Source organism: Flavobacterium sp. UGB4466, assembly GCF_903469665.1.
Lineage (GTDB): Bacteria > Bacteroidota > Bacteroidia > Flavobacteriales > Flavobacteriaceae > Flavobacterium > Flavobacterium lipolyticum.
Genome location: NZ_CAGKLC010000036.1, coordinates 1 through 42,675 on the forward strand (window position 1 = coordinate 1; position 42,675 = coordinate 42,675).

The 42,675-nt window shown below is 36.1% G+C and carries 27 protein-coding genes; 12 read left to right on the forward strand and 15 right to left on the reverse strand.

Annotated features, from left to right (window positions below; genetic code table 11):
* The first annotated feature begins 205 nt into the window (after window positions 1-205).
* From era to JO950_RS10935, 4 genes are all read left to right on the forward strand, one after another.
* The gene (gene era, locus JO950_RS10920; RefSeq protein ID WP_202702672.1) at window positions 206-1,087 is read left to right on the forward strand and encodes a GTPase Era; all 882 of its coding nucleotides are present in this window, start codon (window positions 206-208) and stop codon (window positions 1,085-1,087) included.
* Between the two features lie 265 nt (window positions 1,088-1,352).
* Window positions 1,353-2,663: a ribosome biogenesis GTPase Der gene (gene der, locus JO950_RS10925; RefSeq protein WP_202702673.1), complete on the forward strand. Its 1,311-nt coding sequence runs from the start codon at window positions 1,353-1,355 to the stop codon at window positions 2,661-2,663.
* 215 nt (window positions 2,664-2,878) lie between these two features.
* Entirely contained in the window at window positions 2,879-3,796 is a 918-nt protein-coding gene (locus tag JO950_RS10930) for a hypothetical protein (protein WP_202702674.1), read from the forward strand.
* Between the two features lie 216 nt (window positions 3,797-4,012).
* Entirely contained in the window at window positions 4,013-6,763 is a 2,751-nt protein-coding gene (locus tag JO950_RS10935; protein ID WP_202702675.1) for an outer membrane beta-barrel protein, read from the forward strand.
* Window positions 6,764-6,930: 167 nt separating this feature from the next.
* Here JO950_RS10935 and JO950_RS10940 read toward each other — a convergent pair whose 3' ends face one another.
* From JO950_RS10940 to JO950_RS10970, 7 genes are all read right to left on the reverse strand, one after another.
* On the reverse strand, window positions 6,931-9,477 hold the full coding sequence (locus JO950_RS10940; RefSeq protein WP_202702676.1) for a TonB-dependent receptor: 2,547 nt from the start codon (window positions 9,475-9,477) through the stop codon (window positions 6,931-6,933).
* Between the two features lie 251 nt (window positions 9,478-9,728).
* Window positions 9,729-10,142: an Rrf2 family transcriptional regulator gene (locus tag JO950_RS10945; protein ID WP_070908800.1), complete on the reverse strand. Its 414-nt coding sequence runs from the start codon at window positions 10,140-10,142 to the stop codon at window positions 9,729-9,731.
* 180 nt (window positions 10,143-10,322) lie between these two features.
* Window positions 10,323-11,150 (reverse strand): YgcG family protein, encoded by an 828-nt coding sequence (locus tag JO950_RS10950; RefSeq protein ID WP_202702677.1) that lies wholly within the window; start codon window positions 11,148-11,150, stop codon window positions 10,323-10,325.
* Between the two features lie 3 nt (window positions 11,151-11,153).
* Window positions 11,154-11,591: a TPM domain-containing protein gene (locus JO950_RS10955; protein WP_202702678.1), complete on the reverse strand. Its 438-nt coding sequence runs from the start codon at window positions 11,589-11,591 to the stop codon at window positions 11,154-11,156.
* A gap of 56 nt (window positions 11,592-11,647) precedes the next feature.
* A complete protein-coding gene (locus JO950_RS10960; protein ID WP_017498654.1) occupies window positions 11,648-12,235 on the reverse strand; it encodes a LemA family protein in 588 nt (195 codons plus the stop codon).
* Window positions 12,236-12,275: 40 nt separating this feature from the next.
* Window positions 12,276-12,608: a MerR family transcriptional regulator gene (locus JO950_RS10965; RefSeq protein ID WP_017498653.1), complete on the reverse strand. Its 333-nt coding sequence runs from the start codon at window positions 12,606-12,608 to the stop codon at window positions 12,276-12,278.
* 48 nt (window positions 12,609-12,656) lie between these two features.
* On the reverse strand, window positions 12,657-13,634 hold the full coding sequence (locus tag JO950_RS10970) for a M23 family metallopeptidase (protein WP_202702679.1): 978 nt from the start codon (window positions 13,632-13,634) through the stop codon (window positions 12,657-12,659).
* A gap of 265 nt (window positions 13,635-13,899) precedes the next feature.
* Between JO950_RS10970 and alaS the strand changes: the two genes are divergently transcribed.
* Together alaS and JO950_RS10980 are read left to right on the forward strand one after the other, a co-directional pair.
* Window positions 13,900-16,530, forward strand: coding sequence for an alanine--tRNA ligase (gene alaS, locus JO950_RS10975; RefSeq protein WP_202702680.1), 2,631 nt, complete (start codon window positions 13,900-13,902; stop codon window positions 16,528-16,530).
* Between the two features lie 48 nt (window positions 16,531-16,578).
* Window positions 16,579-17,154: a hypothetical protein gene (locus tag JO950_RS10980; RefSeq protein WP_202702681.1), complete on the forward strand. Its 576-nt coding sequence runs from the start codon at window positions 16,579-16,581 to the stop codon at window positions 17,152-17,154.
* 224 nt (window positions 17,155-17,378) lie between these two features.
* On the opposite strand, the gene JO950_RS10985 is transcribed toward JO950_RS10980, so the two are convergent.
* Window positions 17,379-19,124, reverse strand: a complete 1,746-nt coding sequence (locus JO950_RS10985; RefSeq protein WP_202702682.1) for an ABC transporter ATP-binding protein — start codon at window positions 19,122-19,124, stop codon at window positions 17,379-17,381.
* A 376-nt stretch (window positions 19,125-19,500) separates the two neighbouring features.
* On the opposite strand from JO950_RS10985, the gene JO950_RS10990 reads away from it, so the two are divergent.
* From JO950_RS10990 to JO950_RS11010, 5 genes are all read left to right on the forward strand, one after another.
* Window positions 19,501-20,256, forward strand: coding sequence for a hypothetical protein (locus JO950_RS10990; protein WP_202702683.1), 756 nt, complete (start codon window positions 19,501-19,503; stop codon window positions 20,254-20,256).
* A gap of 363 nt (window positions 20,257-20,619) precedes the next feature.
* Window positions 20,620-20,778, forward strand: coding sequence for a hypothetical protein (locus tag JO950_RS10995; RefSeq protein ID WP_202702684.1), 159 nt, complete (start codon window positions 20,620-20,622; stop codon window positions 20,776-20,778).
* Window positions 20,779-20,875: 97 nt separating this feature from the next.
* A complete protein-coding gene (locus JO950_RS11000) occupies window positions 20,876-21,832 on the forward strand; it encodes a GSCFA domain-containing protein (protein WP_202702685.1) in 957 nt (318 codons plus the stop codon).
* Window positions 21,833-22,094: 262 nt separating this feature from the next.
* Window positions 22,095-27,185 (forward strand): translocation/assembly module TamB, encoded by a 5,091-nt coding sequence (locus JO950_RS11005; protein ID WP_202702686.1) that lies wholly within the window; start codon window positions 22,095-22,097, stop codon window positions 27,183-27,185.
* The gene (locus JO950_RS11010) at window positions 27,169-29,487 is read left to right on the forward strand and encodes a BamA/TamA family outer membrane protein (RefSeq protein WP_202702687.1); all 2,319 of its coding nucleotides are present in this window, start codon (window positions 27,169-27,171) and stop codon (window positions 29,485-29,487) included. Before JO950_RS11005 ends, JO950_RS11010 begins: the two co-directional genes overlap by 17 nt.
* A 91-nt stretch (window positions 29,488-29,578) precedes the next feature.
* Here JO950_RS11010 and JO950_RS11015 read toward each other — a convergent pair whose 3' ends face one another.
* The 3 genes from JO950_RS11015 to JO950_RS11025 form a co-directional block, all read right to left on the reverse strand.
* On the reverse strand, window positions 29,579-31,516 hold the full coding sequence (locus JO950_RS11015; RefSeq protein ID WP_202702688.1) for an OmpA family protein: 1,938 nt from the start codon (window positions 31,514-31,516) through the stop codon (window positions 29,579-29,581).
* Window positions 31,517-31,527: 11 nt separating this feature from the next.
* Window positions 31,528-32,451: a type IX secretion system membrane protein PorP/SprF gene (locus JO950_RS11020; protein WP_202702689.1), complete on the reverse strand. Its 924-nt coding sequence runs from the start codon at window positions 32,449-32,451 to the stop codon at window positions 31,528-31,530.
* Between the two features lie 61 nt (window positions 32,452-32,512).
* Window positions 32,513-36,862 carry a gliding motility-associated C-terminal domain-containing protein gene (locus JO950_RS11025; RefSeq protein WP_202702690.1) on the reverse strand — a complete coding sequence of 1,450 codons (4,350 nt, stop codon included), beginning with the start codon at window positions 36,860-36,862 and terminating at the stop codon, window positions 32,513-32,515.
* A 617-nt stretch (window positions 36,863-37,479) separates the two neighbouring features.
* On the opposite strand from JO950_RS11025, the gene JO950_RS11030 reads away from it, so the two are divergent.
* Window positions 37,480-38,109 (forward strand): DUF4230 domain-containing protein, encoded by a 630-nt coding sequence (locus JO950_RS11030; protein ID WP_202702691.1) that lies wholly within the window; start codon window positions 37,480-37,482, stop codon window positions 38,107-38,109.
* 227 nt (window positions 38,110-38,336) lie between these two features.
* Here the strand turns inward: JO950_RS11030 and JO950_RS11035 are convergent, their stop codons facing one another.
* The 4 genes from JO950_RS11035 to ilvA all read right to left on the reverse strand — a co-directional run bounded on the left by JO950_RS11035 (window position 38,337) and on the right by ilvA (window position 42,557).
* Window positions 38,337-40,094, reverse strand: a complete 1,758-nt coding sequence (locus tag JO950_RS11035; protein WP_202702692.1) for an aromatic amino acid hydroxylase — start codon at window positions 40,092-40,094, stop codon at window positions 38,337-38,339.
* Window positions 40,095-40,235: 141 nt separating this feature from the next.
* Window positions 40,236-40,676 carry a hypothetical protein gene (locus tag JO950_RS11040; protein ID WP_202702693.1) on the reverse strand — a complete coding sequence of 147 codons (441 nt, stop codon included), beginning with the start codon at window positions 40,674-40,676 and terminating at the stop codon, window positions 40,236-40,238.
* 107 nt (window positions 40,677-40,783) lie between these two features.
* A complete protein-coding gene (locus JO950_RS11045; RefSeq protein WP_202702694.1) occupies window positions 40,784-41,170 on the reverse strand; it encodes a group III truncated hemoglobin in 387 nt (128 codons plus the stop codon).
* A 142-nt stretch (window positions 41,171-41,312) separates the two neighbouring features.
* The gene (gene ilvA / locus JO950_RS11050) at window positions 41,313-42,557 is read right to left on the reverse strand and encodes a threonine ammonia-lyase IlvA (protein ID WP_202702695.1); all 1,245 of its coding nucleotides are present in this window, start codon (window positions 42,555-42,557) and stop codon (window positions 41,313-41,315) included.
* Between the last annotated feature and the right edge of the window lie 118 nt (window positions 42,558-42,675).

Sequence of the window (42,675 nt, forward strand, 5' to 3'; positions counted from 1 at the left end):
GAACCTGTGACCTTCGGGTTATGAGCCCGACGAGCTGCCTACTGCTCTATCCCGCGATGTTTCGGGTGCAAAGATACGCCGTTTTTTGAGAAATCCAACGAAAACATTAAAAAATGTTTTATTTTCTGTATTGAGTTGATATGACTACCTTTGCACCCGAGACCCTTGGGTCAAATGGTCCTCAGTACAATTAAATAATACACAAATGTCACATAAAGCAGGTTTTGTAAACATCATCGGGAATCCAAACGTTGGAAAATCAACATTGATGAACGCCTTTGTTGGAGAAAGATTATCGATCATTACTTCAAAAGCACAAACAACACGTCATAGAATCTTAGGAATCGTAAATGGTGAAGATTTTCAGTTGGTACTTTCAGATACGCCCGGAATTATAAAACCGGCTTATGAAATGCAGGAGTCGATGATGAACTTTGTAAAATCGGCTTTTGAAGATGCTGATATTTTGATTTATATGGTCGAAATAGGAGAGCAGGACTTAAAAGACGAAGCTTTCTTTAATAAAATCATCTATGCTAAAATTCCGGTTTTGTTATTGTTGAATAAAATCGACAATTCCAATCAGGAACAATTAGAAGAGCAGGTTGCTTTTTGGAAAGAGAAAGTACCAAACGCTGAAATTTTCCCAATCTCGGCCTTACAGAATTTTAATGTACCGGAAGTTTTTGGTAGAATCATTGAATTGTTGCCAGAATCGCCAGCCTATTATCCAAAAGATCAATTAACAGACAAACCGGAACGTTTCTTTGTAAACGAGACCATTCGTGAGAAAATCTTATTGAACTATAGCAAAGAGATTCCGTATGCGGTTGAAATCGTAACAGAAGAATTTTTTGAAGATGAAAAAATTATCCGTATCCGTTCGGTAATTATGGTAGAGCGCGATACACAAAAAGGAATTATTATCGGACATAAAGGAGCCGCTTTGAAAAAAGTGGGAATGGATGCCAGAATAGATTTAGAGAAATTCTTCGGAAAACAAATTCATATCGAACTTTACGTGAAAGTGAACAAAAACTGGAGAAGTAATGCCAATATGCTGAAACGATTCGGGTATAATCAGTAAACGTTTAATCGTTTAATCGGTTAATTGTTTAATCGTTGATTTGTCTCAGGTTTCAGGTTTCAAGTTCCGAATATAGAACCTGAAACCTGAAATAAAGAGTATAAAAAGAACAAAAAACTTAGGTACTTAGAAACTTAGCCTCTCAGCAACTTTTTTTAACTACCTTTGCAAAAAATTAAAATAAAGCATTTTGGATTAATAAGGGATAGAGTTTTAGGAAACTAAAAATCTAAAATTTAGAATCTGAAATCTAAAATTCAAAAAAATGAATAATAACATTGTTGCGATAGTAGGAAGACCTAATGTGGGGAAATCAACCCTTTTTAATAGGCTGATACAAAGAAGAGAAGCTATTGTAGATTCAGTATCTGGGGTTACCCGTGATAGAAACTATGGTAAAAGCGAGTGGAACGGAAAAGAGTTTTCTGTGATTGATACCGGTGGATACGTTCGCGGATCTGATGACGTATTTGAAGGTGAAATCCGTAAACAGGTAGAGTTGGCTATCGACGAAGCCGATGTTATTATTTTTGTTGTGGATGTTGAAGAAGGTATTACCCCAATGGATGAAACGGTGGCTAAATTGTTGCGTAAAGTAACAAAACCGGTTTTATTGGCAGTAAACAAAGTAGACAACGCCATGCGTGAGAAAGACGCGATTGAGTTTTATAACCTTGGTTTAGGAGATTATTACACATTCGCCAGTATTTCAGGAAGTGGAACTGGAGATTTGTTAGATGCTTTAATTGACGCATTTCCGGAGAAACCGGAAGTTGAGGTTAAAGAAGATTTGCCTCGTTTTGCAGTTGTAGGACGTCCGAATGCCGGTAAATCAAGTTTTATCAACGCTTTGATCGGGCAGGATCGTTATATTGTAACCGATATTGCAGGAACGACCCGTGATGCAATTGATACAAAATTTGATCGTTTTGGTTTTGAATTTAACCTAGTTGATACTGCGGGAATTCGTCGTAAAGCTAAAGTGAAGGAAGATTTAGAGTTTTATTCTGTAATGCGTTCGGTTCGTGCCATCGAGCATGCAGATATCTGTATATTGGTTATCGATGCAACCCGCGGATTTGAAGGACAGGATCAGAGTATTTTCTGGCTGGCTGAGAAAAACCGTAAAGGAGTTGTAATCTTGGTAAACAAATGGGATTTGGTAGAAAAAGACACCATGTCGACACGTGATTACGAAGAGAAAATCAAAAAAGAGTTAATGCCTTTTACTGATGTGCCAATTTTATTCGTTTCGGCTTTAACCAAACAACGTTTGTTGAAAGCATTGGAAGCTACAGTTCAGGTTTTTGAAAACAGAAAACAAAGAATTGCTACTTCAAAATTCAACGAATACATGTTGAAAGTAATTGAAGCTTACCCGCCTCCGGCAACAAAAGGAAAGTATGTGAAAATTAAATATTGTATGCAGTTGCCAACGCAAACGCCTCAGTTTGTATTTTTTGCTAACATGCCACAATACGTTAAAGAGCCGTACAAACGTTATCTGGAAAATAAAATTAGAGAAAATTGGGATTTCGCAGGAGTGCCAATTGATATTTATATCAGAGAAAAATAAAAAAATGTAATTTAAGTAAAATAAAAAATCGCTCAGAAATGAGCGATTTTTTTATTTTTTAAACTAAGAAAATTAAAAGCAATGGAATAAGAAGCTATATAACGATTGAAACGACAACGTATCATGAAGTGTAGTCAGAGTAAGTTTCTTTTTTTTGAAAAATGATTTGTGGTTAACATTATTTTAGGTGAAATTTGTTGTTAAATAAAAAAAATATGAAAAAAATTGTACTAGTAGGTTTGTTGTTATTTAGTTTAATAAGTTGCTCAGAAGATAAGGAAACGTCTGATGAAATTGCGATTCAAGAAACGTCAATGAATATTAATCTTAATTCGCCAAAAACGAATATTAGCGGAAAAGATGTAAAACGAGGGACGCTTCCTGTTGTTATTAACGCAGCCGTAATTATAGTTCAGCCTTGGACTTTAGCTGGTGGGATAGATCCAAGTAGAGTTGAAAGCGTTTTTAATTTTGACATCGTTTCAGATAATAAAGCAGGAGCTGCAGATGGATTCGAGATAAAAAACTTTAGTACAGGAACTTCAAGGATATTTGTTAGGGCTCATTCTAGCGTCCCAGGGAAAGGGTACGAATGGGTTTATGGTATCTGGACTGGTGAATCAAGTACGGCATCAGTAAATGATTTATTTATAAAATGGGAAGCGAAGCCTGTTGCTATTAATTATTTTATTCCTGCAAAAATAATGGATTTAATAGCTGGAGTAAATAACCCCGTTTCATTTACATTAGAGGCAATGAATGGTCGCATGATATCAGTGTTTCAATTATCGAATGAGTTAAAGAGTTGGAATTATAGTGCTACAGTGGAAACTACAATGGGATCAGGTAGTTCAGCAGGATTAATGACTGTTGATAAGACCCGTAATGCTGTAAGCTATCTTGACGGTTATTACACTACTGAAGGTAAACCAATAAAACATATTATTAATATTTTTGATGATAAAGGAGAAAAAGTTGCACAATATGCTGTACCAGCAGATGTAAAAAATGGAGAAAGTACTAATACCATATTTACAATACTTTCTGATAAAATACCTGCAGCTAATAAATTACAAACAACAATATTAGTTCCTGATTTCAAATCGCCATTACCCAGTGTAAAAGATATTTAATTAGCTCAAGATAATGAGTTTTGTGTATATTCAGTTTTAGAGTGTTTGCACTCAGTAATATAAAAAGGCCTCGACGTAATTCGAGGCTTTTTTTATGACTTTTCAATTCAGAATAGATTTTGATTTATGAAATGGCACGTTATATTAGTAAATGTTGAAACTGCAATAAACCTTTTAGCTCTTATAGAGTCTTACTGTCTCAAACGAACCATTTTCATGACCAAATATTTATATTTTCTGATTAGTTTCCTTTTTTGTTATGCGGCCAGCGCGCAGAATGATATTGTTATTAAAGGAACCGTAGTAGATATCAATACGCAATTGCCGCTTGAGCTGGCAACGGTTTATTTTACCACGGTTAAAGATTCTACCGTAATCGAATATGCAACAACCGATAAAAATGGAGCTTTTAGCATTACCACTAAAAAGTATGATAAACCTGTTTTTCTGAAGGTTAATTATATGGGATATCAGCCTTATTTTGAAGAAGAAAAGAGCATTCAGGAGAGTAAGGATTTTGGGAAATTGTATTTGCTTGAAAATGTAAACGCCTTAAAAAATGTCGTGATAAAAAGCGAAGCACCGCCAATTACCATTAAAAAAGACACTTTAGAATTTAATGCCGCTTCCTATAAAGTCCGCCCGGACTCCAATGTAGAGACTTTATTGAAACAATTACCGGGTTTTGATGTGGGAACCGACGGGAAAGTGACAGTAAACGGAAGAGAAGTCAATCAGGTCTTAGTTAACGGCAAAGCTTTTTTTGGTAAAGACGGCGCGATTGCCTTAAAAAATCTGCCCGCAGAAATAATCAAAAAAGTTCAGGTGTCTGATTTTAAAACGAAGAAAGAAGAGCTCTCCAAACAGGAATCTACTTCAGATTTTTCAAGCATCAACATTACGATAGACGAAAAGAAAAACAAAGGGTACTTTGGGAAAATATTGGGAGGTTATGGTTCCGACGATCGATATGAAAGCAGTCTGATTCTGAATTTTTTCAATAACAAACAGAAAATAAGTCTTTTGGCTTCTTCCAACAATATTAACTCCACAAGTTTTGCAATGGACGAGGTTTTTGATACGATGGGAGGCGGACGAAACAGTAAGGGAAACACTAGTTCAGGTAGTGGTAAAGGAATCACACAGTCGAATTTAGTCGGACTTAATTACTCCGATGACTGGTCGAAAAGCTGGTCGGGAATGGGAAGTTATAATTTCTCGAATTCGGTTAATACTAATGACAGCAAGTCAGATCAGGTGAGTTTTTTGCCCACCGGAAATATTGCCACTTCGGCCGATTCTAAAACCAGAAATGAAAATACCGGAAACAATGCGAATTTTGAACTGGAATATAAAATTGATCCCACAAGCCGATTGGTCATAACGCCAAAAGTCAATCAATCCCGTTCGAATAATAACTCGTCTTCATCAAGTTTTTCGGAAGATGAAAATGGAAATCCCTTAAATGAAAGTAGCGCTAAATCCTACTCGGAAAGTACCAATACGAGTTTGGGGAATACCATCAATTTTAATAAAGCTTTCAAGAAGGATTATCGTAATTTTAATCTTTCTTTTGACAGTAATAACACCAGTACAGATAGCGAGGCTCGAAATCTTTCGCAAACTATTTTTTATCAGGACAACAAACCTAATGATGATAGAAATCAAAGAAGCTTAAACAACAACAAAAGTGATGTTTATTCGCTTGAACTTGAGTATACCGAACCGGTGACAGATTCACTAAGGTTAAGATTTGGATCTAATTTTGACTGGAATAAAGAGATCAAAGATGCAAAAACATTCGATTTCGATAACGCAACACAATCGTATTCGGATTTGAATGAGTCTTTAACCAATTATACCACTTCAAAGCAAAATTCCTTCAGTCCGAAAGTTGGATTAACCTGGCAAAAGCGAAAATTTACGGTTAATTTAAACAGTAGAACTGCAATTGTAGCGTTCGACAATCATTCTTTATACCTGAACAATGCTACCGATTTGAACAAACGATATGCTTTGCCTTATGGCGATTTTCAGGTTCGATACAAATTTAGCCGTTCGAAAAATTTGTCATTCAAATACGATTATTCCAATGCGCTTCCTACGGCCGTTCAATTGATGCCAGTTTTAAATTTAACGAATCCGTTGAATACGATTACCGGAAATCCTGATTTGAATCCTATTGAGAAAAACAGTGCTAATATTAGCTTTAGAAACTATGATTTCCGCACGCGTTCCGGTTACAGTTTGTTTGTAAAAGGAGATTATTATAACAACGATGTGGTTTCGACTTCAATTTATGATGATAGTGGAAAGAGAACAACTACTTACGTCAATATTTCGGGAACCTACACGACCTCGATTGGGGGAAATTGGAATCAGTCGGTAAAAAGAGATGCTCACCTTTTTAGATATGGTTTGGGATTAAATGGAAGTTATTCTTTTGATAAAGGATTTACCAATGCTGTATTGTACAATGCAAAATCAACAGCAATTACTCCAAAGCTTAATTTTACCTATGAATACGGTGAGTTGTTAATCATTTCTCCATCTTATAGTTTGTCTTATAACGAAACTAGGTACGAGAATTCTTCAAGAGATGCCAGTTCAAATGTGGTGCACAGAATCAATTTGCAGACCACAAGTTATTGGCCAGAAAATCTGATTTTTGGAAATGATTTTGGCTACACTTATAATTCGAGTATTTCGGGTAATTTCAAAAAAGATTTTTATCTGTGGAATACCAGTTTGTCTTACGGTTTCTTGGATAAAAAAGTATATGCTAAAGTAAAAGTTTACGACGTTCTAAACCAAAATCAAAGCGCGACGACGTCGATTTCGGCAACATCAATCCGTGATGAAGAAAACACTGTTTTAAAGCGTTATATCATGTTCTCCGTAAGTTATAAAATAGGAAATTTTGCTGCTGAAAAAGGGAAAAAGAAGAGGCAAAGAGAAGAGTTTTGATTTCCAGGCGGAACAAGACAATAATGGTTTTTATTTGAAAGACAGCTAGGATGCTGGATTTTTAGACATTAGATTTTTGGAATTTGGAGTTTGAAATTTTAGAAATAAAAAAAACGAGGCAAGTTTTAAAAACCTGCCTCGTTTAGTGTATAAAATTAACTAACTGGTTATAATGAATATTTTAAAGTAATACCATAAGTTCTTTGATCACCAAGTACAGCGGCATATTGTCCGGAATTTCCACCGGCAGGCAGTAATTGCTCATAGTAATCTTTGTTTAATAAGTTACGACCCCAGAACTGAACAGATAGTCCGTCTGACGCGCGGAATCCTAAACGAGCGTTAAAAATAGCATATCCCGGAACCACTAGGTATTTTGAAGCAGAAGGACTTGATGAAAATTCAGAACGTGCATAAGAATCAACCGCTAAGAAGATTTTTCCTTTGTTTCCGAAGAATTTTGCATGGTCAGAAAGCTCACCTCCTAAAGATCCTGCCCATTTTGAAGCACCCGGTAATTCTGTTCCGGAAACATCTTTAAAAGCTACAGGAGCTCCAGTTTCTTCTAATGGAAGTGGTGCATTGGTAAACTTAACATATTTTGCATCTGTATAAGTAGCGGCTGCATTTACAGTCAAATGCTGGCTAAAAACAAAACTGGCATCAAGTTCAGCACCTCTTACACGTACTTTATCAGCGTTGGCAAGATAACCACGGTTTACACCAAGTTCGGCAGCCTGAACATTGGTTTGAAAATCTTTGATTTCCGTATTAAAGAAAGTCAGGTTAAAGATGGAATTTTTGAACGGAGAAGTTTTTACCCCAACTTCATAATGATTTACTTTTTCAGGTTTGATTACCGCCAGATCCAATAATGGCAGTCCTTTTGAATCTGTTGGAAGTCCTGCAACATTCACACCCACGGGTTTGTAACTTTTAGCGTAAGTCGCATAAGCATTGATTTTGTCAGATGCTTTATAAGATACCGTTATGTTTCCTGAGAAATCGGTGTTGTCTGTATTCGAAGCAAAAGACTGGTCTGAGTAAACCGATTTTTTAAGTGCCAGTAAAGCCGGATCAGTAGTTTGAAGACCACCGTAAGTCGTACGGCTGTAGTGAGCATCTTTTTTGTCAAAGTTATATCTCACACCCGGCAATACATGTAAACGCTCGGTAATTGCCCAGTCAACCTGACCAAAAACAGCAGCACTGGAAGCTCTGATTCTGGCATCTGTTTTAATTCCGTATCCTTCAAAAAGTCCCGGAGTTTTCCATAGCGGACTGGTACTGCTTTGTGAGAACCTCCATTGAGCATTACCGGATTCTTCTGTTCCGTTTGTTTGCGAAGTTTGATCAATAAAGAAGGCACCAACAACACCACTAAGTTTAGAAGTTAGTTGACCTGCGTAACGTACTTCTTGTGTAAATTGAGTCTGTCTGGTTGGGTTTTGAGACTTAGCCAAAACTTGTAATCCTGTAAAGTCTCTGTCATTTGATGGATCCCAGTTCCAAAAACGCCATGCGGTAGTGGAAGTAAGTGTTCCTGATCCAATTTTAGTATCAACGTTAAGAGAAATACCTCCCATGTCCTGTCCTGAACGCCATGGGGTATCGTGATCGATTTTTCGGTCAAAAGCATTTTGGCTTGGAAGCTGATAATTTAAATCTTTAATGATGGCATTAAATTGTCTGTAACCAGCTCTTTGTGTAGGCGCAACACCGGCTGCAACCTGCGCGTATCCATCCGGACGTTGCGTTGTGATATCGGCTGCCAGAATAATATTAGTATTTTCTGACGGAGTAAAAAGCAATTGCCCTCTAATTCCCTGATTGTTTAAACTGTTTGTAGGTCTTCCCGTAGCCACATTGTCGATCAAACCATCGCGTTGTGTACCTGAAAAGGAGATACGACCCGCTACTTTTTTACCCAATGCTCCGGTAACGGATGCTTTCGCCTGAAGAAAAGCATAATTTCCGTAACTCACTTCAAAATCAGCACCAGTAGTAAAACTTGGTTTGCGAGTGGTAATATTAAAAGCACCAGAGGTAGTATTTTTACCAAACAAAGATCCTTGTGGTCCGCGTAATACTTCAATTTGTTCTACGTCGATAAAATCAAGAGTAGTGGCTGCCGGACGGGCATAATAAACCCCATCTACATAAAAACCAACACCTGGATCAATACCATCGTTAGTAAGTCCGAAAGGAGAACCAAGGCTACGAATATTGATTCCTGTATTTCTCGGATTTGAAGAATATAATTGTACAGAAGGAACGAGTTCTTTAATTCGGTTCACATTAAAAGCTCCGGTTTGTTCTGCCTGTTTACCGGTAATTACCGATACAGCGATTGGCACGTCCTGAACTTTTTCGATTCTGCGTCGAGAAGAAACCACTACTTCAATAAGTTCGTTTTCTTCTTTGATGGTTATTTGTAGGGGAGTTATAGGTAAATCGGTAAGTTCGATCTCAGTGGTTTTATAACCTACATATTGAACTAATAAGGTTAACGGAAGTTTTCCTCTGCTGTCGATGCTGAATTTTCCGTTTTGATCGGAAGTAGTATTTGAGGTTGTCCCTTTTATAACAATGTTTGCCGCTTCTAAAGGGATGTTTTCGCTTGTTTTAACAACACCTTCAATGTTTTGCGCAAAGGATATGGAGAAAGTTAAAAAAGATAAGATTGTAAGTATATTTTTTGTCGAATTTTTCATTTTTACATTAAGTATATGTGATTAGTAGAATTTAAAATAAATTTTTTTTACCAACACATACACATTGTAGAAGAATAGTTGTTCACAGTTGTGAATGGAATAATATAATTTCTTTGCAAAAGATTTTTCGATACATCGATTGGTTGTGAATGTACTCTCATAGTTAAAACTTTAGTAAATGATTTGTTAATTATTTTTTGCAAATATATATATAAATTCTATCGATTTACTAGGAATTAAAAAATATTTTTTTATTTCTTGATGAGAGAGGCGATTGTGATGCCTTGCATGGCCTTAAGAGTCTCGTCCCGAATGATCATTAAACCATGTCTTAAGCTGCACTCTTCCTCGGTTTTACAATCTGAACATGGTTCGTAAAAGTTTAAGGAAGCACAAGGCAATAAGGCAATTGCGCCATCAAATAAACGGTGAATTTCTGCCAGAGTGATGTCATTTTTGGAGCGTATCAGATAATATCCGCCAAATTTTCCCTGCTTACTGCTTACCAAACGCCCTCGTTTCAGGTCTAATAAAATCTGCTCCAGGAACTTTTTAGGAATATTGGCTCCATCAGCGATTTCAATAGTTCTTGAAATGTGATTTTCTTCTTGTTCTGCTAAATAAAGTAAGGCCTTAAGGGCGTATTTTGCTTTATGTGATAACATCTTTTGTTTTAATTATGAATTATAAATTGTGAGTTGTGGGTTGTGGGTTTTGAGTAGTTAAACTTAAATTTTATTTTAAAATTTAAGTTTAAGGGGAAACCTGAAACCTGAAACCTGAAACCTGAAACCTGAAACCTGAAACCTGAAACCTGAAACCTGAAACCTGAAACCTGAAACTGTTTACCAGCCTCCGCTAGAACCTCCTCCAGAGAAGCCTCCTCCGCCAAAACCTCCGCCAAAGCCGCCTCCGCCTCCGGATGATCCTCCGCCGAAGCCTCCAAATCCGCCTCCGCCACTTCTTCCAAGATTGCTTAGAATGATGACATCGAGCAGGCTAGGGCCGCCACCTCCGCTATTATTGCCTGAATTGCCTCCGCCGCCTCTTTTATTTCGGGACAGTAAAATTAATACAATTACAACAATTATAATAAAAGGCAGGATTGGAAAATCTTTTTCTTTGGTTTGTTTGCGCTCGCCTTTGAATTTTCCTTTAAAAACATCAATGATAGCATCTGTTCCTTTATCAAGTCCGTTGTAAAAACTTCCGGCTTTGAATTCCGGAATAATTATATTTCGGATGATTGTTCCGCCAATTCCGGCAGTCAATCGGTCTTCGAGACCATAACCGGGATTTATGGCAATTTTTTTCTCCTTTTTAGCCAGCAGGATAATAACACCATTATCGTCTTTTGCAGTTCCTCCAATTCCCCAGGTTTGTCCCCATTTGGTTGCTAACTGACTTACATCTTCGCCTTTTAAACTTTCTATCGTAATCACTACAATTTGGGTAGTAGTCGAGTCAGAATAACGAATTAGTTTTTGTTCCAGCTGCGATTTTTCAGATGCATTTAAGATGTTGGCATAATCGTAAACCGAAGTTTGTAAACTTGGTTTTTCAGGTATTGTAAATTGTGCAAAAATACTGTTGCAGGTAACAAGCGCGATAAACAAAAGAGTAAACTGAAAAATTCTGTTGGAATTTGAGATTTTGTATTTGGAAATTTTCATTATTTATCCTTTTGATATTTCGTTTGATAATTCATTGCTGTCTCCTTCAGACCACGGAAAGTATTTTTTCAATTGTTCACCGGCATTCAAAATACCGTCGACAATACCTTGTTTAAAATTTCCGGATTTAAATTGTTGAATTAGGGCATCTTTGGTACAGTCCCAAAAATCAGGAGTAACCACATCATTTATACCTTTGTCTCCGCAAATTGCAAAAGTTTTATCAGCAACGGCAAAGTAAAACAAAACCCCATTTTGAAGCTGGGTTTCGTGCATTTTTAATTCGTAAAAAACTTCTAAAGCCCTTTCAAAAGGGACTTTAGAAGTGCTTTGTTCTATATGTACTCTAATTTCGCCAGAAGTATTTTTCTCGGCCACACGAATTGCTTCTACAATTTCCAGCTCTTCTTCTTTGGATAAAAAATCTTCTACTTTTGACATTGAAATAATTTTAGAGTTTAGATTGTTGATTTTAGATTATGATCTAAAAAACTGTTTTAGAATTTTACTTCAACTGGTTTGTCTGCACCTTCAACTGCATTAAAGTATGCTTTTTCTTTAAATCCAAACATACCTGCAAATAAACTATTTGGGAATGTTTTGATGTGGTTGTTGTAGGGTTTTACCGCTTCGTTGAAACGTGTTCTTGCCGTTAAAATCTGATTTTCAGTACTAGCCAGTTCGTCTTGTAATTTCAAGAAGTTTTCGTTTGCTTTTAATGTTGGATATTGCTCAACAGAAACCAATAATCTTGATAAAGAAGAAGATACGCCGCTTTGAGCTTTGTTGAATTCAGCAAGTTGTTCCGGTGTAATATTAGTAGGATCTACAGTGACACTTGTTGCTTTTGCACGAGCTTCGATAACAGCTGTTAAAGTTGATTTTTCGAAATCGGCAGCACCTTTTACAGTGTTTACTAAATTTCCAATAAGGTCATTACGTCTTTGGTAAGCTGTTTGAACATCTCCCCAGGATTGCTCTACAGTTTGGTTTAATGTTACCGCAGTATTGTTAATCCCTTTAACCCAGCTGTAAATTCCAATAAGTACAACTGCTCCAATAATCCAAGGCAAAAATCTTTTCATGTGTATTTAATTTAAGTTTATTTCTGATTTAATTAATAGGTTATAATTCGTTCTTAATATCGATTAATTGTGTTTTGATGGTCTCTAATTTACGTATTATTTCGAATTTATCTAATGTTTTCTTTTGTCCTTCTTTCAAATGTGTTTTGGCACCTTCAAGCGTAAAACCTCTTTCTTTAACCAAATGATAGATCAATTGTAAGTTGGTGATATCTTCGGGCGTAAACATTCGGTTGCCTTTGGCATTCTTTTTTGGTTTCAAAATGTCAAATTCGCTGTCCCAAAATCGAATCAATGATGCATTGACATTAAAAGCTTTGGCTACTTCGCCAATGCTGTAATATCGTTTATCTTTTGAAAGCTCAATATGCATGTTTCTTAATTTTCTATATTTATTCCAAAAATACTACTTTTTGCAGTATTAATCTAATGACTGATTTTCCTGGTTAGCCATTTGTGAAATGGCCACATATTCGACTGCCGAAATATTGCCGTAATAGAAGTTCAGCGGATTTACGACTTTGCCGTCTTTGTGTACTTCATAGTGACAGTGCGGTCCTTCAGATCTTCCTGTGCTTCCCACATAACCAATAACATCACCTCGTTTTACACGTTGTCCGGGTCTGCAATTGTATTTACTTAAATGCGCATACAAACTTTCGTAGCCAAAACCATGCCTGATGACCACATGATTCCCAAATCCTGATGCCGAATTATCGGCCCGCTCGATAACGCCATCTCCTGTAGCATAAACGGGAGTGCCTGTTTTGGCGGTGAAATCCATTCCGTTATGCATTTTTCGTACTTTCGTGAACGGGTCGGTTCTATATCCAAAACCTGAAGCCATACGGATTAGATTCTCATTTCGTACAGGCTGAATGGCCGGAATTGCCAGCAATAAATTACCTTTTGTACTGGCTAATTTTAAAATTTCATCTAACGATCGAGACTGAATCGCTAATTCTTTAGAGAGACGATCTATTCGTTTTGTGGTGTTTAAAACCAGTTGAGAATTGTTGTAACCTTCTAAATCTTTATATTTTCGGGAATCTCTAAAACCTGCTTTTCGAATAGAATCCGGAATTTCAGCTTTGTTAAAATAAACTCTGTAAATGTTGTTGTCTCTATTCTCCAATGTCTCGGCTACAGCATCGATTTCATCCATTTTTCTGTTTAGAATGGCGTATTGTAATTTCAGATTTTCAATTTCTCGTGCCTGTAAACGATCTTTTGGCGTTTCAAAATAGGGAGTATTGATTAAAAGTATAAAAACTAAAAAGCCAAATAATGCCGAAGCCAATAAAAACAGTAATGCATAGCCAATTTTAGCCCTTTTTCGGGTCTTTATTTTTGTATAAGCCAGATTTTCTGAGTCGTAATAATATTTTACTTTCGCCATATTTTAAAATACCCTATTTTTGCAGCTTGTAAAATAAGTTAGTCGAACAAATTTAATAAATGTTTCATGATGTTCGAAGCTTTTTTCAGGAATAAAACAATTTAGATAATGTGTCAATTTGATAATTAGATAATGTGATAATTGCGAAATTTATTGTTTTGAACTTTAATTTTTGTATTAAAAAGACGTAAGTATCACATTTTCAGATTAACATGTTTCTAATTAACTATCGCATTTTCAAATTGACACATTTTCTAATTTTAATATGAAATCACAAGACGTACGTAAACAATTTTTAGATTTTTTTGAGAGTAAAGGACACACTATTGTTCCTTCGGCTCCTATTGTACTTAAAGACGACCCAACCTTAATGTTCAACAACTCGGGAATGGCCCAGTTTAAAGAATACTTTTTAGGAAACGGAACGCCAAAAAGTCCAAGAATTGCCGATACACAAAAATGTCTTCGTGTTTCAGGAAAGCATAACGATTTAGAGGAAGTAGGTATTGATACCTATCACCACACGATGTTTGAAATGCTGGGGAATTGGTCTTTTGGAGATTATTTCAAAAAAGAGGCTATCAACTGGGCTTGGGAATTGTTGACCGAAGTGTACAAAATTCCAAAAGAAAATCTTTATGTTTCGGTTTTCGAAGGAAGTAAAGAAGATAATGTTCCGTTTGATCAGGAGGCTTGGGATATCTGGAAAGAATTAATCGATGAAGATCGCATTATTCTGGGAAATAAAAAAGACAACTTCTGGGAAATGGGAGATCAGGGGCCATGCGGACCTTGTTCAGAAATTCACGTTGATTTGCGTACTCCGGAAGAAAAAGCAGCCGTTTCAGGAAAAAGTTTAGTAAACAACGATCATCCTCAGGTAGTTGAAATCTGGAATAATGTATTCATGGAATTCAATCGTAAAGCTGATGGTTCGTTAGAAAAACTTCCTGCGCAACACGTTGATACCGGAATGGGATTTGAGCGTTTGTGTATGGCATTACAAGGAAAAACATCCAATTATGATACCGATGTTTTCATGCCTTTGATTAGAGAAATTGAAACTATCACCGGGGCAAATTATACCGTTAAAGCATCAAACGAAGCGGAAGAAAAAGTAAATATTGCGATTCGTGTAATTGCAGATCACGTTCGTGCAGTAGCTTTTGCTATCGCTGATGGACAATTGCCGTCAAATACCGGTGCAGGTTATGTAATTCGTCGTATTTTGCGTCGTGCTATTCGTTACGGATTTACTTTCCTGAATATAAAAGAAGCTTTCATCTACAAGTTAGTAGAAACTTTAAGTGAACAAATGGGAGATTCTTTCCCGGAAATCAGAACTCAAAAAGCACTTTGCTCGAATGTGATTCGTGAGGAGGAAAACTCTTTCTTACGTACTCTTGATCAGGGATTGGTACTTTTAGATGCTGTGATTCTGAACAATTCAGGAGATACTATCGATGGTAAAAAAGCTTTTGAATTGTATGATACTTACGGTTTTCCAATCGATTTAACAGCTTTGATTCTTTCTGAAAAAGGATTAAAATTAGATGAAAAAGGATTTCAAGAGCAACTGCAATTGCAAAAAGAACGTTCCCGTGCCGCTTCAAAAGTCACTGCAGGAGACTGGAATGTTCTGGTAGAAGATGATATTCAGGAGTTTGTAGGTTACGACAGATTATCGCATCAGGTAAAAATCACGAAGTACCGTAGAGTGGATAGTGTAAAAGATGGCGAAATTTATCAATTGGTTTTCAATGCAACTCCATTTTATGGTGAAAGCGGAGGGCAAACCGGAGATAAAGGATATCTGGAAGCTCAAAACGGTGATATCGTTTATATTATTGATACTAAAAAAGAGAACAATCAAACAATCCACCTGGCAAAATCGTTACCTGAAAATCTAACAGGAACATTTAACGCGGTTGTGGATGCGCTTCAGAGAGCAAAAACATCATCAAATCACTCGGCTACACATTTATTGCACCAGGGATTGCGTAAAATATTAGGAACGCACATTGAGCAAAAAGGATCTATGGTTCGAAATGCTTCTTTGCGTTTTGACTTCTCTCACTTCTCAAAAGTATCCGATGAGGAATTAAAAGAAGTAGAAAATTTTGTGAATGCAAGAATCCGTGAAAGTTTGCCTTTGATCGAAAAAAGAGCCATTCCAAAAGATCAGGCTTTGGAAGAAGGAGCAATTGCTTTGTTTGGAGAGAAGTATGGTGACTTGGTTCGTATGATTAAATTTGGTGATTCTGTCGAATTATGTGGAGGAACTCACGTGGCAAATACGGCTGATATCTGGCATTTCAAAATTATTTCAGAAGGAGCTGTAGCGGCAGGAATCAGAAGGATCGAAGCAATCACGAGTGAAGCTGCAAAAGATTATTTTGAGTCTCAGTTGCTTTCTTATGAAGAAATTAGAGAGACCTTGAAAAATGCTCAGGATCCTGTGAAAGCGATTCAGTCTTTACAGGAAGAAAATATCCAGTTGAAAAAACAATTGGAAATCTTGTTGAAAGATAAAGCCAAAAACATGAAAGGTGATTTGGCTAAAGAATTGCAGGAAATCAATGGCGTTCAGTTTTTAGCAAAACAAGTAGATTTAAATCCGGAAGGAGCAAAAGATTTGGCTTATGAATTGGGTAATTCGTATAACAATTTGTTTGTAGTTTTCGCCACTGCACAGGAAGGAAAGCCAATGTTGACTTGCTACATCTCTAAAGAAATTGTAGCAGAGAAAAACCTAAACGCAGGACAGGTAGTTCGTGAATTAGGAAAATACATCCAGGGAGGAGGAGGTGGACAGCCTTTCTTCGCCACTGCAGGAGGTAAAAATGTTGATGGAATTGCAGAAGCTTTGACGAAAGCAGTTGATTTTGTGAAATAAAGATTAGTCGATAAGCTTTTTCAGAGTACTAAATTGAAAAATTAGATAATGTATTTAAAGAAACTAAAATTAATAATTATTCTTTCGATTGTTTTTACATCATTTAGTTATTCTCAAAGATATCAAATATATGAGGGCTCATTTGAAAATTTAAATGATATTAAACTATTTAAAGTAGCGTTTAATTACGAAAATATTCAAGTGCATGGTTTTGATTCGGAAGAAGATTTCTTAAGAGAAAAAATGGAGAAAAGAAAATCTGATCCTGAAAAAGCGGCAAATTTCAGAAAGCATTGGTTTTCAAATCGGGATGAATATTACAATCCGGCATTTGTAAATTATTTTAATAATTATTTTAAAAAAGGAGAACGTAAAATTGTAGCTGATTCTCCCTATTTAATGAAAGTAAATTTAACTTGGATTTATCCGGGTTATGCTTTAGAACCTGCTAAGTTGTCTGCAACAATTGATTTTATTGATACAACTAATTCAAAAAAAATTCTAGTGGTACATTTTGAAAAAGTCATTGGAATTGAGAAAAAAACAATAGAAGTTGATGAATACGAAAGAGTTATTGGTGCATTTGAAAAACTCGCTAAAAACTTAGCTATTCAGTTAAAATAGACTATAAACCCGACAGGTTTTTAAAACCTGTCGGGTTTTGTATTTAATGTAAATTCAACAGTGTCCAGCTTCAGCCGGATGTTTCTTGAAGTTAAAAAGGAAAGAGCTTTAGTCAAACGTAACAGTTTGGCTAAAGCCCTTTGTGTTAATTTATCTTTATCTTGAAAAAAAACCTTAGTACCTTAGATTCTTAGCAGCTTAGCAACTTAGGGCCTTAAAAAAAATTATTTTCGTTCTCCTATTTGCTGGCGCCACATTGCATAATATAAGCCTTTTTCAAAAATTAAATCTTCGTGTTTCCCTTGTTCGATGATTTTTCCTTGCTCCAGTACAAATATTTTGTCGGCGTGCATTACGGTTGATAAACGGTGCGCAATCAGAACCGTGATCCTGTTTTTATCGGATATATTACGAATAGTAGTATTGATTTCTTCTTCGGTAATAGAATCTAAGGCAGAAGTGGCTTCGTCAAAAATCAATAAATTCGGATTTCTTAAAATAGCACGTGCAATCGACAAACGTTGTTTTTCACCACCGGATACTTTAATTCCGCCTTCACCAATTGTGGTGTTTAAACCGTCTTCGGCACGATGCAGCAGTTTTTCACAGCTCGCTCTTTTCAAGGCATCGTACAAGTCTTCATCGGTAGCACTGGGTCTTACGAACAATAAATTCTCGCGAATTGTTCCTGAGAATAACTGTGCGTCCTGGGTAACGAATCCTAATTGTTTTCTTAGATCCAGTAAGTCAATTTCTGCAGAGTCGATGTCGTTGTAGAATACCTGACCTTCGGCTGGGGTGTACAATCCAACCAGTAATTTGACCAAAGTTGTTTTTCCTGATCCTGAGGGGCCCACAAATGCAACGGTCTGTCCCTGTTTAATTTCGAAATTGATATTTTCAACCGCTTTAAATTTAGCGGTTTTGTGCTGAAAACTTACATTGGAAAAGAGTAAAGACTGAATCGCTCCAACATGCTTTGGGTTTTTTGGACGATATTCTTTCGGAGCGCTCAATAAGGTCTTAAAATTCTCCATCGAAACCTTAGTTTCATTTAAAGCAATAATGAAATTTCCAAGTTCCTGAAGCGGACCGAAAATGAAAAAAGTAAAGAAAACCATCGTTAGCAAATCACCCACAATAATCTTTCCTCCAAATAAGAAATAATACAAAGTAAAAACCACACAAGTTCTCAAAAAGTGTACGGTTGTGCCTTGGATAAAACTCAAACTTCTGATGAAACGGATTTTTTGAAGCTCCAGCTGTAGAATTTTAAACGTATTTAGGTTCAGACGTTTTTCTTCCTGATACGTCAATCCAAGACTTTTTACAAGTTCAATGTTTCTTAAACTTTCGGTGGTGGAACCGGCTAAAGCATTGGTTTGATTTACGATTTTTTTAGAGACAATTTTGATCTTTTTGCCCAGATACGAACTAACCAGAGCAATGATTGGCGCCGTGATCAAAAAGATAATTGAAATACGGTAATCGATTCGGGCAACATAAACAATCACAAATACAAAACCAATCACAGTCTGAAAGATTAAAGAAATCGATAGAGTGATTAATTTTTCGGAATCAGAACGTACTTTGGTAAGTTTGCTTAACGTTTCACCGCTTCGTTGGTCTTCAAATTCGGCAAACGGCAGGTCCAGTGATTTTTTAATTCCGTCTGTGTACATCTGCGCTCCGGTACGCTGAATAACAACATTGGTAAAATAATCCTGAAAGTTTTTGGTAATTCTCGATACCATAGCTGCACCAAGCGAAAGTCCTAACCAAAATGCTAATGATTTGATAAAACCTACGGCATTTCCGTCGTATTTATGCAAACCAACACCGCAATCCTGCATTAATTTACCGGTAATAATAGAGTCTGATAAACTGAAACAAATGTTGATTGTTGCCATAATCAAAGCAAAAAACAGTAACATTTTATGTTTGATTATATAAGAATACAGTAATTTCATAAGTGAATTTGAATTTATGGAAGATGTAAAAGTAGTGAATTGTTTAACACTGTTAAATGGATTTTTGTTATTAAAACTGTAATTTTTTTTACAGTTGAAATTGCTGGTGTTTTTTTTAGATGTAAAGCATTTTAATTTCTGCAAAACATCTTTTTTATTGGAGAACAAAATGAAACTTTAAGAAAAAAGCCAAGTATTTATATCGCATTTTAGTTTTTGATTAAATTTTATCAGTAATGAATTTAATAGATCTTGCTATTTGTTAGTGTGTTGGCGGCTATTTTGGGTTATAGTGCGCTTTTAAATGTGGAATCCCGTAAGGTTTTAGTTTTGGGTTGTATTAAGTTTGCGGCAAAATAAATTTAACCAAATCAAAATGAAAAAAATTTTATGCCTTTTTAGTGCTTTGGCTCTAGTAGTTTCTTCTTGTTCAAGTGATGATGCTGTTGATGCATCAGCTTCATTAAAACCATCAAAAATTGCTTTTTCTTACTCTGATCCTAAAGAGAATTACGCTACAGATATGAAATATGAGGGAAGCAAACTAGTAAGTGAAACAGATAGTGACGGTAGTATTCTTAAGTATTCTTATGTAGGTGATTTAATTTCAAAAATAGAAGAGTTCAAATCAGATAACGTACTTGTAACGACTACTGAATATAGCTATTCTGCAGGAAAGGTGGCTTCTGTAACTGTGAAAGATGCAGGTGCAACTAAGTATTATAAAACAAAATACACTCAAAATGGAGACGGTACTGTTTCTTTTGAAGGGTTTTATGTAAACGCCACAACAGGAGCTGAAGAAGAAGGTGGAAAGGTTGGAAAGTATACTTTTAAAGATGGTAACTTAGTTAAATCTGAAAGTTCTTTTTATGGTAAGGCAAATGCTACCTACACTTACGAGTATGATTCAAAAAAGACCCCTAATGCTAATGTTCCAGGGCTTAAACTTTTACTAGATGCAGAAGAAGATACTTCTGTTAACAATGTTGTTAAAATAACAGGGACTTCAGCTACTTCATCTTATGTAAGTACTTTCTCTTATGTTTACAATAACAATAATTTTCCAACGGAGAAAAAGCATTTTAGTGACAATGGAAAGTTAACTGAGACAGCTCAGTTTACATACTAAAAACAAATTGCAATTTATAAAAAAACCAAATACTCTTGTATTTGGTTTTTTTATTGCCTAAAAATTGGTAAAACCCGTATTCAAATTAAACGTCATGCAATTCAGAACCCGGATTTCATTTTTTAATCCGCGAGCAATAAGCAAATACAAGAAAATAGCTAGGTATTTATACGGTTTTTTGTTTTTTAGTTATTTTTTTTCTAAAACGCTTCTTGGTGTATGTTGTTCATTATTAGTGCTTTAGGTTTGTTTTGAGTTGGGTTGCGCGTTTTCGATGTGGAATCCCGTAAGGTTTTGATTATGAGGTGTATTATGTTTGTAATGCTAAAGATATTTTAGGATTTAATAAAATTTCTTTTGTGGATGAAGAAGGAACCGGAATTTTTCACAATGAAATTTCAGATACTTCAGGAAAGACTGTATGGTCTACCTAACAGTTATACCTATAATGCAGCCGGATATCCTGAAAAAAGCGTTGATAACATTGAAGGATTAAAATATACATCTGAGTATTTCTATTAATAGAAAGTTTAAAATTTGGGGGCGAAAAGTCGGGGGCATTTTTGTTTCTGGCTTTTTTGTTTGTGAAAAATAACCGAAATTTACACAAAACAACTTCATGCAATTCAGAACCCAGATTCCAATTTCAAAAAGCAGCAATCCAATCGATTATCATTCGAAGATCATTTCTATGGGATCTTGTTTTGCGGAAAACATGGCAGAGAAATTTGATTATTTTAAGTTTCAGAACGAAACCAATCCATTTGGAATTATCTTCAATCCTGTTTCTATTGAGAAAGTGATTCAGAGAGTGGTTAAACAGGAGTTTTTTACGGAGAAAGATGTTTTTTTTCATAACGGACGCTGGCATTGTTTTGAAGTTCATTCAGATTTGAGTCATTCCGATCGACAGGAGTTGTTGCAAACACTTAACGAAGCAATTGCCGAAACAAACAAACAAATCAAAGAGGGGACTCATATCATTGTAACCTATGGAACCTCATGGGTTTACAGGAATATTGAAAGTAACGAAGTAGTTGCTAATTGTCATAAAGTACCTCAAAAACAATTCACGAAAGAATTATTGACTGTTGATGTAATTCAGAAAAGTATCCAAAATACAATCCGTTTAATTCATGGTTTAAATACCAATATAAATTTCATTTTTACCATTTCACCGGTGCGCCATATCAAAGACGGTTTTGTAGAAAATCAATTGAGTAAATCGCATTTGTTTTCGGGGTTTCACCAGAATCTGCAATCTAAAATCAACAATCAGCAATTAGGATATTTTCCTTCTTACGAAATTATGATGGACGAGCTTCGTGATTATCGCTTTTATGCTGAAGATATGCTGCATCCGAATGCTGTAGCAATTGACTATATCTGGCAGCGATTCAGTGAAAATTACATCGCAGAGAATAGCATTTCGACCTTGCAGGAAGTAGGAGAAATTCAAAAGAGTCTGCACCATCGAAGCTTTAATCCGGAATCTGAACAGCATCAGAAATTTTTAGTCAAGCTTCGTCAAAAAATAAATAAGGTAGAAGAAAAATGGCCACATATTAAGTTCTAAAACTTCATGGACTTTTATGATGTTTTGATATTCAGAACATCGTAAATCTTTGCTGCAATTTAAAATATCAATTTCAACAGAGCAGAATTCTTTACGTTTCCGCTCGGTAACCACAATACCAAACGTAAGAAAATAATTATTTGTGGCTAAATTTTAGAATAATTACAGGTAATTATGTAAATTGTTAGAGTTTAAATTTTACAAATTTGTCTTTGCAGATTTGTCCAAAGCAAACTTTAATCTAAATGTGTTTTATTGACGTATGAATAAGAAAACCATTCATTTTCTAAAAAAAACACTTCGTGTACTGCTTTGGTGCATGGCTTCTGTAATTACACTTTTATTGCTTCTTATTGTATTAATTCAGGTTCCTTCCGTCCAGAATTTTGTAAAAGATAAGGCCATTACTTATCTGCATAAAAAGATAAAAACCAAAGTTTCGTTAGATCATATTTCGATAAAATTTCCAAAAGACATTGTTTTGGAAGGATTTTACTTTGAAGATCAAAAAAAAGATACCCTGTTAAGCGGGAAACGTTTGGAGTTGGATGTTGATTTGTTCAAATTGATCAACAGTGAATTGGAGATTAATTCGGTTTCACTGCAAAATACAACAGCCCGTATTTCAAGGGATAAAAAAGGAGCTTTTAATTTTGATTATATTAGTAAAGCATTTGAGTCTAAAGAACCAAAGGTTGAAGATCCGAACAGCAAACCTTTTAAAATTTCGGTTGTAAAAATAAATCTGGATAACGTCAGGTTTGATTTTAAAGATGATTTTTCTAAAAGCGACACTCGTGTAAAACTCACGCATTTTGATACCAAATTTAAGGAATTCGATTTAGATAAAATGAATTTCAACATCCCGGATATCAATCTAAGCGGGTTAAAGGTAGTTTTGAATCAGGATGTGATCGAAAAGATCGCTGAAGGATCAGTGCAAACGATAGATACCGTCTCGAAAAGAGCAGATTTCAATTTGAAGTTAGGAAACATCAGATTAGCAAAAATTGATATTGTTTACGACAACAAAGATTCCAAATTAGATTCCGGAATAAAACTGGATCAGTTGAATGTAGCCGTAAACAAAATTGATTTGAACCGTCAGTTATTGGATTTCAAAGCTTTCGAACTTAAAAATCTAAAAGGGAATCTACGTTTGGGGGCAAAAGACAAACAGCTTCAAACTCCCGATTTAGATACTACTGCCATAAAACAGGCAGGATGGAAAGTAAAGTTGAATGTTATAGACATCCAAAATATAGCGTTCAAATTTGATGATATGCAATCGAAACCAATTTCGAAAGGAGTTGATTACAGTCATATGGATCTGAGTAAGGTTAATTTTAAAGCAGAAAAATGGTATTATGGGAACGATACAATTTCAGGAAATATAAAAACACTGACCTTAAACGATAAAAGCGGCTTGAAGCTTGAGGCTTTAAAAACCAATTTCTTTTACGGACCAAAGAACGCGTACCTGAGCAATTTGTATTTGAAAACACCCCAAACGCTTTTTCAGCACACTATAAAAGTGGGTTATCCTTCGATCGCTTCCGTTTCCAAAGATTTGGGCAATCTTACTTTAGAGGCCAATTTAAATCAGACCAAAATTGGCTTTAGAGATATCCTGCTTTTTGCTCCCGATTTACAGCAATCCAATCCGTTTAAGAGTAATCCAAATGCCGTTTTGAAGGTCAATGCACGTTTGAGTGGGAAGATAAAAGATCTGAATATGGCCCAGTTCGAAATGAGCGGAATCGGAGCTACAAAAGTTGTTGTTTCAGGAAAGATAAAAGGGATGCCTGATGCACAAAAAGCGGATTACGATTTAGACATCAGAAAACTATCAAGCACGTCAAAAGACATTTATTCGTTTGTGCCTGCGGGAACTGTTCCAAAGAATATTCAATTGCCTTCACAGTTGAATTTACAAGGTAAGTTTAAAGGTTCTGTTGCCAATTTTAAAACCAAGCTGGCTTTCAGCAGTAGTTTCGGAAACGCAAAAGTAGATGCTTTGTTCGATCAGCGCGTGAAGAAAAAAGAAAAGTACGATGCCACCGTTTATTTACTTGATTTTGATTTAGGTAAATTGATTAAAAATGATTCAATAGGAAGAATTACACTTAAAGCAAAAGTAAAAGGTAAAGGTTTGGACCCGAAAACAGCACAGGCAGAATTTGACGGCTTGGTTCAGAAGGCTGTTTTTAATCAATACACCTATAAAGATTTGGCTTTAAAAGGCAATATCGAGAAAGGATCTTTTGTTCTAAACTCTGGAATGAAAGACCCCAACCTGCATTTCGATTTAACGGCCAGTGGAAATACCGAAGAGAAATATCCCTCCATTCAGTTAAAATTAAACCTGGATATTGCCGATTTAGAAAAATTAAATCTGCATGCCGGTCCGATGAAACTGCGTGGAAATGTTGACGCCGATATTGCCAACAGTAATCCTGATTTTTTGAATGGAAAAGTATTTCTTTCCAACATTCAGATTGCCCAGACAGCAGAACCTATTGTTCTCGATTCAATCAGACTGATTGCCTTTGCCGATCAAAATCGAAACAATATCAAAGTTTCTTCTCAGTTTTTAAATGCGGAGGTTGATGGGAAATACAAACTGACGACTTTATCGGCAGCATTAAAAAAATCACTGTCAAAGTACATCGATTTAAAAAGCCCAAAAGTAAAAGGAGAAACGGATGAGCAACGATTGGCTTTTACGGTGAAGATTGATAATGATCCCGTGTTGCTGAAACTGCTTCCTGAATTAACGGGGTTGGAACCTGTTACTTTATCAGGAAAGTACAATAACGTGTCAGATTCTTTGGAAATAAAAGGAAGTATTCCGAGAATTGTATATGCCGCTAACACCATTGCCGACGGGAAAATCAATATCGAAGCCAAAGAAAATGGTTTAGCATACAATGCTTCTTTTGGAACAATTGAGAGCGGTTCTTTAAAAATTCCATTTACAAGCTTATCCGGAAAAATTGAAAATAATGTTTTGGATTATGCACTTGAAGTAAAAGATGCTAAAGAGAAACAACAGTATTTTATTGCGGGAGACTTAAAGCACGACGGTTCAAAAAGCAGTTTCAGAATTGATGCTCAAAATTTTATTCTGAATTATGATAAATGGAATATGGATCCGGAAAATGTGGTGGAGTTTGGAGCCAAAAGATTGTATGTCAATAAATTTAATTTAGAAAATTCGGGTAATGAATTAAGAGTTCAATCATTAGGAGATCAGGATAATGCACCACTACAGGTCGATTTTGTAAATTTCAAAATAGAGACGATTATGAACATCGTCAAAAAAGATCAATTGTTAATGCAGGGTCTGATTAATGGACATGCACTGGTTGAAAATGTAATGACAAAACCCAGCTTTACTTCAGACATAAAAGTAGATCAATTTGCATTCAAAGGAGAACCTGTTGGAGATATTACAGTAAAAGTAGACAATAAAACCAATAATTTGCTGGTAGCCAATATTACTCTTAGCGGAGAAGGAAATGAGGTGAATCTGACTGGAAATTATAAAATCGACGATGGAAATCTGGATTTTAATCTGGATCTGAACAAATTAAATATCAAAAGTATTCAAGGGTTCAGCATGGGCAATCTGACTGAGGGAACTGGGTTTTTAGCAGGGAATTTCAAAATTACCGGAAATGCTGCCGCGCCAAAAGTAAACGGAGCACTGGAATTTAAAGAGACAGGTTTCAGAGTAACAAAATTTAATTCCTACTACAAAACAGCTGACGAAAAAATAACACTTCAGGATGATATTATCACTTTTGATACCTTTACTTTTCATGATGAAAACGACAATGAACTGATTGTAAACGGAACCATTAAAGCAACAGATTATACCAAATTTGACTTTGGCTTAACTGTAGTGGCGGATAATTTCAGAGCGATACATTCGCAAGAAAAAGACAATGATTTGTTTTATGGAGATTTGGTGTTAGACAGCAAGCTGAACATCAAAGGAACGCTCGAAAATCCTGTAGTTGGCGGCAATATTAAAATAAATAAAGAAACCAAGTTTACAGTTGTGATGCCGCAATCCGATCCTTCCATCGCTGATCGGGAAGGGATAGTTGAATTTGTAGACGAAGACAATCAATATCTGAAACAGACTGTTGCTATGGAGCAAAAACTCAATCAGTCACGGTTAGTTGGTATGGACGTCAGTGTGGCTATTGCCATCGACAAAGAGGCAGAACTTACCCTGGTAATCGATAAAGGAAATGGTGATTATTTGAACTTAAAAGGAGAAGCCGAACTTACCGGTGGAATCGATCCGTCTGGTAAAACAACTTTAACTGGTAAATATGAGTTTTCAGGTGGGGCGTATGAAATGAATTTCAACATGATCCGACGAAAATTTGATATTCAGAAAGGGAGTTATATCATTTGGAACGGTGAACCTACCATGGCCAATCTGAATATTACGGCGATTTATAAAGTAAACACCGCACCAATAGACTTATTGGGCAACCAATTGCCAACGGATAACCCTACGGAGCGAAACACCTATAAGCAGAAAATTCCATTTCAGACCTTGTTGAAAATGAACGGGGAGCTTTTAAAACCGGAAATCACTTTTGATATTGTACTTCCGGAGGGTAATAATGATGTTTCTGCAAATGTGGTATCACTTACCAAAGCAAAACTCCAGCAGTTAAGACAAGAACCAGCGGAATTGAACAAACAGGTTTTTGCTCTTTTACTCTTGAACCGATTTATTGGCGAAAACCCATTTTCGAGCGAAAGCGGGGGAACCAGTGCAGAATCTCTCGCACGACAAAGTGTGAGTAAAATTTTGTCACAGCAGTTAAATGATCTTGCCGGAGAATTAATTACGGGAGTTCAGTTAGAATTTGATCTCGAGTCAACAGACGATTATACATCCGGTAGCAGAGAAAACAGAACCGACCTGAACGTCGGGGTTTCCAAAAAGTTGTTAAACGATCGATTAAAAGTTACCGTAGGGAGCAGTTTTGCCGTTGAAGGTCAGGAACGTGCCAACGAGCAAAGTGCCAATATTGCGGGAGATGTGGCATTGGATTATCAATTAACCAAAGACGGCCGTTATATGGTTCGGGCTTATCGAAAAAATGAATATCAGGTGGCGGTCGAAGGTCAGGTAGTTGAAACCGGTGTTGCTTTTATCATCACAATGAGTTACAATAAATTCCGTGAACTTTTTCATCGTAGTGCAGCAGAAAAAGAAATGATTAGAGAAGAAAAATTGCGCAACGAAAAAAAGAAACTGAAAGAGAAAGAGGAGAAGCAAAAAAAGGAAAATCAAATAGAAGGGAATGAGCAAAAAACATAACAATGTAAGAATGAAATATGTCAGGTATTTTGTTGTGCTGTCCTTATTTTTTGTTTTTGGATGCAGTAACACAAAATATTTGCCGGAGGGAGATTTATTGTACACAGGAGGTTCGGTAACGGTAAAAGATTCAGTTCTTAAAAAGAAAGAACGAAAAGCACTGGAAAATGAACTGAATGATTTACTGCGCCCTAAACCCAACAAACAATTCCTGGGATTACGTCCTAAGTTATGGTTTTATAATATTGCCGGAGAACCTAAAAAACAAAAAGGAATCCGATATTGGCTGCGTACTAAAGTGGGAGAAGCTCCTGTACTTTTTAGTAAAGTTGATTTAGAGTATAATGCATCCGTCCTTCGCAATTTTACCGAAAACAGAGGGTATTTTAAAACCCGTGTCAGTGCCGATTCTACTGTTAGCGACAAAAGAGCTACAGCAGAATATAAAGTGGTACCCAAAAAGCAATACATTATTAAAAGCGTAATTTTTCCTGACGATTCCTTGGCGATGTCCAGAATAATAGGAAGATCAAGCCGAAGAAGTCTCTTAAAGGTTGGGCAGCCTTATGATTTGGATGTTATTAAAGCCGAACGCGAACGTATAGACGCCAGATTGAAGGAGAAAGGGTATTATTATTTTAACCCCGACTATCTTTTGGCAAAGGTAGACAGCAGCAAAGGCGATCATGAAGTGAAAATTAGATTGGTAATTAAAGCGGATACGCCTCCAAAAGCGCTTACAGCCTATAAGATCAATAAAATTGTAGTCTACCCGAATTTTACCATTTCAAAAGACAGTGTAAAGTACCAGTCAAAAGATATTATTCAATATAAAGACTTCACCATTATTGATACAGCTGACAGTTTTAAGCCAAGAGTTTTTGATCGCGCCATCCACTTCAAAAAGGGAGATTTCTACAACCGTAAAGACCACAATCTGACCCTAAATCGTTTTGTAAATTTGGGAACGTTTAGTTTTGTGAAAAATGAATTTAAGCCTTCGGATAGTTTGCCCAATGCGCTGGATTCGTATTATTATCTGACGCTTTTACCGAAGAAATTTATTCGTGTAGAAGTTTTAGGAAAAACGAACTCGGCCAGTTATACCGGTAGTGAGATTAATATCAACTGGAACAACAGAAACCTATTTCGAGGGGCAGAATTATTTACGGTTTCCATTTTTGGTGGTGCCGATTTTCAGCTTTCAGGAGCCAATAACGGGAAAAATATTTATAAGCTGGGAACAGAAACCAGTTTGACCTGGCCAAGATTTATCGTTCCGTTTTTTCATATTGAAGGTTCCAGCGAATATGTGCCGCGAACCAAAGCGACAGTGCGATATGAATATCAAAACAGAACACAATTGTATGCTTTAAACTCTTTTAAAACCTCTTTTGGATACCAGTGGAAAGAGAATATTCGAAAAGAACATCAACTGAATGTAATTGATGTGACCTATGTGAGTCCCAATCACGTGACGGCTGAATATTTAGCAGATATTCAAGAAGACCCGTCATTAGAAAAGATAATTGAAAAACAATTGATTTTTGGACCAACCTATACGTATACCTACACCAATACGATGCAGAAGCGTAGAAAAAATACGTTTTACTTTAGTGGTGATTTAGATTTGGCAGGAAACGTTACAGGTCTGGTAACAGGAGCAAATGTTAAAGATGGGAATCAGAAAAATATTTTTGATGTTCCTTTTAGTCAATATGTAAAAATGAGAGGTGATCTCAGACATTATTTAAAGCTGGGTAAAGAAAGTGAATTGGCCAGCAGGATTATTTTGGGAATAGGACTTCCGTACGGAAATTCAAGGGCATTGCCAACGGCTAAACAATTTGTAGTAGGAGGAACCAATAGTATTCGGGCTTTCAGAGCCAGATCACTCGGGCCGGGAAGTTATCTCAATACACAAACGACTAATAATTTTCTTCCGGATCAGTCAGGCGATTTGAAATTGGAGTTTAGTACCGAATACAGGGCCAAACTTTTTAGTATTGTTCGCGGAGCGGTATTTGTAGATGCCGGAAATGTCTGGCTTTTAAATGCCGATCCCAATAAGTCCGGTGGAGAAATTACCAAAGATTTTATGAAAGATATTGCCGTAGGAGCCGGAGCCGGTTTGCGTTTTGATTTGTCTTTTTTAGTTTTAAGAACCGATTTGGCATTTCCGTTGAGAAAACCCTATTTACCGCAAGGTCAGAGATGGGTAATTGATGATATTAATTTTGGAAGTGGTCCCTGGAGAAAAGAGAATTTGATTTTAAATATCGCCATTGGATACCCGTTCTGATTTTATGTTTTTAGAACAGACAGAATAAAATAACCGCAGGAATAGAAAGCTTACTTTAAACTTTTATTCCTGCGGTTTATGAGAGTTGTTTCTACAATCCGGAAATAATAAATTCGCTTCTTCTGTTCATTTGATGCTCTTCTTCCGTGCAATTTTCATTATCAGAACAATGGTTTACAAGTTGTGTTTCACCATAACCTTTGCCCGTTAATCTGTTTTTATTAACTCCATGTTTAATAAGCCAGTCGATAGTAGATTTAGCTCTTCTATCAGACAACAGCTGATTGTATTTATGCGTGTGACGGCTGTCTGTATGAGAACGAATATCTAATTTCATTTTAGGATACAAGTTCAGTACATCCAGGATTTTTTCCAGATCTAAAGCAGCTTCTTTACCAATATTGGATTTGTCTAAATCAAAGTATATCATTTTGATACCGAAAACTTTGCCTAAATTATCTCCAATGGTTACCTGGTAGCGGGATTTTTCAAGAGGAATCGGTAGATAAGCTTTTGAACGATCTTTTGATACCAGTATTTTTTGTTCCCAGGTGGTGTAGTTTTCTTTTTCGGCCCTGATATAATAGGGAGTTTCAGGATCTAAAACGAAACTATACTTTCCTTTCTCATCGGAGATGGTGGAATCTTTTACATTCATGTCCTGATCATACAAGGTGATTTTGGCATTTGGTAAAATTTCATTACTGTCCAGATCAGTCACAACTCCATATAATTGGTAGTCAGTATTTATTTTTTTTGTCTCTAAAAATTTATAAATATCATCTGATCCTTGTCCGCCTTTTCTGTTCGATGAAAAAAAGCCTTTTCGGGATTTGATGTCAATAATATAAGCAAAATCATCATTAGGAGAATTGACATCTGCTCCTAAATTTTGAATATTACTAACTCCGGCGTCGTTTATTTTTCCAACAAAAATATCAAGACCGCCAAGTCCCGGATGCCCGTCTGAAGCAAAATAAATTTCATTTTCATCGGTTACGAAAGGAAATGTTTCTTTTCCTTCGGTGTTGATTCCGGGGCCTAAATTTTGAGGAGAGCTGTATCCTCCATTACTCAGGATTTTGACCTTGTAAATATCAGATTGTCCTATTGTTCCGGGCATATCTGAAGCAAAATATAAAGTCTTTTCGTCCGGACTGAGAGTAGGATGTGCCGTACTGTATTCATTACTATTAAAAGGTAATTCTGTGATATTGTCCCACTCCTTCTTTTGATTAAGAGTGGCTTTGTATATTTTTATAAAGGTGGTTTTTTGTTTGTTTTTTCCTTTTTTACCATCAATATAATTATTGCGAGTAAAGTAAATAGTTGTTCCGTCTTTTGTAAAAGTGGGAGTGGATTCGTGAAACTTACTATTGATTTTTGATTTTATTTTTTTTGGTGCGCTTGGATTGAAATTTTCATCGAGCACAGCTTCATAAAGGCTGGTGAAACTTTCACCCGTCCACTTATGTCTTTGTTGTCCCAGTCCTCCTGTATCTCTTGCAGTGGTGAAAACAATTTTATTTTTGAAAAATGTTGTTCCGTAATCCGAATATTTACTGTTTATTCCTGAATCTTCAATCGTATAGCGTCCGGAATTCGCTTTAATCAAATCCAGATAGTTTTCATTTTTTTTGTATAGTTTCCCTCTTGTATCATTCTTTGAATGCTGAGAGAATAAATCAAGCATTTGATTGGCTTTCCCTGTGCGATTTGTCGATTTTAACGATTGTGCATATCGGTAATAATATTCGGGCTCCACATCGTTAGTCATAGCAAATAACTCGTCATACCATTTTGCAGCTTTGTCAAATTCAGCATTAAAGTAAAAAGAATTGCCCAGTTTTTTGAACATATCTGCAGACTTGTAGCCCTTTGAAGCTACTCTTTCATAGGTTTCAATCGCATTAATATAAGCGTAGTTGGCATATTGTTTGTCTGCTGTAGCTATTTTATTCTTTTGAGAATAAGTATGAAATGAAAAAAAACTTAGTATTAATAAATAAAAGGGTATATAATTCTTCATAGTAAATAATTTTAAAAGAAACGAGGGGTTGTCATTCTGCTTTGTTTTCGGATAAACTCAAAACGCAGGAATATTTCATGCGAACCATTACTGTAATTGTTTAGTTTTGAAGATTCAAGATCATAACCGTAACCGATGTACATACCATCTGTAAGCTGAAAACCGGCCATGGTACTGAAAGCGGCGTCCCAGCGGTAGGCAATTCCAACCATAAATTTATCGTTGAACATAAAATTACCTGAGACATCCACCTGCAGCGGCGCACCTTGTGTTATTTTTGTGAGCACTGCGGGTTTGAATTTTATATTGTTGTAAGCACTCAAATTGAATACATATCCTCCCATTAAGTAGTAGTTAATTTTGTTTTTGAATATGGCTACTTCATTATTGTCATAATAATTGGTCACTATAAAATCCGGTGCCGATAAACCGATGTAAGCTTTGTCAGAATGCCAATAAACCCCGGCTCCAATATTTGGAGATATGACATTATTTAAATTTTGTAAATGTGGATCGTCCAAATCTGCGGGATTCAGCCTATTAGTGTCCAGATTAAAAAGACTAACAGTTCCTTTAAGTCCGAATGAAAGTTTAAAATTATCTGAAGTCTGAACCGTATAGGAAAAGTCAGTCGATAAAGAGCTTTTATCAGAAGCACCAATTTTGTCATTTACAAGAGAAACACCGATACCTAAATTACTGTCGTTTATAGGGGTGTTAATTGAAAAAGCGCTGGTTTTTGGTGCTCCTTCAAGGCCTACCCACTGTGCGCGATACAATCCAAAAACACTCAGCGTACCTCTCGATCCGGCATAGGCAGGATTAATATTTATGGTATTGTACATGTATTGTGTGTATTGTGCATCTTGTTGCGCCGCTATATTTATTACATTGAAAAGCAATAAGAACTTTAAAAAAAATAAATTCTTTTTCATTTGTATAGTTATTTTTTTAGTGAAACTTCTGTGCGAAAAGATTGTGAAATTCTCTGTGTTTTTATCTCAAAGTAAGATGTAAGTATCCGCTTTTTTCGGTCATAAGTGCACCGTTTCCATAGGAAAGCACATAAAAATAGGTTCCTGATGGTAATCCAGCATTTTGGTTTACCGTTGCTCTTCCTTCAGAAATTCCACGAAAAAAATTATTGTTTGCACCATAATTAGTAGTTTCAAACACTTTGACTCCCCAGGAATTATATATGGTTACCGAATTATTTGGAAATCGTTCGAGACCTCTAATCTCAAAGTAATCATTTTTGCCGTCTCCATTTGGAGAAACCATATTGAAAACAATTACCTCCGGATTTGTAATGCCCGCCTGCGCTTTATTATTATGCGGATTGTAATCTTCCGGAGTTGAATTTTCCAGAAAAGCAATGTTCAGATAATCCCCTGTTGCTTTTACTTTTGCTGTTAGGGTCAATGTTGCTATTTGTTTGGCTAATAGTTCTGGTAAATTCCATATTCCGTTTGTTATATTATAATCTCCTGAAGAAGTTTTGGATGAGGTATACGTATATCCTGATGGAAGTATATCTCTAATTTGAACATTGTTGAAATTATTTCCTCCCAGATTTTCAGCAGATATGGTAAACACGACCTGTTGACCGATGTTTGCTATTGGATTATTTATTGTTTTTCTTAACTCAATATCTGCATCTTCATTAGGCTTCAAACAGGACCCTACTTCTATAGAAAAATTAATACTCACAAGAGGATTGCATTTAGCTTCATCAATATAATTGACTTCAATAGCACCTTTTCCGGCATTATTCCACAAAACTGTTACAAAATCATCTGATTGCTGACCTCCATTTACGATAGTACCTTCATTTGAAACGAGCCAATTGTAAGAGGACATTCCGGCCACAGTAGTGTAGGTTACTTTTTCTGAAATACAGGCCGACGTAAGCCAATCAGGATCTTTATTAGGAAGATCTTTTTTAACAATTACGGTAACGGCTAAACGGTTTGTACTCTCACATGCACCTGACTTTGCCGTTCCGTAATACGTTTTACCATCGATTAGTAATGCTGTGGATGGAATTATACTTCCTCCTGTTAGTGCATCGTACCAGATAATTCCGGTTCCGGCGGCTGTTAAATCTGCAACTGTAGCCTTTGCGGTTGCACAGAATTGTTGTGTAGCAGCACCTGTTGGCGTTGTGGGATCACTGATGCTAACGGTTACAGCTAAACGATTTGTACTCTCACATGTACCCGTTTTTGCCGTTCCGTAATACGTTTTACCATCGATTAGTAATGCTGTGGATGGAATTATATTTCCTCCTGTTAGTGCATCGTACCAGATAATACCGGTTCCGGAGGCTGTTAAATCTGCAACTGTAGCCTTTGCGGTTGCACAGAATTGTTGCGTAGTAGCACCTGTTGGCGTTGTGGGATCACCGATGCTAACGGTTACAGCTAAACGGTTTGTACTCTCACATGTACCCGTTTTTGTCGCTGCGTAATACGTTTTACCATCGATTAGTAATGCTGTGGATGGAATTACACTTCCTCCTGCTAGTGCATCGTACCAGATAACACCGGTTCCGGAGACTGCTAAGTCTGCTACTGTAGCGTTTGTTGCTGCACAGAATTGTTGTGTAGCAGCACCCGTTGGTGCTTTTGGATCACCGATATTAACGGTTACAGCTAAACGATTTGTACTCTCACATGTACCTGTCTGTGCTGCGGCGTAATACGTTTTACCATCAATTAATAGGGCTGAGGACGGAATTATATTTCCTCCTGTTGAGGCATCGTACCAGATAATACCGGTTTCTACGGTAATTAAATCTGCTACAGTGGCTTTAGCAGTGGCACAAAATTGTTGTGTAGAATTTCCTGTTGGAGTTGACAGACCTCCAAGTCTAATGTTGATGGATTCGGTGAAATAACACCCCCCTAAAGAATTAATTTCTACTTTGTAGGTTCCAATTTGTGCTGCTGTTACATTATTGATATTTAATTCCGGGGAAATAACTTCGGTTCCATCTGGTAATGTCCATTTTATAGAATTTACGGGGCCAATCTGTACTACAGATAGTTTGATGTTTCCTCCTATACAAACAGCTCGGTCTCCACCATTTATTAATTGTGAAAATGAACTTCTTAAAATCAGAGGCTGTAAGACTTCATAACAGGCTGTTTTTGCTTTTACAATATAATTTCCTGCTGTCAGTGCTTTAAATACAGGACTTGATTGTCCTGTTGTTGGGAAATCGGAATCCGTTTCTTTTTTTATAAAGTAAGTAATACTTTCTGAAACATTGTTTACTTTGGCATGAAGATCCCCTGTTGTATCTCCTGAACAGACAATTCCGCCGGATTCAGATAAATCAAACGCAGGGAAATTAGGTTGCACATCTACAAAAGCAGTTTGAGTGTTCTCAATTAATTCGCTTTGCAAGAGAGGTCTTCCACCTATAAATTTTCGGGCGATCCCTATTTCATATTTTCCTGCTATATCCTGAAAAAAAGAAAAATTACTGATTCCCTCTTTTAAAGAATTAGAACCCAGAATGGCATTAAAAGTTCCCATACCTGCAGGTCCGCTTACAATCCCGGGGAAAATTTGGTTATTCCCATAAAAATTAGCCAATGTACTGTTTATTGCACCTGTACCGACAGCTGATACTTTTAGGGTTATATTTTTGTTATAACGGTCACATCTTGAGGTGTCCGGATTAAAACTAACGTTGGTGATTTCAATTTTTGTAAAATAACTGTCTAGAACCACTTGAAATTCCTCATCAAAACAAGCCGAATCTTTTATTCTTATGGTGTAAGTTCCCGGAAGTAACTCATTTCCTAATCCGAAAATAGGTTCTTTATAGGTTACTGCCAATGGTGACGGACCGTTTACAAGACTTACGGTAACTTTACCTTGTAAGCCTACATAACCGGGAGTGGCCATAGGAGGATACACCGCCAGTGCACATTTACCAAAAAACATAGCACTTGGTCCTGTGAAAAATTGTATTTTACCTTTGATGTCTTTATCGGGAGCAAAATAATTGGGATCGATAAAAACATTTTTAGGATCAGTAATAGCAGGTTTTTTAGAAGAAGTGTTTGAAGTATTGTTCGTAAAAGAGTAAGTTGCTATCGCGATTCCTGTATTATCCGTTACTTTTATAGTGTAGCTTTTACCAATATTTAGTTTACAAATTTCCAAACTGTTTATGCTTGTAATAGTATAAGTATTTTTGATACCTGTACCGTTGTCTGTTACTTCTACGGTATAAGGCAGACAGCCCCCCTGATCTTTAGGTACGTTTTTTAGCCGAACTTGTCCCGTGTCATTGCAATTGGTATTCAAAGGGTCATCTTCGATACTGAATTCAAAATCAATAAAGGGTTTAACAATCCCTACAGTTGATGCTCCATAATCTAGTTCAACAGTTTTTGTTATGTTACAATATGTTGCGCTCAAGCGGACAATACCCCATTTGGAGCGATCTGAAGGCATTGAATATTTTTTCTTTACATCAGTAAGAGTCAGATTGTCATAAACGTCCCAGCCTGATCCGTTCTGAATCTCTAATTTGTAAATAAAATCCGGAACTCCATAAAGAGGAGGGAGAGCATTAAAATAAGCGCCACCATTACTTACGGCTAATAGTCCGTTTGGAAGGGTAGCACTGCTAATACCGGAACAGACATCATTTGGAGTGTTATAAATGAGATCAACAGCATTAATGGTTCCTTTATCAAGGTTAAAATTCTTAAGAACTTCATTTGGCGGAAGATTCAATACGGTTACAGGTGAAATTAAAGTACCGCAATTATCTGTAGCCGAAACTTTATATTTGCCACTTGGCATACCATTAAGTCTGACAATACCGGTTGCTGTTTGTACACTTCTTACAACGGTACCATCTGAAGCATTTAGCAAGTTAACAGTATAGGGAGGGTTTCCTTTTTCTGCGTTAATAGCAATATCACCCAGGGGATCAGGATCTGATGCACAGTAAGTATAATTTTTAGCGGTAAAAAGTCCAATAGTTGGAGAAATAGAAGAATAGGTACTGCCTACCTTTATGGTAGTTGCAGCCTTTATAAAAGTATTGTTTTCGTAATACCCATAGAAATAATCTCCCGGCTCTAAGTGCGTAATCAAAGAAGCTGAAGATGCAATAATAGTTGCCGGATCAAAAGGAGATTTTGCAACAGCATATATTATAGGTTCAGAAACATTTTTAACTGTGATCTTAATTGTGCCATCTGCTCTACCATCGCCGGTACAGGAAGCATCTGTGGCAACAGCAGAAATTTCTGCCTGGGCAATTGCAGCTAAAGGCAGTATATAGAATAGCGCGACGAGTAATTTTGAAAATTTCATAAGGAGTCCGTTAAATTGTGTTTTTGGATTGTGGTTATAGTTAAGTTTAGAAAGAGGACAATTCAGAAGAAAGCACTAAAATTTCGTTTAACTCAATAATGAAATATTTAGTGCCTTCAAGGCTGAATTGATAGGCGTCATCTTCTATCTTCATCTTAACTTAATGCAAAGGTATTTAGGACAATTGAGACAAATAATTCAGTTTTAATAATCGGATTATCAATGATATAATTGGTTGTTTTGAGTAACACTTGATCGGCTAAATGTTCCCGTGTTTTAGATTTTGGGAGGGATAAAAACTTATATATAAGTTAAAGATTACAAAATTTTTGATCTACAGCTGGTCACGGTGAAGTTTTGGGTTTTTAAAGTTTGTATGAAACCAAAAAAACATTTTCTGATATAAATTCATGCCTAAAATTCTTTGAGGAAGATAGAAGCCGTATGCAAAACAAAAGCTGTAAAGAGTTCTAAAACCTACATCAAAAAAAGATTTACTTTTTAGAAATTAGTTTTTAGAAATGTTGCATTAATAAATACATCAGAAGAAAAAAACCTTACCCAAATAGAGGGCTTTTGTGAAAAAAAGAAGTAATTTGGTTTAATAAATGGATAGAATGCAAAATCTAGTAAAGAGAATAATAGTTTTAGCTGTAGCTGTACTTGTCATAGTGCTAGCTTTCAAATATTGTGAATTCAAAAAAGATGACGATTCAACTATTGATTATAATACCAATCTCATTCAGCAGCAAATCTTAAATGTTGGAAAACTGGTCGTTACCGAAGGTCATTTTTCGGAAGTTATAACTTATAAAAACCAGCAGAAGTATTTAATGGACATGGTTTCTTTTGAGAAAAAAGCACTTGTAGTGGTAAACGCAAATGTTACTGTAGCTTACGATTTGCACAAAGTGAAATATGATATCGATGAAAAGAACAAGACGATTACCATTTTAACTATTCCAAAAGAAGAAATCACCATCAACCCTGACATACAGTTTTATGATGTTGAACAAAGTAAACTGAATCCATTTACGGGTGACGATTACAACAAGATCAACAAATCGGTAAAAGCAAATCTGGCCAAAAAAATAGAGAAATCTACCTTAAAAACAAATGCTCAAAACCGATTAATCAGTGAGTTGTCAAAGATTTTAATTCTAACCAATTCAATGGGGTGGAAACTGCAATACAACGGAAAAACAATCCAGTCTGAAAAAGAGTTTAGCGAGGATCTGAAGCTTTAGTTTTTTGAGGTACTAAGAGGCTAAGGTTCTGAGGTTTTTTCAATATTGTCATTTCGGGCGGAAGGAGAAATCTTCGTAAGAAGCTTGACAAAGATTGGATTTCTCCCTTCGCTCTAAATATTATAAAAGCACAAAATCCGACAGGTTTTTAGAACCTGTCGGATTTTATATAATTGTTTTAAAAACTTAGCACCTTAGTATCTCAGAACCTTAGTACCTCAAAAAACTTAAACCGCTTCTTTATCAAAAATCAGATCCAATCCACCGGCAATTAAATGTGCCACTTCAGGGCGTTTAACCTTCAATTGATCTAAATGAACCAATACTTCCTGTAAAAGTTGGTCTTTATTTGAATTCTTTAAAAGCTCGGCGATTTCAACCGATAGTAGCCAATCATTAGGATGGTTTTCTTTCAGTTTGTGAAATACAGTGTTTAACTCAGTTGTAGGACTTTTATTTTCTCTGGTCAAGCGAACGGTTTGATAAAGGATTTCCAGATCGTCACGTTCGGCAGTATGTTGTGCTTTTATAGTAGTTGTTTTGGGTACGGTATTGATCAGGTCAAAACTATTCACATCAGCCGGGCCGGAGAAAGCCGAAACGACTTTTTTACCAATTGCCATATCGTAATTCCCCCATTCAGGTTCAAACAAAATGGTTTCGCCATGAGTTACAGTACAATTTCTGAAACTAATTAAAATGATTTCGCCATGCAGGTTTCTGGAGCCTGTAATGATTTCGCCTTCTACAATAATATCACCTTCAAATTCTAATCTTACAGTTTCATTTTCTACGATAGAGTAAGCCTGTAAATCTTTCGGACTCATGTCTTCGATTGCTAAATTGAAGCCTTTTAGTTTTCCAATTGGGCTTCCAAATCCATGTGGATGTGTTAGTGTTCCATGACCAACCAATTCCTTTTCACGGTAGGATAAAGCCGTTTTTCCGGTAGTCTGAATATAGATAGGTTTTCCTTCGTCTTCCAAAACATTGGTAAAAACACCTGAAATCTGTAAACCGGTACTCAACTCAATTGTTCCTAAAGCATTGGAGTGAATTAGTTTTTGTATGCCTGATAAACCTCCGGTTCTTAAAGCCATTTTATTGGCAAATTCTTCTAAAACCAAACTCAAATAGGAGAAATTTGGTGTTACAAAAAGTTGTGGCTGTAATTGTGTAATATCAAAGTTTTGATTGGCTGCAGAGATATTATAAGGGATTTTTTTTACGTTATCCGTCATGCACCAAGCACTCTCCCCAATAGAGGATAGTAAACCCGCACCATATATTTTCGGATTTTCAACGGTTCCGATTAAACCATATTCTACCGTCCACCAATGCAGGTTTCGAATTTGTGCCATTTCAGACAATTCGCCCATATTGTTTTGTAAATCGGCAACTGCTTTCTCCGCTTCGTCTATTTTTTCCTGAGGCGTATCTTCCGCTTCTTTCAAAATAGAAAGCAGGCGAATCGCTTCATACATCTGGTAATCTTTATGAGAGGAGATGGCTTTACAGCCAATTTCTCCAAAACGTCTTAAGTATTCTGCATATTCCGGATTAGCAATAATAGGAGCGTGTCCCGCACCTTCATGAATAATATCCGGTGCCGGAGTATATTCGATATGTTCCAGTTGGCGAATATCTGAAGCAATAACCAAAACGTTATAAGCCTGAAATTCCATAAAAGCGTTTGGTGGAATAAATCCGTCCACCGCTACAGCTGCCCAACCAATTTCAGTCAGAATTCGATTCATACCGTACATACTTGGAATAGAGTCAATTTCGATTCCAGTTTTCTTCAAACCATCCAGATAAGAATGATGCGCAACTCTTGAAAGATAATCTACATTTTTACGCATTACATAGCGCCAAACCGCTTGATTAATTGGTGTATAATCACCATAATCCTGAGGTTTAATAAATTGCTTTAAATGTTTAGGCAATCGCTCTAATAACGGGTTTGTTTCAATATTGGCATTCATTTCGAAAACGTTGTAGATTAGAATGTAAAATTACGGATTTACAGTGCTAATTTTTGCTATTTATATCAATTTTTTTATCCGAAATGTTTTTTAATTGCATTTTTCGTGACTTTTCCCCAATAAGAAAAGGAAGTTTATCTCTTAGCAATCATTGTTTTCGTAATTAACTTTCTCCAGTTTTTTTTCATACGATTCAATGTCTTTTTTAGTCATACTGGCTTCTTTTAGTACCACTTTTAATTGTTTTTTAGTGTCAGGACTTATCCATAAGCCACTAAAATTGGTGCCTTCTTTGGTTAAAATCATCATGCCTGAGAATCCATGCTCTACAAGCGCGAACTGATTTTCGTTTTTTGTGTTTTGCGTAATATTCAGCTGAATCCAACCTCCTGATTTGTCATAACGATAGATTGAAGTGTACATGAGGTCGGCTGTACAGGGATTTTCTTCCGCTTTTATATAAAAAGTGACACTTATTTTTCCGTCAATTGTTCCTTTGTATAAAGTGTTTTTTGAGGATTGTGCTTTAGTAAAATTTAAAAATAAAAGAGAGAATAAAAAAGGAAGTAATATTTTTTTCATGTGTAAATGCAATAGCAGGTGAGTTAGGGGAATTTTACTTGGGTTTAAAAGTACGTTATATTTTAGTTAAGGCAAACCGTAAAATCAGTCAATTATCAATTAAAAAATTAATGATTTTCGGGATTTCTGAAATAGTCAATTTTATAATTGAACATATAAGCCATGTTAGCTGCTCGCATTTTTGCTTCTTCGGTAATAGTTCCCGAAAATAGCCCGTCGATAGAAGTATTAAAAAGCAGTACCCAACGATCGAAATGGGTTTTGTCTACCGGTAATTGTTTGTGTGGAGGAAAAGGACTTCCTGAATAGGCACGCACATCAAATAAAATGGTTTGCCAGAAACCGTACATTTTTTCTAAATGCTCCGACCAGCGATCCTGGAGTTTCTCGTTGAAAATCGGTCCCAGTAAATCGTCTTTTCTCACTTTACCATAAAAGGTGTCTACCATTAATTTTATATCTTCTATGTTTGAAATATCTTTAAGAGTTGCCATGTTTTCTACTATAAATGAAAGACAAAAGTACGATTAACTAATTTGTGATCGCTGATATTTATCATTTCAGATTGTTTGTAAGTTCGATTGAAAAGGTTTTTATTGTAAAAATAAACAGTTTTAAATCGAACCCTTTTTTATTTTACCCGATCAGTTGTGTAAATAGATCCTGACGGTCATTTAAATATTGAAACTCAAATCCGTTTTTGGTCATGTTCATTTTAATCGCCAGTATGTCTTTTTTGTTCTTTAGTTCTAAACCTACGACTACTGAGCCTACCTCACGGCTGTTTTTCTTGGCAAATTGGAAATAAGTGATATCATCATCAGGGCCTAAGATGTTGTTTACAAATTCTTTTAAAGCACCCGGACGCTGTGGAAACTGAATCATAAAATAATGCATCAGACCTTCGTATAATAAAGAGCGCTCTTTTATTTCGGCAGTTCTTTCAATGTCATTGTTGCTACCGCTCACCACACAAACTACTTTTTTACCTTTTATTTTATCTTTGTAAAAATCCAAAGCGGCAATGGTTAATGCTCCTGCAGGTTCTACGACCATGGCTTCTTCGTTATACAAACGCAGAATCGTAGTACAAACTTTTCCTTCCGGTACCAGAATAATATCGTCTAAATTAGTACGACAGATTTCGAAAGTTTTGTCGCCTACTTGTTTTACGGCAGCGCCATCCACAAATTTGTCAATTGTTTTTAAAGCTGTGTTTTTATTGACATCGATAGAGTTTTTCATTGAAGGGGCTCCTTTGGGTTCTACTCCAATGATTTTTGTATTTGGGCTTAGTTGCTTAAAAACTTCAGACAAACCGGAAGCCAGTCCGCCACCGCCAATGGGAACAAAAACATAATCGATAGGTTCTTTATAACTGTCCAGAATTTCTAATCCTACAGTTCCCTGACCGGCAATAACTTTTTCATCGTCAAAAGGATGGATGAAGGTTTTTTGATTTTCGGTTGCATCTGCTGTAGCTGAAGCATAGGCATCGTCGAAAGTGTCTCCGGTAAGTATAATTTCAACAAATGATTTTCCGAACAATTGTACCTGTTTGACTTTTTGTTTTGGAGTGGTTTTGGGCATGTAGATTTTACCTTTTATTTGCAAAAGATGACAGGAGTAAGCTACGCCCTGTGCATGATTTCCTGCACTGGCACATATAATTCCGCTTGCTTTTTCGGTTTCGGTTAACGAAGAAATCTTGTTGTAAGCTCCTCTGATTTTATACGATCGCACAATTTGTAAATCTTCTCTTTTTAATAAAATAGTAGATTTAAACTCGTCCGAAAGATTTAAATTTTGGGTGAGTGGAGTAGCGGCAACCACATTTTCAAGTTGCTTTTGAGCAGCAAGTACTTCGTTAAATAAATTCATAAAGATTAAATTGTTTTTTGCCACAGATTAAAGGATTAAAAAAGATTTTTAATCTGTGAAAATCTTTGAAATCTAAAGCAAAATGTTTTGTACTATATTTTTTTTAAATAAAAAAACC

Bases quoted from the DNA above. Each gene is read 5' to 3' on its own strand.
- JO950_RS11040 (WP_202702693.1), bottom strand. From the start codon at position 40,676: ATGAAAAAAATATTACTTCCTTTTTTATTCTCTCTTTTATTTTTAAAT.
- alaS (WP_202702680.1), top strand. From the start codon at position 13,900: ATGAAATCACAAGACGTACGTAAACAATTTTTAGATTTTTTTGAGAGT.
- JO950_RS11025 (WP_202702690.1), bottom strand. From the start codon at position 36,862: ATGAAATTTTCAAAATTACTCGTCGCGCTATTCTATATACTGCCTTTA.
- ilvA (WP_202702695.1), bottom strand. From the start codon at position 42,557: ATGAATTTATTTAACGAAGTACTTGCTGCTCAAAAGCAACTTGAAAAT.
- der (WP_202702673.1), top strand. From the start codon at position 1,353: ATGAATAATAACATTGTTGCGATAGTAGGAAGACCTAATGTGGGGAAA.
- era (WP_202702672.1), top strand. From the start codon at position 206: ATGTCACATAAAGCAGGTTTTGTAAACATCATCGGGAATCCAAACGTT.
- JO950_RS11045 (WP_202702694.1), bottom strand. From the start codon at position 41,170: ATGGCAACTCTTAAAGATATTTCAAACATAGAAGATATAAAATTAATG.
- JO950_RS10935 (WP_202702675.1), top strand. From the start codon at position 4,013: ATGACCAAATATTTATATTTTCTGATTAGTTTCCTTTTTTGTTATGCG.
- JO950_RS10995 (WP_202702684.1), top strand. From the start codon at position 20,620: ATGAAGAAGGAACCGGAATTTTTCACAATGAAATTTCAGATACTTCAG.
- JO950_RS10985 (WP_202702682.1), bottom strand. From the start codon at position 19,124: ATGAAATTACTGTATTCTTATATAATCAAACATAAAATGTTACTGTTT.
- JO950_RS10950 (WP_202702677.1), bottom strand. From the start codon at position 11,150: ATGAAAATTTCCAAATACAAAATCTCAAATTCCAACAGAATTTTTCAG.
- JO950_RS10980 (WP_202702681.1), top strand. From the start codon at position 16,579: ATGTATTTAAAGAAACTAAAATTAATAATTATTCTTTCGATTGTTTTT.
- JO950_RS10955 (WP_202702678.1), bottom strand. From the start codon at position 11,591: ATGTCAAAAGTAGAAGATTTTTTATCCAAAGAAGAAGAGCTGGAAATT.
- JO950_RS11020 (WP_202702689.1), bottom strand. From the start codon at position 32,451: ATGAAAAAGAATTTATTTTTTTTAAAGTTCTTATTGCTTTTCAATGTA.
- JO950_RS10990 (WP_202702683.1), top strand. From the start codon at position 19,501: ATGAAAAAAATTTTATGCCTTTTTAGTGCTTTGGCTCTAGTAGTTTCT.
- JO950_RS11010 (WP_202702687.1), top strand. From the start codon at position 27,169: ATGAGCAAAAAACATAACAATGTAAGAATGAAATATGTCAGGTATTTT.
- JO950_RS10940 (WP_202702676.1), bottom strand. From the start codon at position 9,477: ATGAAAAATTCGACAAAAAATATACTTACAATCTTATCTTTTTTAACT.
- JO950_RS10945 (WP_070908800.1), bottom strand. From the start codon at position 10,142: ATGTTATCACATAAAGCAAAATACGCCCTTAAGGCCTTACTTTATTTA.
- JO950_RS11000 (WP_202702685.1), top strand. From the start codon at position 20,876: ATGCAATTCAGAACCCAGATTCCAATTTCAAAAAGCAGCAATCCAATC.
- JO950_RS10960 (WP_017498654.1), bottom strand. From the start codon at position 12,235: ATGAAAAGATTTTTGCCTTGGATTATTGGAGCAGTTGTACTTATTGGA.
- JO950_RS10970 (WP_202702679.1), bottom strand. From the start codon at position 13,634: ATGGCGAAAGTAAAATATTATTACGACTCAGAAAATCTGGCTTATACA.
- JO950_RS11005 (WP_202702686.1), top strand. From the start codon at position 22,095: ATGAATAAGAAAACCATTCATTTTCTAAAAAAAACACTTCGTGTACTG.
- JO950_RS11035 (WP_202702692.1), bottom strand. From the start codon at position 40,094: ATGAATGCCAATATTGAAACAAACCCGTTATTAGAGCGATTGCCTAAA.
- JO950_RS10965 (WP_017498653.1), bottom strand. From the start codon at position 12,608: ATGCATATTGAGCTTTCAAAAGATAAACGATATTACAGCATTGGCGAA.
- JO950_RS11015 (WP_202702688.1), bottom strand. From the start codon at position 31,516: ATGAAGAATTATATACCCTTTTATTTATTAATACTAAGTTTTTTTTCA.
- JO950_RS10930 (WP_202702674.1), top strand. From the start codon at position 2,879: ATGAAAAAAATTGTACTAGTAGGTTTGTTGTTATTTAGTTTAATAAGT.
- JO950_RS11030 (WP_202702691.1), top strand. From the start codon at position 37,480: ATGCAAAATCTAGTAAAGAGAATAATAGTTTTAGCTGTAGCTGTACTT.